We start from the raw sequence: 57,671 nt of genomic DNA on the forward strand, positions 1-57,671 counted from the left end.
CGTGCTGCTGCTGGCCGCCGGCACGCTGTTGCTGCTCGATGGTCAGCGCGGCCGCCTGCATGTGGACGCCGACGCCGCGACCCTGCATCGCGCCACCGTCGAACGCGACACCCGCGAACAGCGCCTGCAAGCCGCTGCGGCCCAGCGCCACGAACCGGCCGTGACTCGCGACGGCCATGCCGTGGAAGTGTTCGCCAACATCGGCGAAAGCGCCGGTGTGGCGAGTGCGGTGGAGCAGGGCGCCGAAGGCATCGGCCTGCTGCGTACCGAACTGATTTTCATGGCGCATCCCCAAGCGCCGGACGAAGCCACCCAGGAAGCCGAATACCGCCGCGTGCTCGACGGCCTCGGCGGGCGTCCGCTGGTGGTGCGGACCCTGGATGTGGGTGGCGACAAACCCTTGCCTTACTGGCCGATTGCCGAGGAAGAAAACCCCTTCCTCGGCGTGCGCGGCATTCGCCTGACCCTGCAACGCCCACAGATCATGGAAGCGCAATTACGCGCGTTGCTGCGTTCTGCGGACAGCCGCCCGTTGCGCATCATGTTCCCGATGGTCGGCAGCGTCGATGAGTGGCGTGCGGCCCGCGACATGACCGAGCGCCTGCGCCTGGAAATTCCGGTGGCGGACCTGCAACTGGGCATCATGATCGAAGTGCCGTCGGCCGCGTTGCTGGCGCCGGTGCTGGCCAAGGAAGTCGACTTCTTCAGCGTCGGCACCAACGACTTGACCCAATACACCCTGGCCATCGACCGTGGTCACCCGACCTTGTCGGCCCAGGCCGATGGCCTGCACCCGGCGGTGTTGCAACTGATCGACATCACCGTGCGCGCGGCCCATGCCCATGGCAAATGGGTCGGTGTGTGCGGCGAGCTGGCGGCGGACCCGCTGGCGGTGCCGGTGCTGATCGGCCTGGGTGTGGATGAGTTGAGCGTGTCGGCCCGCAGCATTCCCGAAGTGAAGGCGCGCGTGCGTGAATTCAGTCTGAGCGAGGCCCAGGGCCTGGCGCAACAAGCACTGGCGGTGGGCTCCCCCGCCGAAGTGCGTGCCCTAGTGGAGGCCGTGTAAATGGCAAGGATTCTAACCCTGACGCTGAACCCGGCGTTGGACCTGACGGTGCGTCTGCCGCGCCTGACGCCCGGTGAAGTCAACCGCAGCGAAACCCTGCTCACCCACGCCGCCGGCAAGGGGGTGAATGTCGCCCAGGTGCTGGCCGATCTCGGTCACGTGGTCAACGTGGGCGGTTTTCTCGGGCGTGCCAACCCCCAGGCGTTCGATGCGTTGATCGCCAGCCGGGGGTTTGGCGACTCGTTCATTCGCGTACCGGGCGAGACCCGCAGCAATATCAAGATTGCCGAACAGGACGGCCGGGTCACCGATATCAATGCGCCGGGGCCACTGGTGAGTGAGCAGGCACAACAAGACTTGCTGACACTGATCACAACCGTCGGCCCTGACTTCGATGCGGTGGTGGTGGCCGGCAGCTTGCCGCGTGGCGTCAGCCCGCAGTGGTTTCAGAACATGCTTGAGCAACTGAAGGCGCTCGGTCTGAAGGTGGTTCTGGACACCAGCGGCGAAGCGCTGCGCGCCGGTTTGAAGGCGGGGCCCTGGATGGTCAAGCCCAATACTGAAGAGCTGGCCGAAGCGCTGGATAACGCCACCGATGCCGTCAGCCAATTGCATCAGCAGGGTGTGGAACACGTGGTGGTTTCCGATGGCGCCGCCGGCGTGACCTGGTACAGCTCGGCTGCGACGCTGCATGCCACGCCCCCCCAAGTGACGGTAGCCAGCACTGTTGGCGCCGGCGACTCACTGCTGGCCGGCATGCTCCACGGGCTGCTCAGCGGCGACACGCCCGAGCAGACCCTGCGCCGCGCCACCGCGATTGCCGCGATGGCGGTGACGCAGATCGGTTTTGGCATCAGCGATGACGCGCAGTTGGCGCGCCTCGAAAGCGGCGTTGTTGTACGCACGCTGACAGAACAATAAGAGGGTTTGTGATGAAGTTAGCCATTGTTACTGCCTGCCCCAACGGCATGGTCACCAGTGTGCTGTGCGCCCGCTTGTTGGACGCCGCCGCGCAGCGCCAAGGGTGGAGCACCAGCGTCGAAGTGGTGGATGTGCAGCACCCTGAACGCCAATTGTCCGAGGCGACCCTCAACGATGCCGAGTGGGTATTGCTGGTCAGCAGCACCCCGGTGGACATGCAGCGGTTTGTCGGCAAACGCGTGTTCCAGAGTACCCCGGCCCAGGCGTTGGCGGATGTCGACGCGGTGCTGCGGCGCGGGGCTGAAGAGGCCCAGGTATTCGTCGCAAGCGCTGCATCCGCCGTTGCGAAGAACGCTCCGCGTATCGTCGCGATTACCGCGTGCCCGACCGGCGTGGCCCACACCTTCATGGCCGCCGAAGCCTTGCAGCAAACCGCCAAGCGCCTGGGCTACGACCTGCAGGTCGAAACCCAGGGTTCGGTCGCGCGCGCACGCCGTTGAGCCCGCAGGCCATCGCCGATGCCGACGTGGTGTTGTTGGCCGCCGACATCGAAGTCGCCACCGAGCGCTTCGCCGGCAAGAAGATCTACCGCTGTGGTACCGGCATTGCGCTCAAGCAATCCGAAGCAACCCTCAACAAGGCCCTGGCCGAGGGTGCCGTGGAAAGCGCCGCCAGCGGCGCGGTGGCCAAGCAGGAAAAAACCGGCGTGTACAAACACCTGCTCACCGGTGTGTCGTTCATGCTGCCGATGGTGGTGGCGGGCGGGCTGTTGATCGCCTTGTCGTTCGCGTTCGGCATTCATGCGTTCGAACAGCCAGGCACCCTCGCAGCCGCGTTGAAAACCATCGGCAACAGTGCCTTCACGCTGATGGTGCCGCTGCTGGCGGGGTATATCGCCTACTCGATTGCCGACCGTCCCGGCATTGCGCCGGGCATGATCGGCGGCCTGTTGGCCGGCACGCTGGGCGCGGGGTTTATCGGCGGCATCCTGGCCGGTTTCCTGGCGGGTTACAGCGTCAAGCTGATCAGCCGTGCCGTGCGCTTGCCGCAAAGCATGGAGGCGCTCAAGCCGATCCTGATCATCCCGTTGCTGGCGAGCCTGTTCACCGGCCTTGCGATGATCTACCTGGTGGGACCGCCGGTGGCGCGCATGCTCACCGGGCTGACCGGCTTCCTCAGCACCATGGGCACCACCAATGCGGTGCTGCTGGGTATCCTGCTGGGCGGCATGATGTGCGTGGACCTGGGCGGCCGATCAACAAGGCGGCCTATGCGTTTTCGGTGGGGTTGCTGGCGGCGTCCAGCGGCGCGCCGATGGCCGCGACCATGGCTGCCGGCATGGTGCCGCCGATTGGCATGGGCATCGCTACGTTCCTGGCGCGGCGCAAATTTGCCCAGACTGAGCGCGAAGCCGGCAAGGCCGCGATGATCCTCGGCCTGTGCTTTATCTCCGAGGGCGCTATCCCGTTTGCCGCCAAAGACCCGCTGCGCGTAATCCCGGCCTGCATCGCCGGCGGCGCGTTGACCGGCGCTTTGTCGATGTACTTCGGCTGCGTGCTGGCGGCGCCCCATGGTGGGTTGTTCGTGCTGGTGATCCCGAATGCGATCAACCATGCGCTGTTGTATCTGCTGGCGATTGTGGCCGGCAGCCTGCTGACCGGGGTGGTGTACGCACTGATCAAGCGCCCGGAAGCAGTGGAACTGGCAGTCACCACCGCCAAAGTCTGACGCCATTCAAACTGTGTCTTTAGATGTGTCACATGGGCTTCATCCCACCATGCTTTAGTGCCCTTTTGATTCTCAAGAGGGCACTCGCATGAGCCACTTCGATCTCGGCCGTCGCCGTGTGATGCAAGTCGTCGGTGCCGGCCTGTTGCTGCCGGGCCTGGCGCCGGCAGTGATCGCGTCGGTCAAGGACCGGCCGCAACTCACCGATGGCGTGCAGTCCGGCGACCTGCTTGGCGACCGCGCGATGATTTGGAGCCGCAGCGACCGCCCGGCGCGCATGGTGGTGGAGTGGGACACCCGCAGCGTGTTCAGCAACCCGCGTCGCTTCGTCTCGCCGCTGGCCGACAAAGGCAGCGACTTTACCGCGCGCGTCGAACTCAGCGGACTGCCTGCCGACCAGGCGATTTTCTACCGTGTGCACTTCGAAGATGCCCAGACCGGTATCGCCAGCGAGCCCTGGTTCGGCCACCTGCGCAGCGTGCCGCAACAGCGCCGCGACATCCGTTTTGTCTGGAGTGGCGACACTGTCGGCCAAGGTTTCGGCATCAACCCCGACATCGGCGGCATGCGCATCTACGAAGCCATGCGCCTGCGCCTGCCGGACTTCTTTATTCACAGCGGCGACACCATCTATGCCGACGGCCCGGTGCCGGCGCAACTGCCCACCGAAGGCGGGCGCATCTGGCGCAACATCACCACCGAGGCCAAGAGCAAAGTCGCCGAAACCCTCGACGAATATCGCGGCAATTACCGCTACAACCTGATGGATGAAAACGTGCGCCGCTTCAATGCGCAGGTGCCGCAGATCTGGCAGTGGGACGACCACGAGGTGGTGAACAACTGGTCGCCGAGCAAGCAACTCGATGAGCGCTACCAGACCAAGGACATCAACACCCTGGTGGGCCGTGCGCGTCAGGCCTGGCTGGAATATTCCCCCATGCGCCGGCAAAGCGCCGACGGTGGCGGCCGCATTTATCGCAAGCTCAGCTACGGCCCGTTGCTGGATGTGTTCGTGCTCGACATGCGCAGCTATCGCGGGGGCAACGATGACAACCTGGGCGGCGAAAAACCCTTCCTTGGCCGCGAGCAGTTGGACTGGCTCAAGCGTGAACTCAAGGCCTCCAAGGCGCAGTGGAAGGTGATTGCCGCTGATATGCCGATTGGCCTTGGTGTGCCCGACGGTGAGGTCAGCCCCGGTGTGGCGCGTTGGGAGGCGATTGCCAACAACGACCCGGGCGCGCCGCAAGGGCGCGAGCTGGAAATTGCCGAGTTGCTGGGCTTTTTAAGGGCGCAACAGGTGCGCAACCACGTATGGCTGACGGCGGATGTGCATTACTGCGCGGCCCATCACTACCACCCGGATCGGGCGACGTTCCAGGATTTCGAGCCGTTCTGGGAGTTTGTCGCGGGCCCCCTGAATGCGGGGAGCTTCGGGCCCAATCCATTGGATAAAACCTTTGGCCCGCAGGTGGTGTTCGAGAAGGCCCCGCCGGCGCAGAACACCTCGCCGTTTGCCGGGTTTCAGTTTTTTGGCGAGGTGAATATTGATGGGCAGACGGCGGAGTTGACGGTGGTCCTGCGGGACTTGGATGGCGTCTCAGTATTTGAGCAAAAACTCCAACCGGTCTGACCTGAAATGCGGTCCAAATGTGGGAGGGGCTTGCTCCCACATTGGATCGCGTCAGTACACGTCTCTACGATAACGGCCTTGCTCAATCAATCGCTCCACCGTCTCACGTCCGAGGATGTCGTGCAGCACTTGATCCACGCCCGCGGCCATGCCCTGCAAACTGCCGCACACATAGATCGCCGCGCCATCGGCCAGCCATTTGCGCAATACATCCGCCGATTCACGCAGTCGGTCCTGTACGTAGATCTTTTCTGCCTGATCCCGCGAGAAGGCCAGGTCCAGCAAGGCCAGATCACCACTGGCCAGCCAGCTTTGCAGTTCGTCCTGGCACAGATAATCGTGGGCGATATTGCGTTCGCCGAACAACAGCCAGTTACGCTGTTGGCCGTCTGCAATACGCGCCTTGAGCAAGCTGCGCAGGCCGGCGAGGCCGGTGCCGTTGCCCAGCAGAATCAACGGCACCGGGGCGTCCGGCAGGTGGAAGCCGCTGTTGCGGCGCAGCCGCAGACTGATGCCCGAACCGATGGCCGCGTACTCGGTGAGCCAACCCGAACCCAGGCCCAGGCTGCCGTCGGGGTGGCGTTCCTGACGCACGATCAGTTCCAGTACGCCGTCGCTGGCAATCGAGGCAATCGAGTATTCGCGCATGCCCAGAGGCACCAGGGCATTCACCAGCGCCTGGGCGTGCAGGCCGACCAGATGAGTGCGGTTGTCCGGCAATTGGCGACTGGCCAGGGCCTGGTTGAGGGGTTGGGCCAGGCCGTCGATCAGCACATCGTCGTTGCCCGCCAGGCCCAGGCCTTCAAGGAAGTGCTCGATGGCCTGGGGGCCATTGCGCGGCAGCACTTCCACCAGGTCGCCGGCTTGCCAGGTGTGTGGCGAGGACGGGATCAGGCCCAACAGGTACACGGCCGAGCCGCTGCTGTTCGGGTTGAGCAGGCGGCGCTGGCTGAGTGTCCAGTGTTCGTATTGCGCGGCGGGCCATGCCGCCGCGGGCGCGTGGCCGGTCAGTTGCCCCAGCTGTTGTTGCCAGTGCAGCAGCGCGGCGGTGTCACCGCTGTCCACTTCCACCGGGGCGAACAACGGGTTGCCGCCCTGGTTGGTCAGCCAGAAATGCAGGCGCCGGGCAAAGCCGCAGAAGTGTTCGTACTGGCGGTCACCCAGGGCCAGTACCGAGTAGTTCAGGCTCTTGAGGGACAGGGTTTGGCCGAGCACGCTGCGCTCGAAACCACGGGCGCTGTCCGGGGCTTCGCCGTCGCCGAAGGTGCTCACCACAAACAGTGCATTGTGCGACTGACGCAGGTCGTCCTGGCTGACGCTACCCAGAGGCTGCACCTTCACCGGCAGGCCGGCCGCCTGCAATTGCCCGGCGGTCTGCCAGGCCAGTTGCTCGGCAAAGCCGCTCTGGCTGGCAAAACCGATCAGCCAGGCGGGCGCATCGCTGTGGTTGGCGGCCAGGCTTTGGCGGGCATCGCGCACCTGGCGTTTTTTGCGGCGACGGTCCAGGTACAGCAGCCAGCCGGTGATAAAGAACAGCGGCATCAGCACCGCGCTGAGCGTGAGAATGATGCGCCCGATCAGGCCGAAATAGCTGCCGGTGTGCAGGGCATAAATGCTGGTCAGCAACCGCGCCTTGAGGCTTTTGTTGGCGTACTGATCATGGGATTTGACCTCGCCGGTGGCCGGGTCGAGGTTGATCTGGTTCAGCGCGCGGTCGTGGGGCGAGTTTTGCAGCAGGTAATAAACGGTAGCGGGCTGGCCGGCAACCGCTGGCATGCGGATGTTGTAGGCGCTCAAGCCGGGACCGGCGTTGCTGTAGATGCTGCTCCAGATCGCATCGTAATTGGCGATCGGCGCCGGGCCCGCGGGCGCGGGGCCGCGCGTGCGTACCCGCTCGTTTTGCGGGGTGTCGGACAACAGTTTGGTCAGACCCTGGCTGTACCAGTCGTAGGACCAAGACAGCCCCGTCAACGCCGCCAGCAGATAGGCCAGCAGCACCAGGTGCCGAATACCGAATGCAGGTCCCAGTTGAAACTGCGACCTTTTTTCCGCCAGTCCAGGGTCAGCCATGCACGCCAGTTCGCGACCTGGCGCGGCCAGCGCAGGTACAAGCCAGAGAGACAGAAAAACACCAGGATCAGGGTGCAGGCGCCGGTGATCTGCCGACCGGTTTCGCCCATGGCGAGGAAGCGGTGCAACTGCAGGATAAAGCCGAAGACGTCCTGGCCAACCACCTCACCCCGGTAGTCGCCGGTGTAGGGGTCGAAGTAGCGCATCTGGCCTCGGCGCTCGCCTGGCGGCGGGGTGAAGGCCACGCGCGCCGCGAGGCCGCTGTCGCGTTCGACCCAGAGCATGGCCACGGTCTTGCCTTCGGTGGCTTCCAGTTTGCGCACCAGTTCGGCGGGCGGCAGCACGCCGGCTTCGCGCTTTTCTACGCTCAGTACGCTGGGGTTGAGCGCCCGCAGTATTTCATCCTGAAACGAGACCGCAGCCCCGGTGATCCCCATCAAGGCCAGTACCAGCCCGGCAGTGATGCCGAAGAACCAGTGCAACTGGAACAGGGTTTTCTTCAACACGTCTGACCGCCTCGTCTATCTGGATATGTAGGGCACGGCGCGCATTATGCCGTGGCTTGTCGAGAAACATTCTGTTTTACACAAAAAAGCCCCGCGCATCCGATGCGTGGGGCTGTTTGCCGCGTGGCGGTTTTGTTTAGAAGTGGAAACTGGTGGTCAACAACGCCGTGCGCCCGGCCGCCTGGTTGGCGAAGTGCGAACCGTAGGCCTTGTCGTAGTAGACCTTGTCGGTCAGGTTCTGCACGTTCAGTTGCAGGTCAACGTTCTTGGTCAGCTTGTAGCTGGCCATGGCGTCGTAGCGGGTATAGGACGGCACGTAAACGGTGTTGCCCACATCACCGTAAACGTCGTCGACATAGAACGCGCCGCCGCCGACAGTCAGCTTCGAGGTGATGTCGTAGGTGGTCCACAGGCTGAAGCTGTTCTTCGGCGTGTTGGGCATTTGGTTGCCCTCGTTGGACCCGGCGCTGATCACCCCGTTGCGACCGTTACGGCCGGCCTTGACCAGCTCACTGTCCAGATAGCTGTAGCCGGCGAACACTTGCCATTGATCGGTGATTTTGCCGCTGGCGGACAGTTCCACGCCGTCGACCTGCGATTCACCGGCGTTCTGGTAGGTGAGGGCGTCGACCAGGATGCGCGTGTTTTTCTTCTCGGTACGGAACACCGCAGCAGTGAGCGACAGGCGATCGTGGAACAGGTCCCACTTGGTGCCCAGTTCGTAGTTGACGGTTTCTTCCGGCTGCAGGTCGCTCGATGCGGCGCCCGCCGACAGCGGATTACCGTCGGCGCCTTCACCCACCAGGCCACCGGCCGGCGACGCCGAGGTGGCGTAGGAGGCATAGATGCTGGCGTTCTCCACAGGCTTCCAGACCAGGCCGGCCTGCCAGTTGAAGAACTGGCTGTCGTCCTTGATTTTGCTGCGCCCGGTGGCGGCGTTGGTGTTGGCCTCGGTGTCGAAGGTGTCGTAGCGCAGGCCGACGTTGAGCAGCCATTTCGGGTCCAGCTCGATGGTGTCGAACACATAGGCGGCGCGGCTGGTGGCCTTGGTGTTGGTGCCGTTGTAGTTGCGCGCGATGCTGCCGGCCCAGGCGTCATCCGGGTTCGGGTTGCTCAGCGAGGTGCACTGGCCGCCGCGACCGCCGCCGGCCACGGTGCAGACCGGGTTGGCGTTCGGGCTCACGGTGTAGCTGCTGACGCGGGTTTCTTCACCGGTGAATTCCAGGCCGGTGGAGTAGCTGTGCTTGAAGCCCAGGGCCTGGAAGCTGCCGAACAGGTCGGTCTGGTTGGTGGTGGTCGTGGTGGTGGACACGCGGGTGTTGGCGCGGCGCCACACGGTGCCGAAGCGGTTGACGTTGAACTTGCTGTCATCCGGCTGAGTGAGCACGTAGTCCTGGCCGGTGCTGCCGTGGCGCAGGGTGTTTTTCAGGGTCATGTTGTCGTTCAGGTCGTGCTCGACAGAGACGGTGCTGATGTCGGCGCGGGTCTTGCGGAAGTCACGATCCTTGAGGCCGTAGAAGTTGTTGCTGTCACCGCCGTCGGTGGGTTTGTCGTGCACGTGGGCGGTGGCGGTCGCCGAACCGTAACCGTAGGGAATGCCCGAGTCCGGCAGGTCGTTGCTTTCCACGTGGTAGTAACTGAGGTTGACGCGGGTCGGGGTACCCAGGCCGAAGGTCAGCGATGGGGCCACGCCCCAGCGGTCGTAGTTCACCGCATCGCGGCCGGCGACGTTCTGCTCGTGGCTCATCAGGTTCAGGCGGAACGCGGCGCTGTCGTCGAGGAACTGGCGGTTCACGTCGAGTACGTAGCGGCGGGTCTGGTCGGAGCCGTAGGTGAAGCCACCGTTGGTGAAGTCCCGCGCCTGTGGGGTCTTGCTCACCAGGTTGAGGCTGCCACCGGCCGAGCCACGACCGCCGAACGAGGAGTTCGGGCCTTTGCTGACTTCAATCGATTCGATGTCGAAGATTTCACGGCTCTGGCCGCCGGTGTCGCGCACGCCGTCCAGGTAAGTGTCGCCCTGGGCGTCAAACCCACGGATGAACGGACGATCGCCCTGCGGGTTACCGCCTTCACCGGCGCCAAAAGTGATGCCTGGCACGGTGCGCAAGGCATCCTGCAACGAGGTGGCGGCGGTGTCCTTGAGCACTTGTTGTGGCACCACGGTGACCGAGCGCGGAGTGTCCACCAGTGGCGCGGTGTACTTCTGCGATGAAGCTTTTTCGACCTGGTAGGAGGTGTTGTCCTGTTCTTCCCCGGTGATGCTGGTGGCCCCCAGGGAGATGCTGTTGCGCTGGCCTTTCTGCTCGGTGTCTTCGGCTGCCTGCACCATGTGGGCGGCGGAGCTGGCACCGATGGCAACGCCGATGGCCGAGGCCAGCAAGCGTGGTGAACCGGCCGTTGTTTTTAGCGTAGTGCGCGACATGACGTGTCCTTTCCCCAAGGATGTGAGGCCGCGGAATATAGGGTGAACAAGACTTCATATCAATTGCGATACATTGCTAATTGCATTGAATTTACATTCTTTACACTTCTGCGTTACGGTTTTTAGCCTCTCATTCGTCCTGCACGTTTTACATGGCGGATAAGAATCAATACCATTGGCGCCTTCTTGTTTTCAGGTGTTGCCCTCATGTTGCTGCATATTCCCGGCCTGTTCTCTCGCGAGGAAGTGCAGCGTATCCGCCAGGCCCTGGAAGACGCCGATTGGGCCGACGGCAAAATCACCGCCGGGCACCAATCCGCCAAAGCCAAACACAACCTGCAATTGCCCGAAGGCCACCCGTTGGCCAAGGAAATCGGCGCGGCGATGCTTGAACGCTTGTGGCAAAACCCGTTGTTTATGTCGGCGGCGTTACCGCACAAGGTGTTTCCGCCGCTGCTCAACTGCTACACCGCAGGCGGCAGTTTCGACTTCCATATCGACAACGCGGTGCGCCAGCCCAAAGGCAGTCACGAGCGCGTGCGCACCGACCTTTCATCCACGTTGTTCTTCAGCGATCCCGACGAATACGACGGCGGCGAATTGGAGATCCAGGACACCTTCGGCCTTCAACGCGTCAAATTGCCCGCCGGCGACATGGTGCTGTACCCCGGCTCCAGCCTGCACAAAGTCAACGCCGTGACCCGTGGCGCGCGCTACGCTTCGTTCTTCTGGACCCAAAGCCTGGTGCGCGAAGACAGCCAGCGTACCCTGCTGTTCGAGATGGACGGCGCGATCCGGCAACTGACCGCGGATGTACCCGACCACCCCGCGTTGATCCAGCTCACCGGCACTTACCACAACCTGTTGCGTCGCTGGGTCGAGGTCTGAGATGGGCTTTTTGTTACGCCGCCAGGAAGTGCTCAATGTCGAACAATTGCAGAACATGCTCGACGACGCGCCGGTGCGCGCCGCCCAAGCGATCCTGATCGCGGCCAAGGAAGGCGTGGTGGATGCCCAGGCCCTGCTCGGGCAAATCCTGCTGGAAGGGCGCGGCATTGCCCGCGATGAAGCGCTGGCGTTGCGCTGGTTCCGCATCGCGGCGCAGGGCGGTCATCTGATGGCGCACAATATGGCCGGGCGTTGCCTGGAGCATGGCTGGGGCTGCCCGGCGGATGCGGCCGCGGCGGCGCAGCAATACCGTCTGGCCGCCGAGGCGGGGCTGGATTGGGGGCAATACAACTACGCAAACCTGCTGGCGACCGGTCGCGGTGTTGCTGAGGATCAGCCGCAAGCATTGACCTTCTATCGCCGGGCGGCGGAGCAGGGCCACGCCAAGTCGATGAACCTGCTGGGGCGCTACCTGGAAGACGGTCAGTATTGCCCGAGGGACCCGCAGGCCGCCGTGGACTGGTATCGCCGCTCAGCCGAAGGCGGGGATTTCCGTGGGCAGTTCAGTTATGCGGCGGTGCTGGCGGATAGAGGCCAGGTCGAGACGGCGCTGGAGTGGCTGCACAAAGCGCTTGTCGGCGGCAATCTGAAGTTTTTGCGGGTGGCATACGCAGCCCTTTTAAATGCCAAACAACCCGAAATAAAAGCTTTGGCGAAAGAGTTTGCGCAGCGCCTGGCTCAATTAAACGATGAGCGGCAAGGTGTCGAGGTTGCTGCTCAAACCTAAATCACTATGATTAGGGCTGATTCAATTTTAATCACTAGTTTCGCAGTATCGCGAAGAGAGCATTTATGGGCGCCGACACTAAAGTTCTGACAGCTCATGTCCCCACGGCACTTGCGCAAAAAGTGGATCAGATGGCGGCGCGAATGGATCGTTCGCGTGGTTGGATCGTCAAGCAAGCGCTCGCCGATTGGGTCGATCTTGAGGAGGAGCGCAGCCGACTTACGCGGGAGGCCATGGCCGATGTTGATGCCGGCCGCGTAATTGACCAACGTTCGGTTCAGGCCTGGGCGGACAGCTTAAGCACCGATTCCCCGCTTCCGGTACCACTCTGATGGAGTTGAAGTGGACGAGTAGGGCCTTATCGGACCTGGCTCGACTTTTCGACTTCCTAGCCGTAGTAAATCGCCAAGCGGCTGCATGCACGGTGCAGTCGCTTTCTCAGGCGCCTATCAGCTTGTTGAGCAACCCTCGCATCGGTGAACGAGTTGAAGAGTTTGAGCCGCGAGACGTAAGACGGCTGTTGGTTGGGAGTTACGAGATGCGGTACGAGATTCAAGAATCAACCGTCTATATTTTGCGTTTATGGCATGTCCGTGAAGACCGCTGACTTTGCAGGCGGGCATAAAAAAACCCATGACACGTCATGGGTTTTTCTTGCAGCTTAAAACTTGCTGCTGTTAAACATAAAACGACTTCAACGGTGGAAAGCCATTGAACTCAACCGCGCTGTAGCTGGTGGTGTACGCGCCGGTCGACAGCCAGTACAGACGATCACCGATCGCCAGGTTCAGCGGCAGGCCGTACTTGTAGTTTTCGTACATGATGTCGGCGCTGTCGCAGGTTGGGCCGGCGATGACCACTTCTTCCATCTCGCCTTTCTTCTCGGTCCAGATCGGAAACTTGATGGCTTCGTCCATGGTTTCGATCAGGCCGGAGAACTTGCCCACGTCCGTGTACACCCAACGCTCGACGGCGGTGCGGGATTTACGCGCCACCAGCACCACTTCGCTGACCAGGATGCCGGCGTTGGCGATCAACGAACGGCCCGGTTCCAGGATGATTTCCGGCAGGTCGTCGCCGAAGTCTTCCTTGAGGAAACGGATGATCTCTTCGGCGTAGGTTTCCAGGCTGTTGGTGCGGGTGATGTAGTTGGCCGGGAAGCCGCCACCCATGTTGATCAGCTTCAGATGGATGCCGTCTTCTTCCTTCAGGCGTTCGAAGATCACTTTGACCTTGGCGATCGCTGCGTCCCACACGCTGATGTCGCGCTGTTGCGAACCGACGTGGAACGAGATGCCGTACGGCACCAGGCCCAGGTCGCGGGCGAGGATCAGCAGGTCCATGGCCATGTCGGTCTGGCAGCCGAATTTGCGCGACAAAGGCCAGTCAGCCGTGGTCGAGCCTTCGGTGAGGATACGCACATAGATTTTCGAACCCGGCGCGCCTTGGCGATGTTGCGCAGGTCGGCTTCGGAGTCGGTGGAAAACAGGCGCACGCCCTTCTCGTAGAAGTAGCGGATGTCTTTGGATTTCTTGATGGTGTTGCCGTAGCTGATACGGTCGGCGCTGACGCCACGGTCCATGACCTTGTCCAGCTCGTAGATCGAGGCGATGTCGAAGCTCGAGCCTTTGTCCTTGAGCAGGTCGATGATCTCGACGGCCGGGTTGGCCTTGACCGCGTAATACACCTTGGCGAATTCGAAACCGGCGCGCAGGTCGTCGTAGGCCTGGCTGATCATCGCGGTGTCGATCACCACGAACGGGGTTTCTTGCTTGTCGGCAAACGCCTTCATTTTGTCAAAAGTGGCGCGTGCGAAATAGTCTTCGACGTTGATCGACATGCTGGGAACTCCTAAGGGCAAACTGAAATTAGCAATGGGTGCAAATGAACGTCCTCCGTATCCCCACTTTGGTTCGCCTACTTCCCAAGGCATGTCGCCGAAAGCAAAAAGGCCATGGGAATTACCGCTTCCCTTGGCCTTGCTGTCTCGTCGTCAGTACTTGAGCCGGATGGATCGTTTCCAGCATGGACGTTCGGCGCGAACTTTAGGGCTTGATGGGCGTGGGATCAACTAAAAATGTCGCGTTTCTGCACGCGTTCGTCGCGCGATGGCGTGCAGCTACTTATGTAACCGACCGGTGTGACGGAATGATGTTCCCCCGATGGGGAAAATCGACGGTATTTCCCTGACACTCTGGAGGGCAAATGTGGGAGGGGGCTTGCCCCCGATGGCGGTGTGTCAGCCACATCATCAGTCACTGATCCACTGCTATCGGGGGCAAGCCCCTCCCACATTTTGAACGGCGTTGTGTCAGTTCAGGTCAGGCCAGGGCCGTCTCGGCAGGCGAAACAATACTGGTCTTACCCCCACGCGACTTACCGGAACTCAGGTACTCGGCAATCGACTCCTGGGTCACCTCACCCAAAAACACCCGCTCGGCATCCATCACCGGCAGCCACGAACGGTTGAACTCGTACATGCGCGACAGCAGGATGCGCAAGTGCTCGTCATACGCCGCCGTGGCGTTGAATTCGCGCAGGTACTGGCCGCACGTACCGGTCTGACGGTGCAGGTCGCGACGGCGCACATAGCCCAGTGCCTTGTTCTTGGCACAGGTGACCACCACGTAGCGACGGTCATGTTCGTCCATCAGCTCCAGGGCGTCGGCCACCGGGGTTTCCGGGCTCACCGACGGGGCGTTGTCCGCCGCGTCTTCGGCCTTCACCAGCAGCAGGCGCTTGAGGGTGCTGTCCTGGCCCACGAAGTTGCTGACGAACTCGTCGGCCGGGTGGGCCAGCAGCGTGTCCGGGTGGTCGATCTGCAGCAGCTTGCCGGCGCGGAAGATCGCGATCTTGTCACCCAGCTTGATCGCTTCGTCGATGTCATGGCTGACCATGATCACGGTCTTGTTCAGCGCGCGTTGCATCTCGAAGAATTCGTTCTGGATCATCTCGCGGTTGATCGGGTCGACCGCACCGAACGGCTCATCCATCAGCAACAACGGCGCGTCGGCCGCCAGCGCGCGGATCACACCGATGCGCTGTTGCTGGCCGCCGGACAATTCACGCGGGTAGCGGTGCAGATACTGCTTGGGTTCCAGCTTGATCATGCTCATCAACTCGCGGGCGCGGTCATGGCATTTCTGTTTGTCCCAGCCGAGCAGCTTGGGCACGACCACGATGTTTTCCTCGATGGTCATGTTGGGAAACAGGCCGATCTGCTGGATCACGTAGCCGATGTTGCGACGCAGGGTCACTTCATCCAGGTCGGTGGTGTCTTCGCCATTGATCAGGATCTTGCCCGAAGTCGGCTTGATCAGGCGGTTGATCATCTTCAGCGTGGTGCTCTTGCCGCAGCCCGAGGGCCCCAGGAATACGCAAATCTCGCCTTCGTTGACGGTCAGGCTGACATCGTTGACGGCCGTGACGGTCTTGCCGTTGCTTTGAAAGGTCTTGGACAGATTTTGAAGTTCGATCATTTGAGCAGTCCTTTTGGAGTCAGCGAGCGTTGCAGCCATTGCAGAAGCAGGTCGGCGAAGATGGCCAGGAGACTGACCAGCACGGCGCCGACGATCAGCATCGACATGTCGCTGCGGCTGATGGAGGCCAGAATCAGTACACCCAGGCCACCGGCGCCGATGGTGGCGGCGATGGTCATGACACCAATGTTCATCACCACGGCGGTGCGCACGCCGGCGAGGATCACCGGCACCGCAATCGGCAGTTCGACCATGCGCAGGCGCTGGCCGAAGGTCATGCCGATGCCTTTGGCGGCTTCGCGAATGCCCGGCTCCACGCCGGTCAGGGCCAGGTAGGTGTTACGCATGATGGGTAGCAGGGAGTAGAGGAACACGGCGGTAATCGCCGGCATCGGCCCCAGGCCCTGGCCGAACTTGGAGTAGAACGGCAGCAGCAGGCCGAACAGGGCGATGGATGGCACGGTCAGCAATACGGTGGCGCTGGCCTGCAACGGGCCGGCCAGGGTCGGGTAGCGCGTCATCAGGATGCCCAGGGGCACACCGATAAAAATCGCGAGAATCACCGCGATGCCGACCAGGGTGATGTGCTGCCAGGTCAGGTGCAGGACTTGGGCCCAATCAAGATGGGAAAAGGCGTTCAGGAATTCCATGTCTTCTCCTCTTTAATGGATGGGGTGTTGGCGCAGGAAATCGGCGGCCACCGCGGACGGGCTTTCATGGTCGACGTCGACCCGTGCATTCAGCTGGCGCATGGTTTCGTCGTCGAACAGGTCCGCCAGTGGCTTGAGCTCGGCGGCGAGTTGCGGGTGCTGGTCGAGGTATTCCTGGCGGATAACAGGCGCGGCGGTGTAGTCCGGGAAGTAGCGCTTGTCGTCTTCCAGCAGCTTCAACTTGAACGCGTTCAGGCGCCCGTCGGTGGTGTAGACCAGGCCGGCAAACACTTGGCCGTTACGCAGTGCGGTGTAGACCAGGCCTGCGTCCATCTGCCGGGTGTTCTTGCGGGTGAGGTTCATGTCGTACAGCTTGACCATGCCGGCCAGACCGTCGGAGCGGTTGGCGAACTCGGTGTCCAGGGCCACCAGGCGGTGCTCTTTGGTGTCTTGCGCCATGGCGTTGGTGAGGTCGCTGATGCTGTTGATCTTGGGGTGTTCCTTGGCCACTTTCTCCGGCAGCGCCAGGGCGTAGGTGTTGCTGAAGTGCGACGGCGACAGCCAGACCAGGCCTTTTTTCGCGTCGAGTTCTTTCACCCGTGCGTAGGACTGTGCGCTGTCGAGCTTCTCGTCGATGTGGTTGTAGGCGACCAGCGACACCCCGGTGTATTCCCAGAGCAGATCCAGCTGCCCGCTTTCCTGGGCACTGCGCGCCAGGTTGCTGCCCAGTCCGCCGGTCACACGGGTGTCGTAACCCTTGGTGCGCAGGTACTGGGAAGTGATTTCGGCGAGCAGGGTCTGTTCGGTGAACACCCGGGCGCCGATGCGAATTACCGGTTTCTCGGCGGCTTGCGCAATGCCTGCAAACAGCAGGACGCAGCCTAATATCAAGCTTAGTTTTTTCATGTGAATTCCTTTACCCAGCCTTAAGACGCACGCAACCCGCGTTCCAGCCAGAGGCGGCTGGCCATGGTCACCAGACCGTCGAGCAGCAAGGCCAGCAGCGCGGTGCACGCGGCGCCAAGCAGCAATTGCGGCTGATTGTTCAGGGCGATGCCGGGGAAGATCAGGCTGCCCAGGCTGTTGGCGCCGATCAGAAAGGCGAGCGGTGCGGTGCCGACGTTGATCGCCAGGGCCACGCGCACACCGCCGATGATGATCGGCACGGCGTTGGGCAATTCCACGCGAAACAACACCTGGCGCGGGGTCATGCCGATGCCGGTGGCGGCTTCCTTGAGGGAACCCTGTACGTTTTTCAGGCCTTCGTAGGTGTTGCGCACGATGGGCAGCAGGGAGGCGAGGAACAGCGCAAAGATCGCCGGGCCACTGCCGATGCCGAGGACGCCGAGGGCGATGGCCAGTACGGCCAGGGGCGGGACGGTGTTGCCGATGTTGAAGATCTGCATGAAGCGTTCTGCGCGCCCGACCCAATTTGGTCGGCTGAGCAGGATACCGGCGGGGATGCCCACAATCAGGGCGGCCAGCATGGAGACTAAAACAAGGATCAGATGAGCTTGCAGGTAAAACAACAAATCGTCGCGGTACATCTCGATCGTGTTGATGCCGATCCAGTGGACCAGCAGGGCCAGGAGCGCGACGACAACCGCGCCTCCTATCAGCCCTTTGCCATAGCGAATAGCCACAGGCGGACTCCTTTTTTCTTTTGTCGGCGAACACATTTGCGCGTGGCATGCCATTGCTGGCTGTCAGCGAAATGTGGTCGCGAAATGCAGCTCGCCAATACCGTCAAAAGCGGCATGAGTTCGAGCCATAAGCGCTGCCCCGTCAGGCTAACTTGCTGATTTTTCAGCCCCTGATACGCGTGCGTTGGCAGGGGAGTGGACGTCTCCACCTTTTAAAAGGTTCCACACTTGGCCTTATTTAGCCACCCCCAACCGGGCGAATGGTGGTCCGGTGCGCCCGGTTTGCGCTATACTCGCCGCCCTTTTTTGACTCACCTGCCAGGCGATTTCCCATGACCCACCAGGCCGCCGAAGTCGCGAAACGCCGCACTTTCGCCATTATTTCCCACCCCGATGCCGGTAAGACCACCATCACCGAGAAGCTGTTGCTGATGGGCAAGGCGATCGCGGTGGCCGGCACGGTGAAATCCCGCAAATCCGACCGTCATGCCACCTCCGACTGGATGGAAATGGAAAAACAACGGGGTATTTCCATTACCACGTCGGTCATGCAGTTCCCGTATCGCGACCACATGGTCAACCTGCTCGACACCCCAGGCCACGAAGACTTCTCCGAAGACACCTACCGCACCCTCACCGCGGTGGACTCGGCCCTGATGGTTCTCGACGGCGGTAAAGGCGTCGAGCCACGTACCATCGCGCTGATGGACGTGTGCCGCCTGCGTGACACGCCCATCGTCAGCTTCATCAACAAACTCGACCGCGACATTCGCGACCCTATCGAACTGCTGGATGAAATCGAAGCGGTCCTGAAGATCAAGGCCGCGCCGATCACCTGGCCGATTGGTTGCTATCGCGACTTCAAGGGCGTGTACCACCTGGCCGACGACTACATCATTGTCTACACCGCCGGCCACGGCCACGAACGCACCGATGTGAAAATCATCGAGAAACTCGACTCGGATGAAGCCCGCGCTCACCTGGGTGACGAGTACGACCGCTTCGTCGACCAGCTGGAACTGGTGCAGGGCGCCTGCCATGAATTCAACCAGCAGGAATTCCTCGACGGTCAACTGACTCCGGTGTTCTTCGGGACGGCCCTGGGCAACTTCGGTGTCGACCATGTGCTCGACGCCGTTGTGGACTGGGCGCCGAAACCCCTGGCTCGGGTCGCCAACGAACGCACCGTGGAACCGGTGGAGGAGAAGTTCTCGGGCTTTATCTTCAAGATCCAGGCGAACATGGACCCCAAGCACCGCGACCGAATCGCGTTCATGCGCATCTGCTCGGGCAAATACGAAAAAGGCATGAAGATGCGCCACGTGCGCACCGGCAAGGACGTGCGCATCGGCGACGCCCTGACGTTCTTCTCGTCCGAGCGTGAGCAACTGGAAGAGGCGTTTGCCGGCGACATCATCGGTCTGCATAACCACGGCACCATCCAGATCGGTGACACCTTCACCGAAGGCGAAGTGCTGGGCTTCACCGGTATCCCGCACTTCGCCCCGGAACTGTTCCGCCGCGTACGCCTGCGCGACCCGCTCAAGTCCAAGCAACTGCGCCAGGGCTTGCAGCAGTTGGCGGAAGAGGGCGCCACCCAGGTGTTCTTCCCCGAGCGCAGCAACGACATCATCCTCGGCGCCGTCGGTGTGCTGCAGTTCGACGTGGTCGCCAGCCGCCTGAAAGAGGAATACAAGGTCGAATGCTCCTACGAGCCGATCACCGTGTATTCCGCGCGCTGGATCGAGTGCAGCGATAAGAAGAAGCTGGAGGAGTTCTCCAACAAGGCTGTGGAAAACCTGGCAGTGGACGGCGGCGGTCACCTGACCTACCTGGCGCCGACGCGGGTGAACCTGGCGTTGATGGAAGAGCGCTGGCCGGATGTGAAATTCCGCGCGACCCGCGAGCACCATTAAGGTCTGAGCGGTACAGAGAAGGGCGAAGCGATAAGGGCTTCGCCCTTTTTTTGGGCGTGAATTTCACCTCAAGGAGCCGTTCCCTGGTCAGGTTCAACACTCGAGTTCGGGTGTGGGTTTGGTTTTTTTGCAAACCACCACAGCGTTACGGCCCCAAGCAGGGTTGTCAGCACGGCCAGTATCAGGATCACCCGCTGCGTGCCCAAAGGCGCTGCCAGCAAGGCCACCAGTAAACCGGCCAAAGGCTGCGACAGGTTGTTCAGCAACGTCATCACGCCCACGGTCTTGCCGAAGTCTTGAGGCGGAATCACCCGCTGCCGAATCGTACGCATGTAGACGTTGAACATTTTATCGAAGCCAACGATCAACAAAAAACCGAGCCCATAGCCGATCAAATTCGGGCTCAGGGCGCTGATGAATGCGCCGATGGCAATCAGTGAATAACCAACGCAACCCAATACCCGCAGCGGCAGCTCCACCCGAGCGAGAAAAAACAGGATCAGGATGGTTGTCACGGCACCGGCCGCTTGCAGTCCTGCATAAGCATCCTTGTCGGCGCTGTACTGGCCGATCACCATGGCCGCCGAAGTGGCCAGGGTTACGCCGACGATCAGATTGACGCCGACCGCCAGAGCGATGATTTTTTTCAACTGCGCCAAATCACGGATATGCGCGAAAGCGATACGCAAGGGCTGCAGCCAGAGGTCCTGATGCTGCTCGAACACCGGTAGCGTCATACGGCTGAGGCGCTGCCACGCCAGCATGCTCAGGTCTGCCAGCAGGAACAGCCCGGCGACCCAGAGCACCACCCAATGCCAGGCCCACACCTCCAGCATCAGCGCCGCCACCAGAGGGCCGAGGACCAATCCGGTCTGGTCGGCGATCTGGGAGTAGGACAGGGTCTTGGTGTAACTGTAATGCTCGAAGACAGTCGGCATCAGCACTTCGCGAGCCATGATGCCTTGCGTGGTCAGCACCCCGCACACGGCTGACAGCACCACCAACCAGGCGATGCCCCCCACTGCTGCGTAGCACGCCATCGCCAGCACACATAGCAATGCCCGATAGATCTGGCTGATATGCAGGATCCTGATCGGCGAGTACTTGTCGCACAGCGCGCCGCACAACGGAAACGCGAGAAACCGCGGCAGCGATTCAACGAAAAACGCCAGCCCGGCCCACGAGGCGCTGTTGGTGGTCTGGAACACCACCAGCGGAACCATGAACAACAAGATTTGATCCGCCAGCCTCGAGAGAAACAGCGAGGTGAAAAAGGCGAGGTAGTCCTTACGCATAAAGACCTCCTTCAAATAGATCTGTTTATTTAGGTGAAGACAGCGAGACCGCCCATAAAAGAAAGCCCCTCCCGCCAGGCTGATGCGCAACCTGACGGGAAGGGCTGTAGAACACTGTAAAACTTCCATGTAATGCCCGTAGCAGCTGTCGAGCTTTAGCGAGGCAACTGCTACGAGGCGGGGTGTCAGGCCACGAACTGCTCCGCGTAGTGGCAAGCCACCTGACGGTTATCCAGCGCCCGCAGTTGCGGCTCCTCGGTACTGCAGCGTGCCGTCGCGTACGGGCAGCGTTTGTGGAACGCACAGCCAGGCGGCGGGTTCAGGGGGTTGGGCAACTCGCCGACGATTTTGATCTTCGGTTTATTCGGATCCGGGTGGATGGTCGGGGTGGCCGACAGCAACGCCTGGGTGTAGGGGTGCAGCGGACGCGCGTAGATGTCTTGCTTGGGGCCCACTTCCACCGGGCGGCCGAGGTACATCACCATCACGTCGTCGGCAACGTGCTGCACCACCGCCAGGTTATGGGAGATGAACACGTAGGCAGTGTTGAATTCCTGCTGCAAATCCATGAACAGGTTGAGTACCTGGGCCTGGATCGACACGTCCAGCGCCGAGGTCGGTTCGTCCGCCACCAGCACTTTCGGTTGCAGCATCATGGCGCGGGCCAGGGCGATACGCTGGCGCTGCCCCCCGGAAAACATGTGCGGGTAGCGCTGATAGTGCTCGGGGCGCAGGCCCACCTGTTTCATCATCGCCTGCACTTTCTCACGGCGCTCGGCGGCGGACAGGTTGGTGTTGATCAGCAGCGGTTCGCCCAACTGATCACCGACCTTCTGGCGCGGGTTCAACGAGGCATACGGGCTCTGGAACACCATCTGCACGTCTTTGCGCAATTGCTTGCGCTGGGCCTTGTCGGCACCGGCGACTTCCTGGCCAGCGATTTTCAGTGAGCCCGACGACGGTTCTTCAATCAGCGTCAGCGCACGGGCCAGGGTGGATTTGCCGCAACCCGACTCGCCCACAACGGCGAGGGTCTTGCCGGCTTCCAGTTCAAATGACACACCATTGAGCGCGCGTACCAGCGCATGGCCCTTGAACAGGCCACGGGACACTTCGTAGTGACGGGTCAGGTCGCGGGCGGTAAGAACGACGGCCATTACGCCACCTCCTGGTTCAAGGGGTAGAAGCAGCGCGCAAGGCTGTTGGATTTAGGGTCGAGACCCGGACGGCTCTGACGGCAGTTTTCCTGCACGTACGGGCAACGCGGCGACAGCAGGCAGCCCTGCGGGCGGTCATAACGGCCGGGCACGATGCCGGGCAACGTGGCCAGGCGCGTGGCGCCCAGGCTGTGCTCCGGAATCGCCTTGAGCAACGCTTCGCTGTAGGGGTGGGCCGGAATGTCGAACAGCTGCGGCACCTGGCCGACTTCCACGGCTTGGCCGGCGTACATCACGCACACGCGCTGGGCGGTTTCCGCGACGACGGCAAGGTCGTGGGTGATCAGCACCAGGCCCATGTTCTGCTCTTTTTGCAGGGCCAGCAGCAGGTCCATGATCTGCGCTTGAATCGTCACGTCCAACGCGGTGGTCGGTTCATCGGCGATCAGCAGTTTCGGCTCGCCGGCAATGGCCATGGCGATTGCCACGCGCTGGCTCATACCGCCGGACAGTTGGTGCGGGTAGGCGTCCATACGGCTGGCGGCGCCCGGGATCTCGACTTTTTCCAACAGTTCGATGGCGCGCTTGCGCGCTTGCTTGCCGGACATTTTCAGGTGCAGGCGCAGCACTTCTTCAATCTGGAACCCCACGGTGTAGCTGGGGTTCAGCGCGGTCATCGGGTCCTGGAACACCATCGCCAGGTCTTTGCCGACGATCTGGCGGCGCTGGCGGTTGCTCAGCTTGAGCATGTCCTTGCCGTCGAAGGTCAGCGCGTCGGCGGTGACGATGCCGGGGTGCTCGATCAGGCCCATCAGCGCCATCATGGTCACGGATTTACCCGAACCCGACTCGCCAACGATGGCCAGGACTTCGCCTTTGTCGACAGAAATGTCGAGGCCATCGACCACCGGCACGGCGGTCTTGTCGCCGAAGCGCACATTGAGATTCTTGATTTCTAACAGTGACATGGGAATCTCCTCAGGCGGCGTTCTTGAGTTTCGGGTCCAGCGCATCGCGCAGGCCGTCACCCATCAAGTTGATTGCCAGCACGCTGAGCAAAATGGTCAGACCCGGCAGGCTCACGACCCACCAGGCGCGTTCGATGTAGTCACGGGCCGAAGCCAGCATGGTGCCCCACTCAGGCGTCGGCGGTTGTACGCCAAGGCCAAGGAAGCCCAGCGCCGCGGCGTCGAGGATCGCCGAGGAGAAGCTCAGGGTCGCCTGTACGATCAGCGGCGCCATGCAGTTGGGCAGCACGGTGACGAACATCAGGCGCGGCAGGCCGGCACCGGCCAGGCGTGCGGCGGTCACGTAGTCGCGGTTCAGTTCGCCCATCACCGCGGCACGGGTCAGGCGCACGTAGGACGGCAGCGACACGATCGCGATGGCGATCACGGTATTGATCAGGCCAGGGCCGAGGATCGCGACAATGGCAACGGCCAGCAGCAGCGACGGCAGGGCCAGCATGATGTCCATCAGACGCATGATGGTCGGGCCGAGCAAGCGCGGGAAGAACCCGGCGAACAGGCCCAGCAGGATGCCCGGGATCAGCGACATCACCACCGACGACAAACCGATCAGCAACGACAGGCGCGAACCCTGGATCAGGCGCGAGAGCAGGTCACGCCCCAGTTCGTCGGTGCCAAGCAGGAACTGGATCTGCCCGCCTTCGAGCCACGACGGCGGCGTGAGCAGGAAGTCGCGGTATTGCTCGCTGGGGTTATGCGCGCCACCCAGGGCGCAAAGATCGCGCAGAACACGATCAGCAACATGAACAGCAGGCCGGCGACCGCGCCTTTGTTCTTGGAGAAGGCTTGCCAGAATTCTTTGTACGGGGACGGGTACAGCAGGCTTTGATCGACTGCCGACGCTTGTGTAGGTGTGGTCATGGTCATGATCTCAGCGCTGGTGACGGATGCGTGGGTTGGCGAAGCCGTAGAGGATATCCACCACGAAGTTCACCAGGATCACCAGGCAGGCGATCAGCAGAATGCCGTTTTGCACCACCGGGTAGTCCCGCGCGCCGATGGCTTCGATCAGCCATTTGCCGATGCCGGGCCACGAGAAGATGGTTTCGGTGAGTACCGCACCGGCCAACAGGGTGCCGACTTGCAGACCGACCACGGTGAGCACCGGGATCAGCGCGTTGCGCAGGCCGTGTACGAACACCACGCGGGCCGGCGACAGGCCCTTGGCCTTGGCGGTGCGGATGTAGTCTTCGCGCAGCACTTCGAGCATCGATGAACGGGTCATCCGTGCGATCACCGCCAGCGGAATGGTGCCGAGCACGATGGCCGGCAGGATCAAGTGGTGCAGCGCGTCCCAGAACGCGTCCGGCTCGTCAGCCAGCAGCGTGTCGATGAGCATGAAGCCGGTGCGCGGCTCGATGTCGTAGAGCAGGTCGATACGCCCGGAAACCGGGGTCCAGCCCAGGCTGACCGAGAAGAACATGATCAGGATCAGGCCCCACCAGAAGATCGGCATCGAATAGCCCGCCAGGGAGATGCCCATCACCCCATGGTCGAACAGGGATCCTCGCTTCAAGGCCGCGATCACCCCGGCCAACAGGCCCAGGATACCGGCGAACAACAGGGCGGCTATGGACAGTTCCAGGGTCGCGGGGAAGAGGGCGGTGAACTCGGTCCACACGCTGGTGCGGGTACGCAGCGATTCGCCAAGGTCGCCCTGGGCGAGCTTGCCGACATAGTCCAGGTACTGCGCATACAACGGCTTGTTAAGGCCAAGGCGTTCCATTGCCTGTGCGTGCATCTCGGGGTCGACGCGCCGCTCGCCCATCATGACTTCGACGGGGTCGCCAGGGATCATGCGTATCAACGCAAACGTGAGCAACGTGATGCCGAAGAACGTGGGGATCAATAACCCCAGTCGGCGGGCAATAAAACTAAACATCTTGGTGTGTACCTCAATCAGCCGGTTAGGCAGGTCCGGCACCGTCCTGGTGGGCGGTGCCGCGCGTTTCTCTTATTTACTTCACCTGGGTAGTGGCGAAGTTATTGGTGGTCAGAGGGCTTTGGGTATAACCCTCGACGTTTTTACGCATGGCGGTGAACATTTTCGGGTAAGCCATGGGAATCCACGGTTGGTCCTTCTCGAAAACGTCCATGGCTTGTTGATAGAGTGCGGCCCGCTGCTGGGGTTCAGCATCGGCGCGAGCCTTGTCGATCAGGTCCTGGAACTCTTTGTTACACCAGCGGGCGTAGTTTTCGCCGTTTTTGGCTGCATCGCAACTCAGGTTCGGCGTGAGGAAGTTGTCCGGGTCGCCGTTATCACCGGCCCAGCCCGCAGACACCATGTCATGTTCGCCTGCTTTGGCGCGCTTGAGCATCTCGCCCCATTCCATGACCTTGATGTTCACTTTCAGGCCGATCTGCGCCAGGTCCGCCTGCATGCGCTGGGCGCCAAGCATCGGGTTGGGGTTGGTCGGGCCACCGCCGTTACGGGTGAACAGGGTGAACTCGGTGCCTTCCGGCACGCCGGCTTCCTTGAGCAGGGCACGGGCCTTGTCCAGGTCGCGGGGCGGGTTTTTCAGCTTGTCGCTGAAGCCCAGCAGGGTCGGCGGGTAGGGGCCGGTGGCGTCGACGGCGTTGCCTTTGCCATACAGCGATTCGTTGTAACCCTTTTTATCGAACGCGATGTTGATCGCGTGACGCACCCGCGCGTCGCTCATGTACTTGTGGGTGGTGTTCAGGGCGGTGTACGCGGTGGTCATCGCCGCCAGTTCATCAACTTTCAGGTTTGGGTCTTTCTTGATGCTCGGGATGTCATCCGGCTTTGGATACAGTGCGACCTGGCACTCGTTGGCCTTGAGCTTCTGCAGGCGCACGTTGTTGTCGGTCGTGATTGCCAGGATCAGCGGATCGGCCGGCGGCTTGCCACGGAAGTACTCCGGGTTGGCCTTGAAGCGCACCTGAGCGTCCTTGGCATAGCGGGTGAAGATGAACGGCCCGGTGCCGATCGGCTTGGCGTTCAGGTCATCGGTCTTGCCGGACTTGAGCAACTGATCGGCGTATTCGGCCGAGTGGATCGAGGAGAACGCCATGGCCAGGTCGGCCAAAAACGGTGCTTCAGGGCGGGTAAGGGTAAAGACGACGGTGTGATCGTCGGTCTTCTCCACGCTCTTGAGCAGTTCCTTGAAGCCCATGCTTTCAAAGTACGGATAGCCCACGTTGGACTTGTCGTGCCACGGGTGTTTCGGGTCCAGCTGGCGCTGGAAGCTCCAAAGCACGTCGTCGGCATTCAGGTTACGCGTGGGTTTGAAGTAGTCGGTGGTGTGGAACTTGATGTCATCGCGCAGATGGAAGGTGTAGGTCAGCCCATCAGCGCTGATTTCTGGCAGATCCTTGGCCAAGGCCGGTACCACTTCGGTGGTGCCGGGCTTGAAGTCGACCAGGCGGTTGAACATGGTTTCAGCAGCGGCGTCGGCGGTGACGGCGGTGGTGTACAGCACCGGGTCAAAACCTTCAGGACTGGCTTCGGTGCAGACCACCAGTGGTTTGGCCGAAATGCCGACAGCCACGCTCAACAGCGCAGCCGCCATGGCGGCTTGTAACGGAAGCATTTTCATTCATAACCCTCTGCGATCGATGGGACCAGACAAACGTAGACGCGGCGTCGTCATGAGCCCGCCGTCTACCAGGTGCTAGTTAAAGAATGTTGAATGGAATGGTGGTGACCAGGCGGAACTCACGCAGGTTGCCGTCAGACTGGTTTTCGCTGGCGCGGTGTGTCACGTAAGTGGCGCGAACGGTCGAGGCTTTCAGAGGGCCACTCTGGATGGCGTACGAAGTGCCGATGCCGTATTCCTGATGGTGTTCGCCGTTTTGGGACTGAATGCCGTTGTAGGCAAAGTCTTTGACGCCATTGTCGCCACGGTAATGGGTGCCGTCGATGCCCCAGCCGCGAGCCGAGTAGATATTGAACTTCAGGCCTGGAACGCCGTACTCGGCCATGTTGATGCCGTAGGCCACCTGGAAGGACTTCTCGTTCGGACCGTTGAAGTCAGAGGTCAGGGAGTTGGCCAGGTAGATGCCGTTGGTTTCGTGCAGGTAGTCGAAGTACTCGTTGCCGTTCACTTCCTGATACGAGAAGGTCAGGCTATGAGCCTGGTGGGTCAGGCCGAGCGACAGCGAGTAGGTATCGTTGTCGATTTCGCCCATCAACTTTTTGCCTTCGTCGACGGTCTTGTAGTAGTTCAGGCCGGTGGTCAGGCTGAGTGTCTGGCTGTCGCCCAGTTCATGGGTAGCGCCGAAGTAGTACTGGTTCCAGAAGTCTTTGACGTTGGCGGCGAAGACGCTGGTTTTCAGGCTTTTGAATGGCTGGTAGTTGAAGCCCAGGGTGTAGACCTTGTCGGTCTCAACGCTGCTGCTGCTGTATTCGCTGCGGAATTTCGACAGGCTCTGCTCGGTACGCGGCGAAACGCGATCGAAGATGCCGCCCTGGAACGACAGGTTGCTGAACTCTTCGCTGTTGAAGCTTACACCCTCAAAGCTTGAAGGCAGCGCACGGTTGCCGATGGTGTCCATGATGGCGCTGCTGAAGTTTTGGCGGCCGGCGGTCAGGGTGGTGTTCGAGACACGGAACTTGACGTTGGCCAGGCCCAGTTTGCTCCACTGGCCTACCGCATCACCGTAGGTGTGGGCCAGGGTGCGGTTGGAGCCGCCTGCGATGTCTTTTTGATCATCGATCAGCGCGATGTAGTTATAGGCCGCCACTTCGGTGCTCACACCAACGGTGCCTTGAGTGAAGCCCGAGGTGTAGTTGAGGATAGTGCCCTGGGCCCAGTTGTAGCGGCGAGAGACGTTGGTTTTTACATCCGCTGCCTTATCGGCGGCATTTTTGTAGTAACCGAACTTGTTGCCGCGGAATTTCATTTCATTGGAGTACCAGTTGCGGGTCGTACCGCCCAGGCTCTGGCCGTCGATAAAGCCCTTGGCCTCGCTTTGCGCGCTGGTGCCGGCCAGTGTGGTAGGAACGAAGTCCTGGCTTTGGGTTTCCGCGAAAGCGGTGGCCGTGATGCTGCTGATGGCCAGGGCCAGAAGCGCTTTGCTGCTCAGTTTCATGGGTGGAGCTCCTTTGGTTCTCTTTTTTATGCCGGTCTTTTTAGGTGAACCGGCTATTGGGTGTGTAACTCGTTCAAGCTGTTGCAAACGTTTGCTGTAGGAAAAATCCTAATAAAAGCCTGCACGTTTGCAGCAAGGCGGCTAAACCTTGCGCAATCCGGTTATTTTCTTATGGGGTGATACTGACGCCCGAGAACACGTTGCGGCCGAAGGGGCTGACTTTGAACCCTTCGACTTTGGCGCTTAACGGCTGGTTGACCGTTGAGTGGGCGACAGGCGTGATCGGCACTTGCTGCTTGAGCAATTGCTGCGCCTGTTTGTAGAGAACAGTCCGTTGTTCGCGGTCGGTGACGACCTTGGCTTGCTTGATCAGCTTGTCGTACGCCGGGTCACACCACATGGAGTAGTTGTTTCCGCCGATGGCGTCGCAGCTGTAGAGGGTGCCCAGCCAGTTGTCCGGATCACCATTGTCGCCGGTCCAGCCGATCAGGCTGATGTCGTGCTCACCGTTCTTGGTGCGCTTGATGTACTCGCCCCACTCGTAGCTGACGATCTTCACTTTCAGGCCGATTTTGGCCCAATCGTTCTGCAGCATCTCGGCCATCAGCTTGGCGTTGGGGTTGTAGGGGCGTTGTACCGGCATCGCCCACAGGGTGATCTCGGTGCCTTCCTTCACGCCGGCGCCTTGAGCAGTTCCTTGGCTTTTTCCGGGTTGTAGGCCGCGTCCTTGATGGTGTCGTCGTAGGACCACTGGGTCGGCGGCATGGCGTTGACCGCCAGTTGCCCCGCGCCCTGGTACACGGCATTGAGGATGCTCTGCTTGTTCACCGCCATGTCCAGCGCCTGGCGTACTTCGAGCTGGTCGAAAGGCTTGTGGCGCACGTTGTAGGCGATGTAGCCAAGGTTGAAGCCGGGCTTGGTCAGCAGTTGCAGCTTCGGGTCGCCTTGAGCGCGTCGATGTCAGCCGGGCGCGGATGCAGGGTGATCTGGCATTCGCCGGCCTTGAGTTTCTGCACGCGCACCGAAGCGTCGGTGTTGATGGCGAAGATCAACTGATCGAGCTGGACTCGGCTCGGGTCCCAGTACTGTTTGTTGCCCGCATAACGGATCTGCGAGTCTTTCTGGTAGCGCTGAAACACGAACGGCCCCGTGCCGATCGGCTTCTGGTTGATGTCGCTGGGCTTGCCGTCCTTGAGCAACTGTTCGGCATATTCAGCCGACAGGATCGACGCAAAGCTCATGGCGATGTTCTGCACGAACGCGGCGTCCACCGTGTTGAGGGTCATCACCACGGTGTACGGGCCGGTCTTCTCGACCTTGGCGATGTTCTTGTTCAGGCTCATCCCGTTGAAGTACGGAAACTCGGTGGGGTAGGCCTTACGAAACGGATGATCGGGGTCCAGCATGCGGTTGAAGGTGAACAGCACGTCGTCGGCATTGAAATCCCGCGTCGGCTTGAATTCCTTGTTGCTGTGGAACTTCACCCCTTCACGCAGGTGGAAGGTGTAGGTCAGGCCGTCTTCGGAAATGTCCCACTGGGTCGCCAGGCCAGGCACCACGTTGGTCGCGCCTTTTTCAAATTCGACCAGGCGGTTGTACAGCGGCTCGGCCGCATCGTTATCGGTGGCGGTGGTGTACTGCGCGGTATCAAAGCCCGCCGGGCTGCCTTCGGAGCAGAACACCAGGCTCTTTTTGTCGGCGGCCTGGCCCAGGGTGGCCACGGCCAGCAGGCTGGTGCCAAAAATAGCGGATAGAACGGAGGTATGGCGCATGACGATCCCGATCCTTGTTTGTAGTTGTCATCAGTGAGCAATCACCCTGCCTTTCGGACAGGGCGACATCACTGATCCCACGCACGGCAAGTGCCTTTCCTAAGTTGGCTCCTCTGCTGTCCTACAACGTTAGGAGTCGTGGACTTCGCAGTAAATGCGCCAAAATGGATTGACCTTGTAGGCAACGGGACCGTTTGTCGCAGTTCGTTGCTGTAGGACGCAGCTACTGCGAGTGTGGTCCGTTTCCTACGGTCAAGGCGGATGCAATAACGGCGACGTTTATGAAACGTCGCCGCCAATGATCCTTACTTGCCGCTAACGCTGACGCCGTAGAAGGAGTTCAAGCCAAACGGGCTGATCTTGAAGTCCTGCACGGTGTTACGCATGGGTTGATACACCGTCGAGTGCGCGATAGGTGTCATCGGGACTGCATCTTTGAGGATATGTTGCGCCTGCTTGTACAGCTCGGTGCGTTTGGCGACATCCGACGTAGCCTTGGCTTCTTTCACGATGCCGTCGAATTTTTTGTCGCACCATTTGGAGAAGTTGTTACCGGCCAGCGAGTCGCAGCCGAACAGCACGTTCAGCCAGTTATCCGGGTCACCATTGTCGCCGCTCCAGCCAATGATCATGGCCTGGTTCTCGCCGCCTTTGGAGCGCTTGATGTACTCGCCCCATTCGTAGCTGGTGATCTTGACCTTCAGGCCGATCTTGGACCAGTCGTTCTGCAGCATTTCAGCCATCAGCTTGGCGTTCGGGTTGTACGGACGCTGAACCGGCATGGCCCACAGCACAATCTCGGTGCCTTCCTTGACGCCGGCTTCCTTGAGCAGCGCCTTGGCTTTTTCAGGGTCGTACTTGGCGTCCTTGATGGTGGTGTCATAAGACCATTGGGTCGGTGGCATGGCATTGACGGCCAGTTGGCCGGCGCCCTGGTACACGGAATCGATGATTTGCTGCTTGTTCACCGACATGTCCAGCGCCTGGCGTACGCGCAGGTCAGCCAGTGGGTTTGGCTGGTCGCTGCCCTTGATCTTGTCCATGACGTTGTAGGCAACGTAGCCCAGGTTGAAACCGGCCTGGTTCGGCAGTTTCAGGTCCTTGTCCTCACCCAGCGCCTTCAGGTCGGCCGGACGTGGGAACAGGGTGATCTGGCATTCGTTTTTCTTGAGCTTCTGGATGCGCACCGACGGGTCGGTGGTGATGGCGAAGATCAGGTTGTCGATCTTCACGTCTTCAGGCTTCCAGTAGTCCTTGTTGCCGGTGTAACGAATATTGGAGTCTTTCTGGTAGCTCTTGAACACGAACGGGCCGGTGCCGATCGGCTTCTGGTTGATGTCCTGCGGCGTGCCGTTTTTCAGAAGCTGGGCGGCATATTCGGCCGACTGGATCGACGCGAAGCTCATGGCCAGGTTCTGGATGAACGCGGCGTCCACGGTGCCAAGGGTGAACTTGACGGTGTGGGCATCGACTTTCTCGATGTTCTTGATGTTGGTGTCCATCCCCATGTCCGTGAAGTACGGGAACTCGGTGGGGTATGCCTTACGGAATGGATCGTCTTTGTTGATCATTCGGTTGAAGGTGAACAGCACGTCGTCAGCCGAGAATTCACGAGTCGGCTTGAAATACGGGGTGGTGTGGAACTTGACGCCTTCGCGCAGATGGAAGGTGTACGTCAGGCCATCCGGAGATACGTCCCAGCGGGTGGCCAGGCCAGGAACCACGGCGGTGCCGCCACGTTCGAACTGGCTCAGGCGGTTGAACATGGTTTCGGCCGAGGCATCGAAGTCTGTTCCGGTGGTGTACTGGCCTGGATCAAAACCGGCCGGGCTCCCTTCGGAGCAGAACACCAGGTTAGTTGCCGCGTGGGCAAAAGGGGCCGCGGCCAAAAGGCCCGCGCTCACTAATAACGGAAGGACTGCGTGTTTAAGCATGTTGGCCTCATGATTTGTTGTCATTTTTGGTGGTGAGGGCGACCTCGTGAGTCGGCCTGCGGATACTTATGCAGGCGCCATACCCATTGCAAGATGCTGAACCGCTGCAAGGCTCAAAGAGTGGTACGAACGTACAGGAATGTCGCAATTATGAAACTTTCGACATATTTACATATATTTTGAGGGTTTTTTAGGTGCAATGGTCGCACCAAAACGGCCCGACCGAGGCGTCTGGCGCACTCGGTTGGGGCGTTCTTGTTACTTCTCCAGACTCACTCCATAGAACGGCGTCAGCCCGAAGGGGCTGATTTTGAAATTTTTCACTTCCTTTCGTAACGGCTGGAAAACCGTCGAGTTCGCAATAGGCGTTATAGGCACTTGTTCCTTAAGGATTTTTTGCGCCTGTTGATACCACTTGATGCGCTGCTCGCGGTCGCTGCCGAGCTTGGCCTGCTGCACCAGTGCGTCGTAGGCCGGGTTACACCATTTGGCGTAGTTGCTGCCCTTGACCGCGGCACAACTGTAGAGCACGCCGAGCCAGTTATCCGGGTCGCCGTTGTCGCCGGTCCAGCCGTAAATCATGGCGTCATGCTCGCCGTTTTTGGCGCGCTTGATGTATTCGCCCCACTCATAGCTGACGATGTTGGCCTTGATGCCAACCTTTTCCCAGTCCTGCTGGATCATCTGCGCCGACATGCGTGCATTCGGGTTGGACGCGCGCTGTACGGTCATTGCCCACAGGTTGATGGTGGTTCCCGGTGCAACCCCTGCTTCTTTTAGTAGCGCCCTGGCCTTGGTCGGGTCGTGGGGCGCGTCCTTGATGCTGGGGTCATAAGACCACTGCGCCGGTGGCAGGGCGTTCTGCGCCAATTGTCCGGCGCCTTGGTACACCGCCTTGATAATCGCCGGTTTATCGATGGCCATGTCCAGGGCCTGGCGCACCTTGAGCTGGTCCAGCGGCGGGTGGGTCACGTTGTAGGCCAAAAAGCCCAGGTTGAAGCCGGCTTGTTGCAGCACGCGCAGGTTGGGGTCCTGTTTCATCACCTCGATGTCGGCCGGGCGTGGATAACCGCTGACCTGGCACTCGCCAGCCTTGAGTTTTTGCAGGCGCGAGGCGGCGTCCGGGGTGATGGCGAACACCAGGTTGTCGAGTTTCACATCCTCGGGTTTCCAATACTGTTTATTGGCGACGTAGCGAATCTGCGAATCCTTCTGGTAACGCTTGAACACGAAGGGGCCGGTGCCTACCGGCTTCTGGTTGATGTCTTCGGCTTTACCCTGGCGCAGTAATTGGGCGGCGTATTCGGCGGACTGTACCGAGGCGAAGCTCATGGCCAGGTTTTGCACGAACGAGGCATCCACGTTGTTGAGGTTGAAGCGCACGCTGTGCTCGTCGAGTTTTTCGACGCTCTTGATCGTAGTGTTCAGGCCCATATCGGTGAAGTACGGCGACTCGGACGGGTAGGCCTTGCGAAACGGGCTTTGAGCATCCAGCAGGCGATTGAAGGTGAACAGCACATCATCGGCGTTGAAGTCGCGCGTGGGGGTGAAGAAGTCGGTGGTATGAAACTTGACGCCCTCGCGCAGGTGGAAGGTATACGCCAGACCATCGTTGGACACCTCCCAGTTCGTCGACAGGCCAGGCTCGACCTCGGTGCCGCCGCGCTTGAACTGAGTCAGGCGGTTGAACACGGTTTCGGCGGAGGCATCGAAGTCGGTGCCGCTGGTGTACTGGCTGGGGTCAAGCCGGCGGGGCTGGCTTCGGAGCAGTAGACCAGGGTACTCGCTGCCTGGGCGATCGGCATGAAAGCCAACAGGCCGGCAGCGAGGATGAGCGGTTTTAAGGCGATTCTTTCCATAAAGACCCCTGAAGTGGCAGGCATGTATAAAGCTGCCCAAACGAAAACGCGGTTACCGAGGGTACCGCCGTTCAGGTTCGTCAGGTAGTCGGGGTTTTATTTCAGGTCAGTAATCACCGAAGCGCTCAGCGTAAAGGGGGCTTTTTTCTCGATGGTGTAAGGGTTGGCATCGCCGTCCAGTACGTTGCTTTCGGTAATCCGGAAGCTTCTTTGCGCAGTGATCTCCATATCGGGAATCACGGTGGCGTCCTTGTCCAGGTCGAGCAACGTCATCTGAGCATCAAATTGGACGTGGGCCTCATTGGTCAGCGGATCGTAGGTGATGACGTAGTGCGTGTCCTTGCCTTTGAAGCCCACATGATCTTGCAGTTGGTTCATTTTCAACTCAACCGATGTGGGGGCGACACTGCCCTGGTGAGCGACTTCGGAGATGCGCGAACGCAATGCAGGGTTGGGAATCGCCTCCTCGAACTGCTTCAAACGCTTGTGCAACGTCTCGCCATCAGCGCTGCCGGTACCGTCCAACTCCAGTGTGGTGTAACCATCAGGTTGTTTTATCCGCACGGTATAACGGTCACGGTTCAAATCCTTGATAAAATTGGGCGAGTAGTCCGTGGTGCTGTGTTCGTTGGGTTGTGCTTTCTCACTTGGATAAACCTCGAAGTTGTCTTCCTGGACGGTCCAGGAAGCGGTCAGTTTGCTTTTGAGGCGGCCGGCGTCTTCAAAGTTGCTCACTGATGTTTCATAGGCGGTATTGTTATTGTTGTCTCGGAAGACCTCGTCAAATTTCTCGGCGCCATCCATTTTTTTATTGTCCAGGGTTACAAACCCGTCTGACATTTTTGGTGGTGTCTTCGGGGCGTCACTGGGCGTTGGCGACACCGGGCGCTTCCCTGGCCATTTTATGCCGCCGTCGCCACTGACCGCCTTCCACTGCCCATTACCTTTGGTATGGACCGTCAGTACCGGCTTCCGGGTTTTTGGGGCGATAATTTGCGTGTAATTGTCACTGAGTTTGAAGTCACTTCTGATCTCATACACATTGCTGGCGCCAGTGGTGTCGGTGTAGCGGATAAACCATTTATCTTCGTGGGAGAGCGGATCCTTGACCTGGTAAATGCCTTTCGCGTTGGGTTTGACATCTTTGATGAGCCCCTCGCCGTTCGGCACTGCGTACCCGCTGATATTCCCCGCCTGGCTGGGGCGTAGCGGGTTGACTAAAGGCTCTACTAACGGGGGCTTGCTCTGATGGGTGCCGCCGCCTTCCTTTGGTGCTTGAACTTCACCAGAGTCGGGAGAAACCTTGGGTGTGCGTACGAATTCAAAATCGGCGGTCTGCGGATTATATTTCCAGCCATAGCTTTGGGGGGCGGGATGCAGGACGGAAGATTCTCCGAGCCCAGCGTCAATACCCGCCGTCGCAATTTCGTGCGCCAGTTGCAGCCCCGCCAGTACCGCCCCGGAAGCGCCTCCAACTCGATCTTGAGCTGTCATGCCGTAGAGAGCGTCATGAACGCCGAAGACTATATTGCCTGCAGAGCCCACTACAGGCACATAACCGAAGGTTTTGTTCCAAACGCCCTCGGCGGCTTTCCAGCGTTGCGGGCCGGCGCCAAATACCTGGGTTTGGTCAGACCATGTAGCGTTTTTAGCGTTTTGTTTCTGGAACTGTGAGGCAATGTTGCTCAGATTGTCATACTTTAAACGATACGCGCTACCGCGCGCGTTCGTGTAGTTGAAAGTTTGACGAACATGTACGTCTTGATCCTTTAGAAAGTTTTGATAGCCAGGGTAAGTGGCTGCATTGCTGGCTATCAGGTTGTCGAGAACGTAGTGTGCGGCTGGCCAATGACTGTCCTTTCCTCCCTGCGTATCTGAGGCATTGAAACTGCTTAGCAAATTATTGCGATTATTTTTGGCCCAGTCGGCAAAACTGTTGTCCCCTGTTACTTCACTGATGGCGCCGTTCTTTAAGTCGATCATCACCCCCTCGTTGGGGCGGTGATTGTAATCGCCCTTATAAGGGAAGAACGGAATAAATGCGTACCCTGCCAACGGATAGCCATATATGTTGGGAATGATGACTTGCCCGTTGTTTTCGAGTGTACGATTGATTGCATCTTGAGCTGCCGTGCTTAGTTGCTCAACGTTTTCGCGATTTTCCCGGAAATTTTGCAAAGCTCCCCTTAAGACATAGGCGTCTGCTTTGCCCGAGCGTTGTGCCAGTTCCCCCGAAGTCTCGCGCATTGGCGAGGATATTTCAGACTCCCAACGGCCTTGGAGTTTCTTGCCCAGTGCGCCCAGATCCCGGATTTTACTCGCGTCTTTTGACTCGATATGCATGAAATTGAAATTGATCGGGCCGCCTCGGAAGGGCTTGTCGTGTTCAAGTACACCCGCTGCAATTTCCCATGCGGCGTAGGTGCGCGTGGTTTGGTCGCTCAAGTGAAGAGAGTTCGAAACTCCGCCGACGTCGGTGTTGAAGGTTACCGTGAATGTTTCATTAGGATCGTATCCGGCGGCCAATAGACCACCACTGAAGTAGCCAGAGGGCTCCATGAACTGACGTGCGTTTTGAAATTTAACGTTTCTCTCGCCTTCGCTGCCGCTTTCGATGTTACCGACCAGCGACTTTACGCGATTGGCGTAGGCGTCGATACGTTGCTCCCGCTCTCGTATGGTATAGCTCGAGGTCGGTAGGGAGGGAGGGTTTGTTCCATAGATTGTCGCTTTATAGGCATCGCCTACGGGGGTGTCTGACCGCGTGGAAGATCGGGCGTGTCCTGCGTCAACCGTTGAGGTGTTCGAGTTGCTCTGCGCTTGCGACAAAGTTTTTTGATGAGGAGACGAGGTATCAAGGACGTGAAGGTGGCGATTAGGCGCGGGCGTTTGAGTGGCGGTTGCAGAGAGGGGCGAGGAAAGTGGCATTATATTCATTGTGAGCTCATTAATATGGATTCATAACAATCATTCGTTCATTTAAGCGCAATAATGTTGGGTGTCCGTACTCTGATTTCGCTCCGTTTTAATCCGTTGCCATGGGGTAGGTGCGACGTTAACTAGTGGGGCTAACTTAGTGCGCATTACTGAGTGGTTGTTCAGGGTGGAAAGTTCCGGCTTAACACAGGCAATAGGCGTTAAATTTAATGTGGTAAATTTTACTTGAAGACTAATAGGAGAGTTGAGGGGCAAAAAAAATGGCGCAAACCTTCGAGGTTGCGCCGTTTGTTATTAAAAAAAGACTATTGCAGCACTTCAATCACGCCATCAGCGGTCATGTTTACCTTGCTGGTACCGGCTTCCACGTCCGGCGTCGGCGCTGAATCCATCGCCGCGGCTTTCATCATCATTGCGCCGCGCTCATAGGGCTGCGGGTAACCATTGCTATTGAAGTTCAGGTTGACGATCTTGTAACCCTTGCCGCCGAGTGCATCGGTGGCCAGTTGCGCGCGAGCCTTGAACGCGGCAACCGCGTCCTTGAGCAGCGCATCTTCGCTGGCCTTGCGCGTGGCGTCGGCGATGGCGAAGTCCATGTTTTGCATTTTCAGGGTGTTCAGCAGTTCGCCGGTCAGTTTGGACAGCGCCGGGAAGTCCGCGCTTTCCAGGCGCAGTTCGGCGCGTTCACGCCAACCGGTGATCTTCTGGCTCTTGTTGTCGTAGATCGGATAACTGTTGCGGCTGCCCTGGCGCAGGGTCACGCCCTTGACTTCACGGGCCTGGCCCAGGGCCTGGTTCATCGCGGTGGTGATTTCGGCGGCGAGCTTGGCCGGGTCGGCATTTTGCGACTCGGTGTAGAGGGTGACGATCATCTTGTCGCGGGCCACTTCCTGGCTGACTTCGGCGCGCAGAGATATCTGGTTGTAATGCAGCTCATCGGCGGCCAATGCCGGAAGGCTGGTCAGGGTGCCGATGCTGAAGGCGATAACGGCTGCGCTGCGAGTGAAACGAGACATGGAAGCTCCTTGAGGTTATTCGTATCGGTATGACTGTAGACGGTGGGAGTGGGTTCTTCGGGTTTACACATCACCTACAAAATGTCGTGGTGCCGACGAGCGGTCATTTGCGCGGACTGCGTCAAAGAGCCACACGCGCCGTGCCGGCGTGTCTGCTTCGTTTATACTCCTGCCGATCCGCCAGCAGCGCCCACCGGGAGAGCTCATGCTCGCCGCCGTAAAACTGACTTCCGCCACCCGCCAGAACCTCTGGCGCCTGACGTTCATTCGTACTCTGGTACTGGCCGCCCAGGCCGGTTCGGTAGGGCTTGCCTATTGGTTCGACCTGCTGCCGCTGCCCTGGCTGCCACTGGGCGTGACCCTCGGTTTCTCCACCGTGCTCTGCGTGTTTACCGCGATTCGCTTGCGCACCACCTGGCCGGTAACTGAGCTGGAATATGCCCTGCAGCTGGCCTGCGACCTGTTTATCCACAGTGTGTTGCTGTATTTCTCCGGTGGTTCCACCAACCCGTTCGTTTCCTATTACCTGGTGCCGTTGACCATCGCCGCAGTGACGTTGCCGTGGCGCTACTCGGTGGTGCTGTCGGGCATCGCGCTGACCTTGTACACCCTGCTGCTTGCGCAGTTCTACCCATTGCAGACCTTTCCCATCGCCCGCGAAAACCTGCAGATCTACGGGATGTGGCTGAGTTTCGCACTGTCCGCCGCGGTCATTACCTTCTTCGCCGCGCGCATGGCCGAAGAGCTGCGCCGCCAAGAGGAACTGCGCGCCATTCGCCGTGAAGAAGGCCTGCGCGACCAGCAATTGCTGGCCGTCGCCACCCAGGCCGCCGGTGCCGCCCATGAGTTGGGCACGCCGCTGGCCACCATGAGCGTTTTGCTCAACGAAATGACGCAGGACCATCACGACCCGGTACTGCAGGAAGATCTCGGCGTACTGCGCGAACAGGTCAAGCAGTGCAAGCAGACCTTGCAACAACTGGTGCGCGCCGCCGAAGCCAATCGCCGCCTGGCGGTGGAGATGCAGGACGTGACCCAGTGGCTCGATGAAGCCCTGAATCGCTGGCACCTGATGCGTCCCGAAGCCAGCTACCGCTTCCATCTGCTGGGGCAGGGCACCGTGCCGCGCATGGCGCCGCCTCCGGATCTGACCCAGGCGTTGCTCAACCTGCTCAACAACGCCGCCGACGCCTGCCCAGAAGGCTTGGGCGTACAGTTGGACTGGGATCTGGAGCACGTCACCATCAGCATTCGCGACCACGGCGCGGGCGTGCCACTGGCCATTGCCGAGCAGATCGGCAAACCTTTCTTTACCACCAAGGGCAAAGGCTTCGGCCTGGGCCTGTTCTTGAGCAAGGCCAGCGTGACCCGCGCGGGCGGCTCAGTGAAGCTCTATAGTCATGAGGAAGGTGGCACGCTCACCGAGCTGCGCCTGCCCCGTGTCGCACGAGGAGATATCGATGAGTGACGAGATCCAAGTCGAAGGCGAAGAACTGCCGCACCTGTTGCTGGTAGACGACGATGCTACCTTTACCCGGTGATGGCGCGCGCCATGAGCCGTCGCGGTTTCCGCGTGAGCACCGCGGGCTCCGCCGAGGAGGGCCTGACCATCGCCCAGGCCGACCTGCCGGACTACGCTGCGCTGGACCTGAAAATGGACGGCGATTCCGGCCTGGTGCTGCTGCCCAAGCTGCTGGAACTGGACCCGGAAATGCGCGTGGTGATCCTCACCGGTTACTCCAGCATCGCCACCGCCGTCGAGGCCATCAAGCGCGGCGCCTGCAACTACCTGTGCAAGCCGGCGGACGCCGACGATGTGCTGGCGGCGTTGCTCTCCGAGCACGCCGACCTCGACACCCTGGTGCCGGAAAACCCTATGTCGGTGGACCGCCTGCAGTGGGAACACATCCAGCGCGTGCTGACCGAGCACGAAGGCAATATCTCCGCCACCGCCCGCGCCCTGGGCATGCACCGCCGGACCCTGCAACGCAAGTTGCAAAAGCGCCCGGTACGACGCTGAACCTAGGCTGAACGACCCGCCTCAGGCCGCACGGAGCCCTGAACCGATCAACTATGATCGGTTCAAACGCCTGTCACCTATTTCCTACCGAGCCTGAACGATGAATCAGAACGCTGAGTACTCCGCGGTCAACGACGCGGTGCGTGGGCAATTCCTGCGCCGAACCTGGGCGATGATCACGCCGTACTGGCGCAGTGAAGAGAAGGGCAAGGCCTGGTTGCTGCTGGCCGTGGTGATTGCTTTGTCGCTGTTCAGCGTAGCCATTTCCGTGTGGCTCAACCATTGGTACAAGGACTTCTACAACGCCCTGGAGAAAAAGGACACCGAAGCGTTCTGGCAGCAGATCCTCTATTTCTGTGGGATCGCGACGGTGGCGATTCTCGGCGCGGTGTACCGCCTGTACCTGACCCAGATGCTGACCATCCGCTGGCGGGCATGGCTCACCGAAAAGCACTTTGCACGCTGGCTGGGGCACAAAAACTACTATCAACTGGAGCAGGGCGGCTATACCGATAACCCGGACCAGCGGATCTCCGAAGACCTTAACAGCTTCACTTCCAATACCTTGAGCCTGGGCCTTGGGCTGTTGCGCAATGTCGTCAGCCTGGTGTCGTTTTCCGTCATCCTGTGGGGCGTGTCGGGCAGTATCGACGTGTTCGGCATCACCATTCCCGGTTATATGTTTTGGTGTGCGTTGCTCTACGCCGCCGTCGGCAGTTGGCTGACCCACCTGATCGGCCGTCGTTTGATCGGCTTGAGCAACCAGCAGCAACGCTTCGAAGCGGACCTGCGTTTCTCCATGGTGCGGGTGCGGGAGAATGCCGAGAGCATCGCCCTGTACAACGGCGAGCCCAACGAGAATCAGCGTCTGAGCGCGCGTTTCGGCAAGGTCTGGCATAACTACTGGGACATCATGAAAGTCTCCAAGCGCCTGACATTCTTCACCGCGGGCTACGAGCAGATTGCGACCGTCTTTGCGTTTGTCGTGGCAGCGCCGCGCTACTTTTCCGGCAAGATCGAGTTGGGCGAGCTGATGCAAATCAACTCGGCGTTCGGCAATGTGCAGGGCAACTTCAGCTGGTTTATCAGCGCCTACTCCGATCTGGCCGGCTGGCGTGCGACCAGTGATCGTCTATTGAGCTTTCAGCAGGCCATGACCGAAAACGAGCAGCTCCCGGCGGCGATTGAGGTGCAGGCGCAGGGGGATCGTCTTGTGGTGCAGGGCCTGGGCTTGAACCTGAACGATGGCCGCCACTTGCTGACGGACGCCAACATGAGCGTGGAACCGGGTGAGCGGGTCATGCTCAGCGGCCGTTCCGGCAGCGGCAAGAGTACGCTGTTGCGCGCGATGGGCCATCTCTGGCCCGCGGGTCACGGCAGCATTCGTCTGCCGGCCAAACGTTACCTGTTCCTGCCGCAGAAGCCCTACCTGCCGATTGGCACACTCAAGGCCGTATTGAGTTATCCACAGGACGACAGCGTCTACTCGGCGGAACGTTATGCACAGGTCCTGGAAACTTGCCGCTTGCCAAATCTGGTCGCGCGCCTGGACGAAGCCAATCACTGGCAACGCATGCTCTCGCCGGGCGAGCAACAGCGCTTGGCGTTCGCCCGCGCCTTGCTGTACGCGCCGCAATGGCTGTACATGGATGAGGCTACCTCGGCCATGGATGAAGAGGATGAGGCGACGCTGTACCAGGCGTTGATCAATGAACTGCCGGGGCTGAGCATCGTCAGCGTCGGGCATCGCAGCAGTCTCAAGCGTTTCCACGGCCGGCATGTGCGGATCGAGGGTGGCTGGCTTCAGGAGCAGCCGGTTTAAAGCCTTGCTCGGTCAATGTGGGGGTAAGGCTCCTCCCACATTTGACCTCAGTGTTTTCGCAAGTTAGCGGCAACAAAAAAAGCCCGGCTGATCATCGATCAGCCGGGCTTTTTTGTGTCGCTTGAAAATAACTTACTTCTTCAAACCGTAATGCTCATCCAGCATGCCAGGGGCATTTGGCGTTTTGGGTGCGTAGTCCCGTGGTGGCTCCTGGTTTTCCCGGGGTGGGGTCAGGCGTTCCCGTGGGGCTTGCGGTGCATCGGAATGCAGCGCGGCCAGCAGGCGCTGACGGGTGATGTCGTCGAGGGCCAGGCGGTTTGCGCCATCGGCGAGGTGATCCTGTACTTCCTGGTAGCTCTGGGTGAGTTTCTTGACCAGGGTCGCGGTGCTATTGAAGTGGGTAACAACCTCGTTCTGATAACTGTCAAAACGTTCCTGAATGTCATCCAGCTGACGCTGCGTGCGGTTAGGCGCGGCGTTCGGCAGCAGGCGAGCAACCAGGAATCCAATGGCGACACCGGCAACCAGGGCAAGAGTCGGCAACAACCAAACTAAGAGCGAGTGTTCCACGAGTCCTTCCTCTATAAACGGCTTTGCTTTACGTTAACGGCTCGGACCTGCGCTGTATACCGCGATTAAGCTCGCAATGATGCCATGCACAGACTTTTAGCTAGACGAGTCGACCCTTTGAGAGGTCACGGAGTTCATCCTTGCTCATGCGTGAAACCCCCGTTTTGATCGATGGCCCGGTGGGCCAACTGGAAGCCTTGTACCTCGATCACCCCGAGCCACGTGGCCTGGCGTTGATCTGCCACCCCAACCCGGTGCAGGGCGGGACCATGCTCAATAAAGTCGTTTCGACCCTGCAACGCACCGCCCGCGATGCCGGTTTGATTACCTTGCGTTTCAATTACCGTGGCGTCGGTGCAAGTGCCGGCAGCCACGACATGAGCACCGGCGAAGTCGACGATGCCGAAGCAGCCATCGCCTGGTTGCGCGAAAAACACCCGGACCTGCCGATCACCTTGCTCGGTTTTTCCTTCGGTGGCTACGTGGCCGCCAGCCTCGGTGGCCGTCTGGAAGCCAGGGGCGAAAAACTCGCGCACCTGTTCATGGTCGCCGCCGCCGTGATGCGCCTGCGCGACACGGATGCGCTGCCTCAAGGCTGCCCGTTGACCCTGATCCAGCCGGAAACCGACGAAGTGGTCGACCCGCAACTCGTCTACGACTGGTCCGCGGCCCTGAAACGCCCCCATGAGCTGCTGAAAGTGGCAGAATGCGGGCACTTTTTTCATGGCAAGCTCACCGATCTGAAGGATCTGGTGCTGCCGCGCCTCTCGAATTGATAGCAGTCTGATAAGCGATTACCCCATGACGACGCGTACCCGTATCCTCACCGGCATCACCACCACCGGCACGCCGCACCTGGGCAACTACGCCGGTGCGATCCGCCCCGCGATCCTCGCCAGCCAGGACGCCAATGCCGATTCCTTCTACTTCCTGGCCGACTACCACGCCCTGATCAAATGCGATGACCCGCAGCGCATCCAGCGCTCGCGCATGGAAATCGCCGCGACCTGGCTGGCCGGTGGCCTGGATGTGAACCGGGTGACCTTCTACCGTCAGTCCGACATCCCGGAAATCCCCGAACTGACCTGGCTGCTGACCTGCGTGGCCGCCAAGGGCTTGCTCAACCGCGCCCACGCCTACAAGGCCTCGGTGGACAAGAACGTGGAAACCGGCGAAGACCCGGACGCGGGTATCACCATGGGCTGTACAGCTACCCGGTACTGATGGCGGCGGACATCCTGATGTTCAACGCGCACAAGGTGCCGGTGGGGCGCGACCAGATCCAGCACGTGGAAATGGCCCGCGACATCGGCCAGCGTTTCAACCACCTGTTCGGCAATGGCAAAGAATTCTTCACCATGCCTGAGGCATTGATCGAAGAAAGCGTCGCCACCTTGCCGGGCCTGGACGGCCGCAAGATGTCCAAGAGCTACGACAACACCATCCCGTTGTTCACCAGCGCCAAGGACATGAAGGACGCGATCTCGCGCATCGTCACCGACTCGCGCGCCCCCGGCGAAGCCAAGGACCCGAATAACTCACACCTGTTCACCCTGTACCAGGCGTTTGCGAGCAAGGCCCAGGAAGAAGCATTCCGCGCCGAACTCCTGCAAGGTCTGGGCTGGGGCGAGGCGAAGAACCGTCTGTTCCAACTGCTGGACGGCCAGTTGGGGGAAGCCCGCGAGCGTTACCATCAACTGATGTCGCGCCCATCGGACATGGAAGACCTGTTGCTGGTTGGCGCCAAAAAAGCCCGTGCCGTGGCCGCGCCGTTCCTGGCCGAGCTGCGTGAAGCGGTGGGCCTGCGTTCGTTCGTCAACCAGGCTGCGGCGCCGGTCGCCAGCAAGAAGAAAGCTGCGAAGTCTTCTCGTGTGCTCAGTTTCCGCGAAGGTAATAGCTTCCGCTTCCGTGTGCTTGCCGCCGATGGTTCGCAATTGTTGCTGTCGAGCGAGTTTGCTGATGGCAAAAAGGCTGGCGCGGTGATTAAGGAACTGCAGTCAGGTCAAACCTTGGACATTCGCACCGAAAAGAATGGCTTCACCGTTTGGCTCGACGGTGAATGCGTAGCGCAAAGCTCCGCAATTTATACGAATGATGCGCAGCGAGATGCTGGGATCGAAGCTTTGCGCACTGCGTTGACCCCCATCGAGGATTAACCCGACCAAGGGTTGATTGCCATTATCCAGGGCCGTCGTTACAGTGTCGGCCCGTTTTTGTTGCCTTGCTAACGAAATTATGACGCCCCTAGAACGATATCAAGCTGATCTGAAACGCCCTGAATTCTTCCATGACGCGGCCCAGGAAACGGCGGTGCGTCATCTGCAGCGCCTGTATGACGACCTGGTCGCGGCCTCGCAAAGCAAGCCAGGGATGCTCAGCAAGCTGTTTGGCAAGAAAGACCGCACGCCGGTCAAGGGCCTGTACTTCTGGGGTGGCGTGGGCCGTGGCAAGACCTACCTGGTCGACACCTTCTTCGAAGCGCTGCCGTTCAAGGAAAAGGTCCGCACACACTTCCACCGCTTCATGAAGCGCGTGCACGAAGAGATGAAGACCTTGCCGGGCGAGAAAAACCCGCTGACCATCATCGCCAAGCGTTTCTCCGACGAGGCGCGGGTCATCTGCTTCGATGAGTTCTTCGTGTCCGACATCACCGACGCCATGATCCTCGGCACGTTGATGGAAGAGCTGTTCAAGAACGGCGTGACCCTGGTGGCCACCTCGAACATCGTGCCGGACGGCCTGTACAAGGACGGCCTGCAGCGCGCGCGCTTCCTGCCGGCCATCGCGCTGATCAAGCAGAACACCGACATCGTCAACGTCGACAGCGGCGTCGACTATCGCCTGCGTCACCTCGAGCAAGCGGAGCTGTACCACTATCCGCTGAACGAGGCGGCCCACGATAGCCTGCGCAAGAGCTTCCGTGCCCTCACGCCGGAATGCACCCAGGCAGTGGAAAACGACAAGCTGATGATCGAAAACCGCGAGATGATCGCGCTGCGTACCTGTGATGACGTGGCCTGGTTCGAATTCCGCCAACTGTGCGACGGCCCGCGCAGCCAGAACGACTACATCGAACTGGGCAAGATTTTCCACGCGGTGATCTTGAGTGGCGTCGAGCAAATGGGCGTCACCACCGACGACATTGCGCGCCGCTTCATCAACATGGTCGACGAGTTCTACGATCGCAACGTCAAGCTGATCATCTCGGCGGAAGTTGAGCTCAAGGATCTTTACACCGGTGGCCGCTTGAACTTCGAGTTCCAGCGTACCCTGAGCCGTTTGCTGGAAATGCAGTCCCACGAGTTCCTGTCGCGCGGACACAAGCCCTAGGTCAAATGCAGATCAAAATGTAGGAGGGGGCTTGCTCCCGTAGCGGTGGATCAGTCAACATCTTCAGTGACTGACACTCCGCTATCGGGAGCAAGCCCCCTCCCACATTTTTTACTGTGTTTGGCTGGGGCTACGCGGCCTGCTGGAATTGCTGCCGATACTGGTTCGGTGACAGCTCCGTGTGCTGCCTGAACAACCGTGCAAAGAAGCTCGCATCGTCGTAACCCACCTCATAACTGATGGTCTTGATGCTCTTGCGGCTGCCCGAGAGCAGGCCCTTGGCTGTCTCGATACGCAAGCGTTGCAGGTAGTGCAGCGGCTTGTCGCCGGTAGCGGTCTGGAAGCGGCGCATGAAATTGCGGATGCTCATGCCGTGTTCGCGGGCGACGTCTTCGAAGCGGAATTTGTCGGCGAAGTGCTCTTCGAGCCAATGCTGGATCTGCAGGATGATCACATCCTGGTGCAGTTTCTGCCCGCCAAACCCGATACGCCCCGGCGCATAGTTGCGCTGCACTTCGTAGAGAATATCGCGGGCCACGGCCTGGGCGATGTTGGCGCCGCAGAATCGTTCGATCAGGTAGATGTAGAGGTCGCACGCCGAGGTGGTACCGCCGGCGCAATACAGGTTGTCGGCGTCGGTGAGGTGCTTGTCCTGGTTGAGTTGCACCTTGGGGAAGCGTTCGGCGAAGGCGTTGAAGAAGCGCCAGTAGGTGGTCGCCTCCTTGCCATCGAGCAATCCCGCCTCGGCCAGCCAGAACACGCCGGTCGCTTCGCCACAGAGTACGGCGCCGCGGGCGTGTTGTTCGCGTAACCATGGCAGCACTTGTGGGTAGCGTACGCAGAGCGCGTCAAAGTCATCCCAGAAGGCCGGCAGTACGATGATGTCGGCGTCTTCCAGGCCACCGTCGACCGGCATGATCACGTCGCTGAAACTGCGCACAGACTTGCCGTCGGGGCTGACCAGGCGCGTTTCGAACGCGGGCGTAAGGCCCTGGCCGAGTTGTTTGCCATGGCGCAGGCTGGCCAGATGGAAGAAATCCTTGGCTTGCATGAGGGTGGACGCGAATACCCGATCAATGGCCAAAATGCTGACGCGCCGCAAGGGCGTGGAGATTTGGTTAGACATAATTTCATTTATTCTTATAGGGGAAAGTGGTCACCAGACGGCTGGATCGTCTTATTTTTTGTCGCATGTGTCCAGTGTCCCGTGACGCTTTCGCGGCCTAGGCTCTGTTGGCTGGTCTTTGTCCGACAATCCACACAGGTGACCCATGATTCCCAGAACTTTATTCAGTCCGGAGCACGAGCTCTTTCGCGAGAGCGTGCGCACCTTCCTCGAAAAAGACGCCGCGCCTTTCCATGGGCAATGGGAAAAGCAGGGTTATATCGACCGCGAACTGTGGCGCAAGGCGGGGGAGGCCGGGATGCTGTGCTCCCATCTGCCGGAGGAATATGGCGGCCTGGGGGCGGACTTTCTCTACAGTGCGGTGGTGATCGAGGAGATCAGCCGGTTGGGCCTGACTGGCATCGGCTTTTCCCTGCATTCGGATATTGTCGCGCCTTACATCCTGCATTACGGCAGCGAGGCGCTGAAGCACAAGTACCTGCCCAAATTGATCGCCGGCGACATGGTCACTGCCATTGCGATGACCGAGCCGGGTGCCGGCTCCGACCTGCAAGGGGTCAAGACCAGCGCTGTGCTGGACGGCGATGAGTATGTGATCAACGGCTCCAAGACGTTCATTACCAACGGCTATCTGGCTGACCTGGTGATCGTGGTGGCCAAGACCGATCCCAAGGCGGGCGCCAAGGGCACCAGCCTGTTCCTGGTGCAGGCCGATACGCCGGGCTTCGCCAAGGGCAAGCGCCTGGAGAAGGTGGGCATGAAGGCCCAGGACACCTCGGAGTTGTTCTTTCAGGACGTGCGCGTGCCCAAGGAAAACCTGCTGGGCCAGGCGGGCATGGGCTTCGCGTATTTGATGCAGGAGCTGCCGCAGGAGCGTCTGACGGTGGCGATCGGCGCGTTGTCATCGGCCGAGGCTGCGTTGCAATGGACCTTGGACTACACCCGCGAGCGCAAGGCATTCGGCAAGGCGATTGCCGACTTTCAGAACACGCGCTTCAAGCTGGCGGAGATGGCCACCGAAATTCAGATCGGCCGCGTATTTGTCGACCAGTGCATGGCGTTGCACCTGCAAGGCAAGCTGGATGTGCCCACGGCGGCGATGGCCAAGTACTGGGCCACGGACCTGCAATGCAAAGTGCTCGATGAGTGCGTGCAGCTGCACGGCGGCTACGGCTTCATGTGGGAATACCCGATTGCCCGTGCCTGGGCGGATGCGCGGGTGCAGCGTATTTATGCAGGGACCAATGAGATCATGAAGGAGATCATTGCGCGGGCGCTTTGAGTGCTGTGTTGTTTGTGAGAGCCCTATCGGGGGCAAGCCCCCTCCCACATTGGAATGCATTCCAAGTGTGGGAGGGGGCTTGCCCCCGATAGTGGTCTACAAATCAATCAAGGCGCCGGATTCGGGTGATCCTTCTGAATCGCCTCGATCCCCTCCAGCACCTCTTTCGAGAGTTTCAGTTCGGCACTGGCGATGTTGCTGTCCAACTGCTCCAGCGATGTGGCGCCAATGATATTGCTGGTCACGAACGGCTGCTGCGTCACGAACGCCAACGCCATCTGCGCCGGGTCCAAACCGTGTTCGCGCGCCAGGGCCACATAACGGCTGCAGGCCGCTTCCGACTGCGGGTTGAAATAGCGGCTGAAGCGGCTGTATTCGGTCAGGCGCGCCTTGGCCGGACGTGCGCCACCCTCGTACTTGCCGCTGAGCATGCCGAACGCCAGGGGCGAATAAGCCAACAGGCCGCATTGCTCGCGAATGGCGACTTCCGCCAGGCCCACTTCAAAGCTGCGGTTGAGCAGGTTGTAGGGGTTCTGGATCGACACCGCGCGCGGCCAGCCACGGGCTTCGGCCAGGGCCAGGAACTTCATGGTGCCCCATGGGGTTTCGTTGGACAGGCCGATATGGCGGATTTTCCCGGCCTTGACCTGCTCGTCCAGCGCTTCGAGGGTTTCCTCCAGCGGGGTCAGATCGTCTTCGTCCTTGTGCTTGTAGCTCAGTTGGCCGAAGAAGTTGGTGCTGCGCTCCGGCCAGTGCAGTTGATAGAGGTCGATCCAGTCGGTTTGCAGGCGCTTGAGGCTGGCATCCAGGGCTTGGGCGATGTGCTTGCGGTTGTGGCGCAGATGGCCGTCACGGATGTAGTCGATGGTGTTGCCAGGGCCCGCGATCTTGCTGGCGAGGATCCAGTCGGCGCGATCACCACGGCTTTTGAAATAATTGCCGATGTAGCGCTCGGTGGTGGCGTAGGTGTCGGCCTTGGGCGGCACCGGGTACATTTCCGCCGTATCGAGGAAGTTGATCCCCGCGGCCTTGGCCCGCTCGATCTGCGCGAAGGCCTCTGCCTCGCTGTTCTGCTCGCCCCAGGTCATGGTGCCCAAGGCTATCGCGCTCACGTTCAGATCCGTACGGCCCAGCTGTCGATAATCCATCGGGTACTCCTTCAGGGAAAACAATCATAAAAGCAGGTTGAATTTTTTTTTCGCAATCTGCATAATTGCCCACCTCTTTCTGCAGTGGAAGTGATGCGCCGTCTGCCGAAGAATCTTGCCGTTGAACGGACGCGCCGACCCGAGCCCCCGATAGCGTCTGTATCCGGCTGCCTTTGACTTGTCAAAGTACGCACTATTCAGTAAGATCCGCCGTCTAATTTACAGGGCGGCCCCTGAGGCTATTAAAGAATGACAACTTTTACTGCAAAACCGGAAACAGTTCAGCGCGACTGGTTTGTCGTCGACGCCGCTGGTCAGACCCTGGGTCGTCTGGCCACTGAAGTCGCCAGCCGTCTGCGTGGCAAGCACAAGCCTGAGTACACCCCTCACGTTGACACCGGTGACTACATCGTGATCATCAACGCTGAGCAGGTACGTGTTACCGGCAACAAAGCGCAAGACAAAATGTACTACCGTCACTCCGGTTTCCCAGGCGGTATCAAGTCTTCGAACTTTGAAGGCCTGATCTCCAAGAAGCCTGAAGCCCCGATCGAAATCGCGGTCAAAGGTATGCTGCCTAAGGGCCCTCTGGGTCGCGATATGTTTCGCAAGCTGAAAGTCTATGCGGGCGCTGTACACCCTCATGCTGCTCAGCAGCCCCAAGAACTGAAGTTTTAACGGAATAGTTCATTATGTCGGCGACTCAAAATTACGGCACTGGCCGTCGCAAAACCGCAACCGCTCGCGTTTTCCTGCGTCCGGGCACTGGTAACATCTCGATCAACAACCGCACCCTGGACAACTTCTTCGGCCGCGAAACTGCCCGCATGGTAGTTCGTCAGCCGCTGGAATTGACCGAGACCGTTGAAAAGTTCGACATCTACGTCACCGTTATCGGTGGTGGTGTAAGTGGTCAAGCTGGCGCAATCCGTCACGGTATCACTCGCGCTCTGATGCAGTACGACGAAACCCTGCGTGGCGCTCTGCGCAAAGCTGGCTTCGTGACTCGCGATGCCCGTGAAGTTGAACGTAAGAAAGTCGGTCTGCGTAAAGCGCGTAAGCGTCCGCAGTACTCGAAGCGTTAATTCGCTTTACGTTCCACAAAAACGCCCAGCCTCCTCACGGAGCTGGGCGTTTTTTATTGCCTGCGATTATGCACATTTTTTACCGTGACAACTTGCCACATCCGTAGACCCCCTATACTACAAGGCCTGGGGGTAGTGGTCCGGGCAATTCCCTTGTCATACGTGGGGCTTTTCATTACCATCCGTCAAAATTTTTATAAGTAAAGATTCAACACTTAGTAGACGCCTGATTTAACAGGCCAAAAAGCTGATGGGAGAGGACTGAATGAGCAATGACGGCGTGAATGCAGGCCGGCGTCGCTTCTTGGTAGCAGCCACATCCGTGGTGGGTGCTGCAGGAGCGGTGGGGGCTGCGGTCCCGTTCGTGGGGTCATGGTTTCCCAGTGCCAAGGCGAAAGCCGCAGGTGCACCGGTGAAGGTGAATGTCAGCAAGATCGAGCCAGGCCAGCAGATGATTGCTGAATGGCGCGGCCAGCCGGTATTCATTGTTCGTCGTACCGAGGAAATCCTGGGAAATCTGAAAAAGATCGAAGGTCAGTTGTCTGACCCGAAATCCGAGAAATCCGACCAACCCGCCTACGCCAAAAACGAAGCACGTTCGATCAAGCCAGAGATTCTGTTGCTGGTCGGGCTGTGTACCCACCTGGGTTGCTCGCCCACGTTTCGCCCGGAGGTCGCGCCTGTCGACCTGGGCAAGGACTGGGTTGGCGGTTATTTCTGCCCGTGCCACGGTTCTCACTACGACCTCGCCGGTCGCGTCTACAAGTCCCAGCCTGCTCCATTGAACCTGCCCGTGCCCCCGCATACCTACGAAACTGACGACCTTATTGTCATTGGCCTCGATAAGGAGAACGCGTGATGAGCAAGTTCATGGATTGGGTCGATGCGCGCTTTCCCGCCACTAAAATGTGGGAAGACCATCTCAGCAAATATTACGCACCAAAAAACTTCAACTTCTTCTACTTCTTCGGCTCCCTGGCCCTGCTGGTGCTGGTCAACCAGATCGTCACCGGCGTCTGGCTGACGATGAGCTATACCCCGTCGGCGGAAGAGGCGTTTGCCTCCGTCGAATACATCATGCGTGACGTCGAGTACGGCTCGATCCTGCGCCTGCTGCACTCCACCGGCGCTTCGGCGTTCTTCATAGTGGTCTATCTGCACATGTTCCGTGGCCTGCTCTACGGTTCCTACCAGAAACCGCGTGAGCTGGTGTGGGTCTTCGGCATGCTGATCTACCTGGCGCTGATGGCTGAAGCCTTCATGGGTTATCTGCTGCCATGGGGCCAGATGTCGTACTGGGGCGCCCAGGTGATCATCTCGCTGTTCGGTGCTATCCCGGTGATCGGCAATGACCTGACCCAGTGGATCCGCGGTGACTACCTGATCTCGGGCATTACCCTTAACCGCTTTTTCGCCCTGCACGTCGTGGCCCTGCCTATCGTGATCCTGGGCCTGGTGGTGCTGCACATCCTGGCGCTGCACGAAGTGGGTTCCAACAACCCGGATGGCGTGGACATCAAGAAGCACAAGGACGAGAACGGCATCCCGCTGGATGGCATTCCATTCCACCCGTACTACACCGTGAAAGACATTGTCGGCGTCGTGGTGTTCCTGTTCGTGTTCTGCTCGATCGTGTTCTTTTTCCCGGAGATGGGCGGTTATTTCCTGGAGAAGCCTAACTTCGAACAAGCCAACGCCTTCAAGACACCTGAGCATATTGCTCCGGTCTGGTACTTCACGCCGTTCTACGCGATCTTGCGGGCGATCCCCGACAAGCTCATGGGGGTGATCGCCATGGGCGCGGCCATTGCGGTGCTGTTCGTACTGCCTTGGCTCGACCGAAGCCCGGTTAAGTCCATGCGCTACAAAGGCTGGCTGAGCAAGATCTGGCTGTGGGTGTTCTGCATTGCATTCGTGATCCTGGGCGTGCTGGGCGTGCTGGCGCCAACCCCTGAGCGTACGTTGCTGTCGCAGGTCTGCACCTTCCTGTATTTCGCCTACTTCATTCTGATGCCGTTCTACACCCGGCTCGAGAAGACCAAACCGGTTCCGGAAAGGGTGACTGGCTGATGAAAAGATTATTTGTTGCATTGATGCTTGCGGCGCTGCCGCTACTGTCCTTCGCCGCCGAGCACGGTGGCCCGGAACTGGAAAAAGTCGACATCGACGTGTCTGACAAGGCTGCCCTGCAAGACGGCGCGCGTACCTTCGCCAACTACTGCATGGGCTGCCACAGCGCCAAGTTCCAGCGCTATGAGCGTGTGGCCGATGATCTGGGCATCCCCCACGAGTTGATGTTGGATAAACTCGTGTTCACCGGCGCCAAGATTGGCGACCACATGAACATCGGCATGAAGCCGGCGGACGCCAAGGCCTGGTTCGGGGCTGCACCGCCCGACCTGACCCTGGTAGCCCGCGTGCGCGGCACCGACTGGCTCTACGGCTACCTCAAGTCCTTCTACGAAGACCCGGCGCGTCCTTGGGGTGTGAACAATAAGGTATTCCCGAACGTCGGCATGCCTAACGTTCTGGTCGGCCTGCAGGGTCGCCAAGTGGTAGGATGCAAGCAGGTTCAGGTCGTTGATAACGGCAAGAAGCAATATGATCCGTTGACCGGTACGCCTCTGACTCATGAAGCATGCGATCAACTGACCATCGTACCCAAGACCGGTACGCTGAACGAAGAGCAGTTCGACGAGAAGGTCAAGAACCTGGTGACCTTCCTGGCCTACTCGGCCAACCCGGTCAAACTGCAACATCAGCGCATCGGTACGTACGTCTTGCTGTACTTGGCTTTCTTCTTCGTATTCGCTTATCTGCTCAAGCGCGAATACTGGAAGGATGTGCATTGATCCAACCGTAAGCAATTGCTGTTAATCTTGCGCGCCCAGCGGCATCTCTGAACACGTAGCGACCTGGTTATCGGGTCCTACAGAGATGCTCTCTGGGCGCGCTCGTTTTTGAGCTTTCGATAATTTCAACAAGCGAGGAGGACCGCCATGGGCGTGACCAATCGGTTGGCCTGTTACTCCGACCCCGCCGACCACTATTCCCACCGGGTACGTATTGTGCTCGCAGAGAAGGGTGTCAGCGCCGAGATCATCAGTGTGGAGGTGGGTCGTCATCCGCCGAAGCTGATCGAAGTGAACCCTTACGGCAGCTTGCCCACCCTGGTCGATCGTGACCTGGCGTTGTGGGAGTCGACCGTGGTGATGGAATACCTGGATGAGCGTTACCCGCATCCACCTTTGCTGCCGGTGTATCCGGTGGCGCGCGCCAACAGCCGTCTGCTGATCCATCGGATCCAGCGTGACTGGTGTGGGCTGGTGGATCTGATACTCGATTCGCGCAGCAAAGAGGCGGCCCGTGTCGTGGCGCGTAAGGAATTGCGCGAGAGCCTGACCGGCGTTTCGCCGCTGTTCGCCGATAAACCTTTTTTTCTCAGTGAGGAACAAAGTTTGGTGGATTGCTGCCTATTGCCGATACTCTGGCGTTTGCCGATCCTGGGCATTGAACTGCCACGGCCGGCCAAGCCGTTGCTTGATTACATGGAGCGCCAATTTGCGCGTGAGGCTTTCCAGGCGAGTCTGTCTGGTGTCGAACGCGATATGCGCTAAGGCTTAAGGAGCCGCTGATGAACTCCAGTCGACCCTACTTGGTCCGCGCGCTCTACGAGTGGATTGTGGACAACGATTGCACCCCGCACATGCTGGTCAATTCCGAGTTTCCTGCGGTTCAGGTACCGCAGGGTTTTGCCAGTGACGGGCAGATTGTGCTGAACGTATCACCCAGTGCCGTGCGCCACCTGCACATGGACAATGAAGCGGTCAGCTTCGAAGGGCGTTTCGGCGGTGTGCCGCACACGCTGTACGTACCGATTGGCGCCATCCTCGGGATCTACGCCCGGGAGAACGGCCAAGGCATGGTGTTCGATCTGGAGTCGCCTTTCGAGGATGACGAAACGATCGAAAATGAAGACGGTGATGATCTGACGCCGCCCGATTCCGAGCCACCGCGTCCAAGCGCCGGCCGAGTTTGAAAGTGGTCAAATAAGCGGTTTTTCCGTCAGACCTGCCTGAAAAATGCCTCGATTGATGTCGGGGCATTTTTTTGCGCGCAGGATATGGATGAAAGTCGTGCCCAGACGGTGATCGTACAACCACCATGGGCTATGATGCGTGCTCAAGTTCACCGAGAAAGATGATCCATCATGGAAAAAGCCAACACCGCCCCTCGTCTTCCCCGCAAGCGCCGCAGCCTTGCCCAGGAATTGGTCACGGTGTTGTCCGAGCAGATCCGTGATGGCGAGCTTAAACGGGGCGATAAACTGCCCACCGAGTCGGCGATCATGCAAGCCCATGGGGTAAGTCGTACGGTGGTACGCGAAGCCATTTCGCGGCTGCAGGCGGCGGGGCAGGTGGAAACCCGTCACGGCATCGGCACCTTTGTACTGGATACGCCGAGCCCCAGCGGCTTTCGCATCGACCCGGCCACGGTGGTCACACTGCGTGATGTGCTGGCGATCCTGGAGCTGCGCATCAGCCTGGAAGTGGAATCGGCCGGTCTGGCTGCGCTGCGTCGCAGCGACGAACAACTGGCGGCCATGCGCGCGGCGCTGGATGCCTTGAATGAGAGCGCCGCGCATGCGGGCGATGCGGTCGCGTCAGACTTCGCGTTCCACCTGGAAATTGCGCTGTCCACCGGCAACCGTTATTTCACTGACATCATGACTCACCTGGGCACCAGCATCATTCCGCGAACCCGCCTGAACTCGGCGCGCCTGGCCCATGACGACCAGCAGCACTACATGGGCCGCCTGAGCCGCGAACACGAAGAGATTTATGAAGCGATCGCGCGCCAGGATTCGGACGCGGCGCGCGCGGCGATGCGGTTGCATTTGACCAACAGCCGCGAGCGCTGCGCCATGCACATGAAGAGGCGCAGGCGCAGCGGGGGTAGTTACTGGAGGGTCACGGTCAGCGCAATCATATCGGAGTAGTTTGGGCCAGACTCTCCACTGCTTGAATAGCCGACATATATTGTGTTGCCTGCATAGGGTTCCAGCGCCTCTTTGGGGATTTTGACCATAAGGCCGCTGAATGGATGCCAGGTTTCCGTACTCTCACCAGGTGCGACGCGGTACTCGCCTGTATCAATCGAAAAATGTCGACTGCCTGACCAGCTTGTATCTTCCGGGTCTTCCGGACGCTCGCAGATCATCGCATACACTGATCCATTGACTTGAGGTAACTGCTTCGAGCTTGGAACGCTCAGTTCCAACGCCTCGGTTAGTTTCGCAACGGCGGCTGTTCCTTGATCACCGGCACCGGTGGCGGGCGGATTCAAGGTGGGGAGTGGTAAGGCCATGATTAGGTTCCTCCGGACAGGTATAGCAGCATGTGTCTCTTCAAGAGCCAACGGCTTGGCCCTGAAGAGTGTTATCCGCCGAGGAGTTCTCGTGCGTAACTGTCAATAGTTACAGTGGCGACAAGCGGTATTACCTACGCAGGGTTGTTTGGTTTGTAGTCCTTGAGCAACAAATACGTACTCCACCCCCACCAGTCATTGGTCCAGCGCTTGTCGTTCAGGTCATTCACGTCCTTGCGACGCAGCACCGTGTCACCCTCCACTTTGAACAACGGCGAAAAGTTGTTCGCCGGGTTTTGCGCGGCGTTCAAGTCCGGTACATACAGCGGCGCCTTGAAATTGGCCGGTGAGGGCGTTGCACCGCTGATAAAGGTTTCGAAGATTTCGTCGGCGGACGCTTGAACCGCACGTTTGACCTGTGCCCGATTAGCCGCATCGAGGGTGTCGAAGTAGCGTTTGTCCCCATAGGCGTGCCACTTATCGCCCATGGCATTTTGCACCTTGAGCCCGAATTTGCTGTCTTCGTCGTGCATGAAGCGGCTGATCAGCGAACCGAGGTCGCTGGGCGTCACTACTGCGGCCAATTGCTTGCGCGGCACGCGCAGATGGCCTGCGGAAAACAGGTCGGTCAAAAAGTGATCAGCAAAGCCGTTCATGGCGTAGGCCAGCTCCAATGCCTGGTCGGTGCCGGTCTGGTGCGCCACCACTGCTTGTTGCAGCGCTGCGGTATGCCCTGCGAGGTACGCCGACAAGGCCCATTCACCGAAGTGATCGGCATTGTCCGCCGCCAGTTTCAGGTAGCGCCCCAAGGGGATCAGCGCCGAGACCGCACTGCCGCCTCCGGTGATGCGGTTCCATTCCTCGGACAACGTATCACCGAGGGCATCGTAGGCTTCGTGGGGTTGTTTGCCAGCCTTGATCGCCTGGTTGACCGCGTTGATCTCCGTTTGCATCACGGCGAGAATCTTGCCGGCCTCCGTCCGTGATGCCGGCAATGCCGCCAACGAGCTGAAGGCGGCGGTGAAGCGTTGTACGCGCTCGGCGGGGGAGGCGCCATCGCTGATGGGCTGGCCGGGAATGCCATAGAAATCACCGCCCAGAGCGATCACCTGGCCGTAGGTCAGCGCCAGCCCGTTGAGCAGGTGCAGCTCGATTTGGCGTGCGGGAATCGCCGGGGCGTCCTTGGCGAAGCGCAACAGGGTATCGTCGCCGATGGCGGTGTGTTCACCACCTTCGAAACGCAGGGTAGGTGGGTTCTTCTCGGGGGCTGCGAGTTCAAGACCTGACATGTTAGCTCCTTGCTATGTCGTAGGAATCTTCCTTGATAACTGTATGTATATACAGTTGATTCGAGTATATGTCGGGAAATTCCTACGTCAAGGACACGCTTATCAACAAGTCTGAAGATGAAGGTCGATGAATTGCAGTTGACGAATTTTTTTATAGTTGTACGATGACGTACGACATCACCAAAACCGACAACAATCTTTCGACAGAAAGTCTTTACCCAGGGTGTTCGAATAATGAATCCACAAGAACTGAAGTCCATCCTTTCCCACGGTCTGCTGTCTTTCCCCGTGACCGATTTCAATGCCCAGGGTGACTTCCACCAGGCGGGCTACATCAAGCGCCTTGAGTGGCTAGCCCCTTACGGCGCCACTGCTCTGTTCGCTGCCGGCGGCACCGGTGAGTTTTTCTCCCTGGCCGCCAGCGAATATTCCCAAGTGATAAAGACCGCTGTTGATACCTGCGCCACCAGCGTGCCGATCCTCGCGGGTGTCGGCGGTGCTACCCGCCAGGCGATCGAATACGCGCAAGAAGCCGAACGCCTCGGCGCCAAGGGCCTGCTGCTGTTGCCGCACTACCTCACCGAAGCCAGCCAGGACGGCGTTGCCGCCCACGTTGAAGCGGTCTGCAAATCGGTAAACATCGGCGTGGTGGTCTACAACCGCAACGTGTGCCGCCTGACCGCGCCGCTGCTGGAACGCCTGGCCGAGCGTTGCCCGAACCTGATCGGCTACAAGGACGGCCTGGGTGACATCGAGTTGATGGTGTCGATTCGTCGTCGTCTCGGCGACCGTTTCAGCTACCTCGGCGGCCTGCCGACCGCAGAGGTTTACGCCGCTGCCTACAAGGCCCTGGGCGTACCGGTGTACTCCTCGGCG

At 59.9% G+C, this 57,671-nt stretch carries 39 protein-coding genes and 10 pseudogenes (1 of these 49 running past the window's edge); 25 read left to right on the forward strand and 24 right to left on the reverse strand.

What is annotated here, in order from left to right; translation table 11 throughout:
* The 4 genes and pseudogenes from ptsP to JWR98_RS08825 form a co-directional block, all read left to right on the forward strand.
* On the forward strand, window positions 1-1,066 hold a 1,066-nt coding region (gene ptsP / locus JWR98_RS08810), incomplete at its 5' end, for a phosphoenolpyruvate--protein phosphotransferase (protein WP_205489780.1).
* Window positions 1,067-1,987, forward strand: coding sequence for a 1-phosphofructokinase (pfkB, locus tag JWR98_RS08815; protein ID WP_205489782.1), 921 nt, complete (start codon window positions 1,067-1,069; stop codon window positions 1,985-1,987). It abuts the gene before it with no gap.
* Window positions 1,988-1,998: 11 nt separating this feature from the next.
* A pseudogene (locus JWR98_RS08820) lies at window positions 1,999-3,715 on the forward strand (PTS fructose-like transporter subunit IIB).
* Window positions 3,716-3,803: 88 nt separating this feature from the next.
* Window positions 3,804-5,345 (forward strand): alkaline phosphatase D family protein, encoded by a 1,542-nt coding sequence (locus JWR98_RS08825; protein WP_078731533.1) that lies wholly within the window; start codon window positions 3,804-3,806, stop codon window positions 5,343-5,345.
* A gap of 51 nt (window positions 5,346-5,396) precedes the next feature.
* On the opposite strand, the pseudogene JWR98_RS08830 reads toward JWR98_RS08825, so the two are convergent.
* A pseudogene (locus tag JWR98_RS08830) lies at window positions 5,397-7,921 on the reverse strand (PepSY domain-containing protein).
* Between the two features lie 136 nt (window positions 7,922-8,057).
* The gene (locus JWR98_RS08835) at window positions 8,058-10,343 is read right to left on the reverse strand and encodes a TonB-dependent receptor (protein WP_078731535.1); all 2,286 of its coding nucleotides are present in this window, start codon (window positions 10,341-10,343) and stop codon (window positions 8,058-8,060) included.
* A 207-nt stretch (window positions 10,344-10,550) separates the two neighbouring features.
* Between JWR98_RS08835 and JWR98_RS08840 the strand changes: the two genes are divergently transcribed.
* The 4 genes from JWR98_RS08840 to JWR98_RS08855 all read left to right on the forward strand — a co-directional run bounded on the left by JWR98_RS08840 (window position 10,551) and on the right by JWR98_RS08855 (window position 12,625).
* A complete protein-coding gene (locus tag JWR98_RS08840) occupies window positions 10,551-11,231 on the forward strand; it encodes a Fe2+-dependent dioxygenase (RefSeq protein ID WP_003171708.1) in 681 nt (226 codons plus the stop codon).
* A 1-nt stretch (window position 11,232) separates the two neighbouring features.
* On the forward strand, window positions 11,233-12,018 hold the full coding sequence (locus JWR98_RS08845; RefSeq protein WP_078731536.1) for a tetratricopeptide repeat protein: 786 nt from the start codon (window positions 11,233-11,235) through the stop codon (window positions 12,016-12,018).
* Window positions 12,019-12,083: 65 nt separating this feature from the next.
* Window positions 12,084-12,350 carry a CopG family ribbon-helix-helix protein gene (locus JWR98_RS08850; protein WP_205489790.1) on the forward strand — a complete coding sequence of 89 codons (267 nt, stop codon included), beginning with the start codon at window positions 12,084-12,086 and terminating at the stop codon, window positions 12,348-12,350.
* Entirely contained in the window at window positions 12,350-12,625 is a 276-nt protein-coding gene (locus tag JWR98_RS08855; RefSeq protein ID WP_205489792.1) for a type II toxin-antitoxin system RelE/ParE family toxin, read from the forward strand. Before JWR98_RS08850 ends, JWR98_RS08855 begins: the two co-directional genes overlap by 1 nt.
* 70 nt (window positions 12,626-12,695) lie before the next feature.
* Here JWR98_RS08855 and JWR98_RS08860 read toward each other — a convergent pair.
* The 5 genes and pseudogenes from JWR98_RS08860 to JWR98_RS08880 form a co-directional block, all read right to left on the reverse strand.
* Window positions 12,696-13,858: pseudogene (locus JWR98_RS08860) on the reverse strand (type III PLP-dependent enzyme).
* A 481-nt stretch (window positions 13,859-14,339) separates the two neighbouring features.
* A complete protein-coding gene (locus tag JWR98_RS08865) occupies window positions 14,340-15,497 on the reverse strand; it encodes an osmoprotectant ABC transporter ATP-binding protein OsmV (RefSeq protein ID WP_205489793.1) in 1,158 nt (385 codons plus the stop codon).
* Complete coding sequence (locus JWR98_RS08870) at window positions 15,494-16,147, reverse strand: ABC transporter permease (protein WP_078731538.1); 654 nt, start codon at window positions 16,145-16,147, stop codon at window positions 15,494-15,496. The genes JWR98_RS08865 and JWR98_RS08870 overlap by 4 nt, the downstream gene beginning before the upstream one ends.
* A gap of 12 nt (window positions 16,148-16,159) precedes the next feature.
* Window positions 16,160-17,053, reverse strand: coding sequence for a glycine betaine ABC transporter substrate-binding protein (locus JWR98_RS08875; protein WP_078731539.1), 894 nt, complete (start codon window positions 17,051-17,053; stop codon window positions 16,160-16,162).
* Between the two features lie 20 nt (window positions 17,054-17,073).
* Window positions 17,074-17,790, reverse strand: coding sequence for an ABC transporter permease (locus JWR98_RS08880; RefSeq protein ID WP_078731540.1), 717 nt, complete (start codon window positions 17,788-17,790; stop codon window positions 17,074-17,076).
* A 332-nt stretch (window positions 17,791-18,122) separates the two neighbouring features.
* Between JWR98_RS08880 and JWR98_RS08885 the strand changes: the two genes are divergently transcribed.
* Complete coding sequence (locus JWR98_RS08885; protein ID WP_003171715.1) at window positions 18,123-19,706, forward strand: peptide chain release factor 3; 1,584 nt, start codon at window positions 18,123-18,125, stop codon at window positions 19,704-19,706.
* Between the two features lie 68 nt (window positions 19,707-19,774).
* Here the strand turns inward: JWR98_RS08885 and JWR98_RS08890 are convergent, their stop codons facing one another.
* From JWR98_RS08890 to JWR98_RS08945, 12 genes and pseudogenes are all read right to left on the reverse strand, one after another.
* The gene (locus tag JWR98_RS08890; RefSeq protein ID WP_078731541.1) at window positions 19,775-21,001 is read right to left on the reverse strand and encodes an MFS transporter; all 1,227 of its coding nucleotides are present in this window, start codon (window positions 20,999-21,001) and stop codon (window positions 19,775-19,777) included.
* Between the two features lie 185 nt (window positions 21,002-21,186).
* Complete coding sequence (locus tag JWR98_RS08895; protein WP_078731542.1) at window positions 21,187-22,158, reverse strand: peptide ABC transporter ATP-binding protein; 972 nt, start codon at window positions 22,156-22,158, stop codon at window positions 21,187-21,189.
* Window positions 22,158-23,126: an ABC transporter ATP-binding protein gene (locus JWR98_RS08900; protein WP_003171718.1), complete on the reverse strand. Its 969-nt coding sequence runs from the start codon at window positions 23,124-23,126 to the stop codon at window positions 22,158-22,160. Before JWR98_RS08900 ends, JWR98_RS08895 begins: the two co-directional genes overlap by 1 nt.
* Before the next feature lie 10 nt (window positions 23,127-23,136).
* Window positions 23,137-24,047 (reverse strand): annotated as a pseudogene (locus JWR98_RS08905) (ABC transporter permease subunit).
* A 10-nt stretch (window positions 24,048-24,057) separates the two neighbouring features.
* Entirely contained in the window at window positions 24,058-25,068 is a 1,011-nt protein-coding gene (locus JWR98_RS08910) for an ABC transporter permease subunit (protein WP_124361271.1), read from the reverse strand.
* 76 nt (window positions 25,069-25,144) lie between these two features.
* Window positions 25,145-26,743 carry an ABC transporter substrate-binding protein gene (locus tag JWR98_RS08915; protein WP_205489795.1) on the reverse strand — a complete coding sequence of 533 codons (1,599 nt, stop codon included), beginning with the start codon at window positions 26,741-26,743 and terminating at the stop codon, window positions 25,145-25,147.
* A gap of 79 nt (window positions 26,744-26,822) precedes the next feature.
* Window positions 26,823-28,238, reverse strand: a complete 1,416-nt coding sequence (locus JWR98_RS08920; RefSeq protein ID WP_205489798.1) for an OprD family outer membrane porin — start codon at window positions 28,236-28,238, stop codon at window positions 26,823-26,825.
* A gap of 169 nt (window positions 28,239-28,407) precedes the next feature.
* Window positions 28,408-30,010, reverse strand: a pseudogene (locus JWR98_RS08925) (ABC transporter substrate-binding protein).
* A 305-nt stretch (window positions 30,011-30,315) separates the two neighbouring features.
* Window positions 30,316-31,944: an ABC transporter substrate-binding protein gene (locus JWR98_RS08930; protein WP_003171726.1), complete on the reverse strand. Its 1,629-nt coding sequence runs from the start codon at window positions 31,942-31,944 to the stop codon at window positions 30,316-30,318.
* Between the two features lie 258 nt (window positions 31,945-32,202).
* Window positions 32,203-33,803: pseudogene (locus JWR98_RS08935) on the reverse strand (ABC transporter substrate-binding protein).
* Between the two features lie 96 nt (window positions 33,804-33,899).
* Window positions 33,900-36,740, reverse strand: coding sequence for a hypothetical protein (locus tag JWR98_RS08940; protein ID WP_225908644.1), 2,841 nt, complete (start codon window positions 36,738-36,740; stop codon window positions 33,900-33,902).
* A gap of 305 nt (window positions 36,741-37,045) precedes the next feature.
* A complete protein-coding gene (locus JWR98_RS08945) occupies window positions 37,046-37,756 on the reverse strand; it encodes an SIMPL domain-containing protein (RefSeq protein WP_205489800.1) in 711 nt (236 codons plus the stop codon).
* Between the two features lie 205 nt (window positions 37,757-37,961).
* Between JWR98_RS08945 and JWR98_RS08950 the strand changes: the two genes are divergently transcribed.
* The 3 genes and pseudogenes from JWR98_RS08950 (at window position 37,962) to JWR98_RS08960 (ending at window position 41,598) form a co-directional block, all read left to right on the forward strand.
* A complete protein-coding gene (locus JWR98_RS08950) occupies window positions 37,962-39,224 on the forward strand; it encodes an ATP-binding protein (RefSeq protein ID WP_003171730.1) in 1,263 nt (420 codons plus the stop codon).
* Window positions 39,217-39,776: pseudogene (locus tag JWR98_RS08955) on the forward strand (response regulator transcription factor). The gene JWR98_RS08950 and the pseudogene JWR98_RS08955 overlap by 8 nt, the downstream one beginning before the upstream one ends.
* A gap of 100 nt (window positions 39,777-39,876) precedes the next feature.
* A complete protein-coding gene (locus JWR98_RS08960; protein ID WP_205489801.1) occupies window positions 39,877-41,598 on the forward strand; it encodes an ABC transporter ATP-binding protein/permease in 1,722 nt (573 codons plus the stop codon).
* A gap of 132 nt (window positions 41,599-41,730) precedes the next feature.
* Here the strand turns inward: JWR98_RS08960 and JWR98_RS08965 are convergent, their stop codons facing one another.
* Window positions 41,731-42,168: a Z-ring associated ZapG family protein gene (locus tag JWR98_RS08965; protein ID WP_017138275.1), complete on the reverse strand. Its 438-nt coding sequence runs from the start codon at window positions 42,166-42,168 to the stop codon at window positions 41,731-41,733.
* A gap of 146 nt (window positions 42,169-42,314) precedes the next feature.
* On the opposite strand from JWR98_RS08965, the gene JWR98_RS08970 reads away from it, so the two are divergent.
* From JWR98_RS08970 to zapE, 3 genes and pseudogenes are all read left to right on the forward strand, one after another.
* Window positions 42,315-42,944: an alpha/beta hydrolase gene (locus JWR98_RS08970; RefSeq protein ID WP_078731550.1), complete on the forward strand. Its 630-nt coding sequence runs from the start codon at window positions 42,315-42,317 to the stop codon at window positions 42,942-42,944.
* 25 nt (window positions 42,945-42,969) lie between these two features.
* Window positions 42,970-44,324: pseudogene (locus JWR98_RS08975) on the forward strand (tryptophan--tRNA ligase).
* A 79-nt stretch (window positions 44,325-44,403) separates the two neighbouring features.
* A complete protein-coding gene (zapE, locus tag JWR98_RS08980; protein ID WP_078731552.1) occupies window positions 44,404-45,498 on the forward strand; it encodes a cell division protein ZapE in 1,095 nt (364 codons plus the stop codon).
* Window positions 45,499-45,628: 130 nt separating this feature from the next.
* On the opposite strand, the gene JWR98_RS08985 is transcribed toward zapE, so the two are convergent.
* Entirely contained in the window at window positions 45,629-46,525 is an 897-nt protein-coding gene (locus tag JWR98_RS08985; protein ID WP_181408626.1) for a GlxA family transcriptional regulator, read from the reverse strand.
* Between the two features lie 244 nt (window positions 46,526-46,769).
* On the opposite strand from JWR98_RS08985, the gene JWR98_RS08990 reads away from it, so the two are divergent.
* On the forward strand, window positions 46,770-47,906 hold the full coding sequence (locus tag JWR98_RS08990) for an acyl-CoA dehydrogenase family protein (RefSeq protein ID WP_078731554.1): 1,137 nt from the start codon (window positions 46,770-46,772) through the stop codon (window positions 47,904-47,906).
* Between the two features lie 107 nt (window positions 47,907-48,013).
* Here JWR98_RS08990 and JWR98_RS08995 read toward each other — a convergent pair whose 3' ends face one another.
* Entirely contained in the window at window positions 48,014-49,054 is a 1,041-nt protein-coding gene (locus tag JWR98_RS08995; RefSeq protein WP_078731555.1) for an NADP(H)-dependent aldo-keto reductase, read from the reverse strand.
* Window positions 49,055-49,303: 249 nt separating this feature from the next.
* Between JWR98_RS08995 and rplM the strand changes: the two genes are divergently transcribed.
* From rplM to JWR98_RS09035, 8 genes and pseudogenes are all read left to right on the forward strand, one after another.
* Window positions 49,304-49,732: a 50S ribosomal protein L13 gene (gene rplM / locus JWR98_RS09000; protein ID WP_003171742.1), complete on the forward strand. Its 429-nt coding sequence runs from the start codon at window positions 49,304-49,306 to the stop codon at window positions 49,730-49,732.
* A 14-nt stretch (window positions 49,733-49,746) separates the two neighbouring features.
* Complete coding sequence (gene rpsI / locus JWR98_RS09005) at window positions 49,747-50,139, forward strand: 30S ribosomal protein S9 (RefSeq protein WP_003171743.1); 393 nt, start codon at window positions 49,747-49,749, stop codon at window positions 50,137-50,139.
* A 265-nt stretch (window positions 50,140-50,404) separates the two neighbouring features.
* Complete coding sequence (petA, locus tag JWR98_RS09010; RefSeq protein ID WP_034095877.1) at window positions 50,405-50,998, forward strand: ubiquinol-cytochrome c reductase iron-sulfur subunit; 594 nt, start codon at window positions 50,405-50,407, stop codon at window positions 50,996-50,998.
* Window positions 50,998-52,209 carry a cytochrome b gene (locus JWR98_RS09015; RefSeq protein WP_003171746.1) on the forward strand — a complete coding sequence of 404 codons (1,212 nt, stop codon included), beginning with the start codon at window positions 50,998-51,000 and terminating at the stop codon, window positions 52,207-52,209. The genes petA and JWR98_RS09015 overlap by 1 nt, the downstream gene beginning before the upstream one ends.
* A complete protein-coding gene (locus JWR98_RS09020) occupies window positions 52,209-52,991 on the forward strand; it encodes a cytochrome c1 (protein WP_078731556.1) in 783 nt (260 codons plus the stop codon). The genes JWR98_RS09015 and JWR98_RS09020 overlap by 1 nt, the downstream gene beginning before the upstream one ends.
* 147 nt (window positions 52,992-53,138) lie before the next feature.
* Window positions 53,139-53,756 carry a glutathione S-transferase N-terminal domain-containing protein gene (locus JWR98_RS09025; RefSeq protein WP_003171748.1) on the forward strand — a complete coding sequence of 206 codons (618 nt, stop codon included), beginning with the start codon at window positions 53,139-53,141 and terminating at the stop codon, window positions 53,754-53,756.
* A gap of 17 nt (window positions 53,757-53,773) precedes the next feature.
* A pseudogene (locus tag JWR98_RS09030) lies at window positions 53,774-54,192 on the forward strand (ClpXP protease specificity-enhancing factor).
* A gap of 157 nt (window positions 54,193-54,349) precedes the next feature.
* A pseudogene (locus tag JWR98_RS09035) lies at window positions 54,350-55,098 on the forward strand (FadR/GntR family transcriptional regulator).
* On the opposite strand, the gene JWR98_RS09040 reads toward JWR98_RS09035, so the two are convergent.
* Complete coding sequence (locus JWR98_RS09040; protein WP_205489802.1) at window positions 55,099-55,506, reverse strand: hypothetical protein; 408 nt, start codon at window positions 55,504-55,506, stop codon at window positions 55,099-55,101.
* Window positions 55,507-55,640: 134 nt separating this feature from the next.
* On the reverse strand, window positions 55,641-56,795 hold the full coding sequence (locus JWR98_RS09045; RefSeq protein ID WP_205489803.1) for a phospholipase: 1,155 nt from the start codon (window positions 56,793-56,795) through the stop codon (window positions 55,641-55,643).
* A gap of 234 nt (window positions 56,796-57,029) precedes the next feature.
* On the opposite strand from JWR98_RS09045, the gene kdgD reads away from it, so the two are divergent.
* On the forward strand, window positions 57,030-57,671 hold the 5' portion of the coding sequence (kdgD, locus tag JWR98_RS09050; RefSeq protein ID WP_003171753.1) for a 5-dehydro-4-deoxyglucarate dehydratase. It continues 270 nt past the right edge of the window; the window shows 642 of its 912 coding nt (coding positions 1-642); its start codon is at window positions 57,030-57,032; the stop codon falls past the right edge of the window.

Origin of the sequence: Pseudomonas lactucae, from assembly GCF_016937615.1 — a bacterium.
GTDB classification, from domain to species: Bacteria; Pseudomonadota; Gammaproteobacteria; order Pseudomonadales; family Pseudomonadaceae; genus Aquipseudomonas; species Aquipseudomonas lactucae.

What these genes read in the sequence shown, in the direction of transcription:
- pfkB (WP_205489782.1), top strand. Translation starts at nt 1,067, where the DNA reads ATGGCAAGGATTCTAACCCTGACGCTGAACCCGGCGTTGGACCTGACG.
- JWR98_RS08825 (WP_078731533.1), top strand. Translation starts at nt 3,804, where the DNA reads ATGAGCCACTTCGATCTCGGCCGTCGCCGTGTGATGCAAGTCGTCGGT.
- JWR98_RS08835 (WP_078731535.1), bottom strand. Translation starts at nt 10,343, where the DNA reads ATGTCGCGCACTACGCTAAAAACAACGGCCGGTTCACCACGCTTGCTG.
- JWR98_RS08840 (WP_003171708.1), top strand. Translation starts at nt 10,551, where the DNA reads ATGTTGCTGCATATTCCCGGCCTGTTCTCTCGCGAGGAAGTGCAGCGT.
- JWR98_RS08845 (WP_078731536.1), top strand. Translation starts at nt 11,233, where the DNA reads ATGGGCTTTTTGTTACGCCGCCAGGAAGTGCTCAATGTCGAACAATTG.
- JWR98_RS08850 (WP_205489790.1), top strand. Translation starts at nt 12,084, where the DNA reads ATGGGCGCCGACACTAAAGTTCTGACAGCTCATGTCCCCACGGCACTT.
- JWR98_RS08855 (WP_205489792.1), top strand. Translation starts at nt 12,350, where the DNA reads ATGGAGTTGAAGTGGACGAGTAGGGCCTTATCGGACCTGGCTCGACTT.
- JWR98_RS08865 (WP_205489793.1), bottom strand. Translation starts at nt 15,497, where the DNA reads ATGATCGAACTTCAAAATCTGTCCAAGACCTTTCAAAGCAACGGCAAG.
- JWR98_RS08870 (WP_078731538.1), bottom strand. Translation starts at nt 16,147, where the DNA reads ATGGAATTCCTGAACGCCTTTTCCCATCTTGATTGGGCCCAAGTCCTG.
- JWR98_RS08875 (WP_078731539.1), bottom strand. Translation starts at nt 17,053, where the DNA reads ATGAAAAAACTAAGCTTGATATTAGGCTGCGTCCTGCTGTTTGCAGGC.
- JWR98_RS08885 (WP_003171715.1), top strand. Translation starts at nt 18,123, where the DNA reads ATGACCCACCAGGCCGCCGAAGTCGCGAAACGCCGCACTTTCGCCATT.
- JWR98_RS08890 (WP_078731541.1), bottom strand. Translation starts at nt 21,001, where the DNA reads ATGCGTAAGGACTACCTCGCCTTTTTCACCTCGCTGTTTCTCTCGAGG.
- JWR98_RS08895 (WP_078731542.1), bottom strand. Translation starts at nt 22,158, where the DNA reads ATGGCCGTCGTTCTTACCGCCCGCGACCTGACCCGTCACTACGAAGTG.
- JWR98_RS08900 (WP_003171718.1), bottom strand. Translation starts at nt 23,126, where the DNA reads ATGTCACTGTTAGAAATCAAGAATCTCAATGTGCGCTTCGGCGACAAG.
- JWR98_RS08910 (WP_124361271.1), bottom strand. Translation starts at nt 25,068, where the DNA reads ATGTTTAGTTTTATTGCCCGCCGACTGGGGTTATTGATCCCCACGTTC.
- JWR98_RS08915 (WP_205489795.1), bottom strand. Translation starts at nt 26,743, where the DNA reads ATGAAAATGCTTCCGTTACAAGCCGCCATGGCGGCTGCGCTGTTGAGC.
- JWR98_RS08920 (WP_205489798.1), bottom strand. Translation starts at nt 28,238, where the DNA reads ATGAAACTGAGCAGCAAAGCGCTTCTGGCCCTGGCCATCAGCAGCATC.
- JWR98_RS08930 (WP_003171726.1), bottom strand. Translation starts at nt 31,944, where the DNA reads ATGCTTAAACACGCAGTCCTTCCGTTATTAGTGAGCGCGGGCCTTTTG.
- JWR98_RS08940 (WP_225908644.1), bottom strand. Translation starts at nt 36,740, where the DNA reads ATGAATATAATGCCACTTTCCTCGCCCCTCTCTGCAACCGCCACTCAA.
- JWR98_RS08945 (WP_205489800.1), bottom strand. Translation starts at nt 37,756, where the DNA reads ATGTCTCGTTTCACTCGCAGCGCAGCCGTTATCGCCTTCAGCATCGGC.
- JWR98_RS08950 (WP_003171730.1), top strand. Translation starts at nt 37,962, where the DNA reads ATGCTCGCCGCCGTAAAACTGACTTCCGCCACCCGCCAGAACCTCTGG.
- JWR98_RS08960 (WP_205489801.1), top strand. Translation starts at nt 39,877, where the DNA reads ATGAATCAGAACGCTGAGTACTCCGCGGTCAACGACGCGGTGCGTGGG.
- JWR98_RS08970 (WP_078731550.1), top strand. Translation starts at nt 42,315, where the DNA reads ATGCGTGAAACCCCCGTTTTGATCGATGGCCCGGTGGGCCAACTGGAA.
- zapE (WP_078731552.1), top strand. Translation starts at nt 44,404, where the DNA reads ATGACGCCCCTAGAACGATATCAAGCTGATCTGAAACGCCCTGAATTC.
- JWR98_RS08990 (WP_078731554.1), top strand. Translation starts at nt 46,770, where the DNA reads ATGATTCCCAGAACTTTATTCAGTCCGGAGCACGAGCTCTTTCGCGAG.
- JWR98_RS08995 (WP_078731555.1), bottom strand. Translation starts at nt 49,054, where the DNA reads ATGGATTATCGACAGCTGGGCCGTACGGATCTGAACGTGAGCGCGATA.
- rplM (WP_003171742.1), top strand. Translation starts at nt 49,304, where the DNA reads ATGACAACTTTTACTGCAAAACCGGAAACAGTTCAGCGCGACTGGTTT.
- rpsI (WP_003171743.1), top strand. Translation starts at nt 49,747, where the DNA reads ATGTCGGCGACTCAAAATTACGGCACTGGCCGTCGCAAAACCGCAACC.
- petA (WP_034095877.1), top strand. Translation starts at nt 50,405, where the DNA reads ATGAGCAATGACGGCGTGAATGCAGGCCGGCGTCGCTTCTTGGTAGCA.
- JWR98_RS09015 (WP_003171746.1), top strand. Translation starts at nt 50,998, where the DNA reads ATGAGCAAGTTCATGGATTGGGTCGATGCGCGCTTTCCCGCCACTAAA.
- JWR98_RS09020 (WP_078731556.1), top strand. Translation starts at nt 52,209, where the DNA reads ATGAAAAGATTATTTGTTGCATTGATGCTTGCGGCGCTGCCGCTACTG.
- JWR98_RS09025 (WP_003171748.1), top strand. Translation starts at nt 53,139, where the DNA reads ATGGGCGTGACCAATCGGTTGGCCTGTTACTCCGACCCCGCCGACCAC.
- JWR98_RS09040 (WP_205489802.1), bottom strand. Translation starts at nt 55,506, where the DNA reads ATGGCCTTACCACTCCCCACCTTGAATCCGCCCGCCACCGGTGCCGGT.
- JWR98_RS09045 (WP_205489803.1), bottom strand. Translation starts at nt 56,795, where the DNA reads ATGTCAGGTCTTGAACTCGCAGCCCCCGAGAAGAACCCACCTACCCTG.